Source organism: Neorhizobium descurainiae (assembly GCF_051400715.1).
In the GTDB taxonomy this organism is placed as follows: Bacteria; Pseudomonadota; Alphaproteobacteria; order Rhizobiales; family Rhizobiaceae; genus Neorhizobium.
Window position 1 is genome coordinate 396,396 of the sequence record NZ_JBLFFK010000001.1, and the last position, 56,735, is coordinate 453,130.

The 56,735-nt window shown below is 64.2% G+C and carries 53 protein-coding genes (2 of these 53 cut by a window edge); 43 read left to right on the forward strand and 10 right to left on the reverse strand.

Annotated features, from left to right (window positions below; all coding sequences use genetic code 11):
* The 3 genes from ACMGE0_RS01825 to ACMGE0_RS01835 form a co-directional block, all read left to right on the forward strand.
* Positions 1-399 carry the 3' portion of a TetR/AcrR family transcriptional regulator gene (locus tag ACMGE0_RS01825; protein ID WP_436814148.1) on the forward strand. The gene continues 222 nt to the left of window position 1, outside the view, so the window shows 399 of its 621 coding nt (coding positions 223-621); its start codon lies off the left edge, out of view; its stop codon occupies positions 397-399.
* A 66-nt stretch (positions 400-465) separates the two neighbouring features.
* Positions 466-1,623, forward strand: coding sequence for an efflux RND transporter periplasmic adaptor subunit (locus ACMGE0_RS01830; protein WP_436814149.1), 1,158 nt, complete (start codon positions 466-468; stop codon positions 1,621-1,623).
* A 24-nt stretch (positions 1,624-1,647) separates the two neighbouring features.
* The gene (locus ACMGE0_RS01835) at positions 1,648-4,809 is read left to right on the forward strand and encodes an efflux RND transporter permease subunit (RefSeq protein ID WP_436814150.1); all 3,162 of its coding nucleotides are present in this window, start codon (positions 1,648-1,650) and stop codon (positions 4,807-4,809) included.
* Here ACMGE0_RS01835 and ACMGE0_RS01840 read toward each other — a convergent pair.
* Positions 4,755-5,744 (reverse strand): LysR family transcriptional regulator, encoded by a 990-nt coding sequence (locus ACMGE0_RS01840; protein WP_436814151.1) that lies wholly within the window; start codon positions 5,742-5,744, stop codon positions 4,755-4,757. The two genes, ACMGE0_RS01835 and ACMGE0_RS01840, sit on opposite strands and share 55 nt — an antisense overlap.
* Before the next feature lie 197 nt (positions 5,745-5,941).
* Between ACMGE0_RS01840 and ACMGE0_RS01845 the strand changes: the two genes are divergently transcribed.
* From ACMGE0_RS01845 to ACMGE0_RS01905, 13 genes are all read left to right on the forward strand, one after another.
* Positions 5,942-7,159 (forward strand): ABC transporter substrate-binding protein, encoded by a 1,218-nt coding sequence (locus ACMGE0_RS01845; RefSeq protein ID WP_436814152.1) that lies wholly within the window; start codon positions 5,942-5,944, stop codon positions 7,157-7,159.
* Complete coding sequence (locus ACMGE0_RS01850; RefSeq protein WP_436814153.1) at positions 7,159-7,941, forward strand: ABC transporter ATP-binding protein; 783 nt, start codon at positions 7,159-7,161, stop codon at positions 7,939-7,941. The genes ACMGE0_RS01845 and ACMGE0_RS01850 overlap by 1 nt, the downstream gene beginning before the upstream one ends.
* Positions 7,941-8,642 carry an ABC transporter ATP-binding protein gene (locus ACMGE0_RS01855; protein ID WP_436814154.1) on the forward strand — a complete coding sequence of 234 codons (702 nt, stop codon included), beginning with the start codon at positions 7,941-7,943 and terminating at the stop codon, positions 8,640-8,642. The genes ACMGE0_RS01850 and ACMGE0_RS01855 overlap by 1 nt, the downstream gene beginning before the upstream one ends.
* Positions 8,643-8,839: 197 nt before the next feature.
* Positions 8,840-9,727, forward strand: a complete 888-nt coding sequence (locus ACMGE0_RS01860) for a branched-chain amino acid ABC transporter permease (protein WP_436814155.1) — start codon at positions 8,840-8,842, stop codon at positions 9,725-9,727.
* A 1-nt stretch (position 9,728) separates the two neighbouring features.
* Positions 9,729-10,727 carry a branched-chain amino acid ABC transporter permease gene (locus tag ACMGE0_RS01865; RefSeq protein ID WP_436814156.1) on the forward strand — a complete coding sequence of 333 codons (999 nt, stop codon included), beginning with the start codon at positions 9,729-9,731 and terminating at the stop codon, positions 10,725-10,727.
* A 188-nt stretch (positions 10,728-10,915) separates the two neighbouring features.
* On the forward strand, positions 10,916-12,511 hold the full coding sequence (locus ACMGE0_RS01870) for a GMC family oxidoreductase (RefSeq protein ID WP_436814502.1): 1,596 nt from the start codon (positions 10,916-10,918) through the stop codon (positions 12,509-12,511).
* Positions 12,512-12,727: 216 nt separating this feature from the next.
* On the forward strand, positions 12,728-13,807 hold the full coding sequence (locus tag ACMGE0_RS01875) for an enoyl-CoA hydratase/isomerase family protein (RefSeq protein ID WP_436814157.1): 1,080 nt from the start codon (positions 12,728-12,730) through the stop codon (positions 13,805-13,807).
* A 24-nt stretch (positions 13,808-13,831) separates the two neighbouring features.
* The gene (mmsB, locus tag ACMGE0_RS01880) at positions 13,832-14,719 is read left to right on the forward strand and encodes a 3-hydroxyisobutyrate dehydrogenase (protein ID WP_436814158.1); all 888 of its coding nucleotides are present in this window, start codon (positions 13,832-13,834) and stop codon (positions 14,717-14,719) included.
* 451 nt (positions 14,720-15,170) lie between these two features.
* On the forward strand, positions 15,171-15,374 hold the full coding sequence (locus ACMGE0_RS01885; RefSeq protein ID WP_436814159.1) for a DUF1059 domain-containing protein: 204 nt from the start codon (positions 15,171-15,173) through the stop codon (positions 15,372-15,374).
* A 211-nt stretch (positions 15,375-15,585) separates the two neighbouring features.
* A complete protein-coding gene (cysP, locus tag ACMGE0_RS01890; RefSeq protein WP_436814160.1) occupies positions 15,586-16,572 on the forward strand; it encodes a thiosulfate ABC transporter substrate-binding protein CysP in 987 nt (328 codons plus the stop codon).
* Between the two features lie 206 nt (positions 16,573-16,778).
* Entirely contained in the window at positions 16,779-17,600 is an 822-nt protein-coding gene (cysT, locus tag ACMGE0_RS01895) for a sulfate ABC transporter permease subunit CysT (protein WP_436814161.1), read from the forward strand.
* A 2-nt stretch (positions 17,601-17,602) separates the two neighbouring features.
* On the forward strand, positions 17,603-18,493 hold the full coding sequence (gene cysW, locus ACMGE0_RS01900; protein WP_436814162.1) for a sulfate ABC transporter permease subunit CysW: 891 nt from the start codon (positions 17,603-17,605) through the stop codon (positions 18,491-18,493).
* Positions 18,490-19,512, forward strand: coding sequence for a sulfate/molybdate ABC transporter ATP-binding protein (locus ACMGE0_RS01905; protein WP_436814163.1), 1,023 nt, complete (start codon positions 18,490-18,492; stop codon positions 19,510-19,512). The genes cysW and ACMGE0_RS01905 overlap by 4 nt, the downstream gene beginning before the upstream one ends.
* Positions 19,513-19,609: 97 nt before the next feature.
* On the opposite strand, the gene ACMGE0_RS01910 is transcribed toward ACMGE0_RS01905, so the two are convergent.
* From ACMGE0_RS01910 to ACMGE0_RS01920, 3 genes are all read right to left on the reverse strand, one after another.
* A complete protein-coding gene (locus ACMGE0_RS01910) occupies positions 19,610-21,046 on the reverse strand; it encodes an NAD-dependent succinate-semialdehyde dehydrogenase (RefSeq protein WP_436814164.1) in 1,437 nt (478 codons plus the stop codon).
* 149 nt (positions 21,047-21,195) lie between these two features.
* Complete coding sequence (locus ACMGE0_RS01915; protein ID WP_436814165.1) at positions 21,196-21,768, reverse strand: cupin domain-containing protein; 573 nt, start codon at positions 21,766-21,768, stop codon at positions 21,196-21,198.
* A 166-nt stretch (positions 21,769-21,934) separates the two neighbouring features.
* Complete coding sequence (locus tag ACMGE0_RS01920) at positions 21,935-23,116, reverse strand: acyl-CoA dehydrogenase (RefSeq protein ID WP_436814166.1); 1,182 nt, start codon at positions 23,114-23,116, stop codon at positions 21,935-21,937.
* A 121-nt stretch (positions 23,117-23,237) separates the two neighbouring features.
* Between ACMGE0_RS01920 and ACMGE0_RS01925 the strand changes: the two genes are divergently transcribed.
* Positions 23,238-24,155 (forward strand): LysR family transcriptional regulator, encoded by a 918-nt coding sequence (locus ACMGE0_RS01925; RefSeq protein ID WP_436814167.1) that lies wholly within the window; start codon positions 23,238-23,240, stop codon positions 24,153-24,155.
* A 158-nt stretch (positions 24,156-24,313) separates the two neighbouring features.
* On the opposite strand, the gene ACMGE0_RS01930 is transcribed toward ACMGE0_RS01925, so the two are convergent.
* The gene (locus tag ACMGE0_RS01930) at positions 24,314-25,741 is read right to left on the reverse strand and encodes an amidase (protein WP_436814168.1); all 1,428 of its coding nucleotides are present in this window, start codon (positions 25,739-25,741) and stop codon (positions 24,314-24,316) included.
* A 155-nt stretch (positions 25,742-25,896) separates the two neighbouring features.
* Between ACMGE0_RS01930 and ACMGE0_RS01935 the strand changes: the two genes are divergently transcribed.
* The 22 genes from ACMGE0_RS01935 (at position 25,897) to ACMGE0_RS02040 (ending at position 48,237) form a co-directional block, all read left to right on the forward strand.
* Positions 25,897-26,982: a LacI family DNA-binding transcriptional regulator gene (locus ACMGE0_RS01935; protein WP_436814169.1), complete on the forward strand. Its 1,086-nt coding sequence runs from the start codon at positions 25,897-25,899 to the stop codon at positions 26,980-26,982.
* On the forward strand, positions 26,979-28,001 hold the full coding sequence (locus tag ACMGE0_RS01940) for an ABC transporter substrate-binding protein (protein WP_436814170.1): 1,023 nt from the start codon (positions 26,979-26,981) through the stop codon (positions 27,999-28,001). The genes ACMGE0_RS01935 and ACMGE0_RS01940 overlap by 4 nt, the downstream gene beginning before the upstream one ends.
* Before the next feature lie 177 nt (positions 28,002-28,178).
* Positions 28,179-29,021, forward strand: coding sequence for an ABC transporter permease (locus tag ACMGE0_RS01945; RefSeq protein ID WP_436814171.1), 843 nt, complete (start codon positions 28,179-28,181; stop codon positions 29,019-29,021).
* Positions 29,018-29,800: an ABC transporter permease gene (locus ACMGE0_RS01950; RefSeq protein ID WP_436814172.1), complete on the forward strand. Its 783-nt coding sequence runs from the start codon at positions 29,018-29,020 to the stop codon at positions 29,798-29,800. Before ACMGE0_RS01945 ends, ACMGE0_RS01950 begins: the two co-directional genes overlap by 4 nt.
* Positions 29,793-30,830, forward strand: coding sequence for an ABC transporter ATP-binding protein (locus ACMGE0_RS01955; protein ID WP_436814173.1), 1,038 nt, complete (start codon positions 29,793-29,795; stop codon positions 30,828-30,830). Before ACMGE0_RS01950 ends, ACMGE0_RS01955 begins: the two co-directional genes overlap by 8 nt.
* 3 nt (positions 30,831-30,833) lie before the next feature.
* A complete protein-coding gene (locus ACMGE0_RS01960; protein WP_436814174.1) occupies positions 30,834-31,757 on the forward strand; it encodes a nucleoside hydrolase in 924 nt (307 codons plus the stop codon).
* Positions 31,754-33,541, forward strand: coding sequence for an adenine deaminase (locus ACMGE0_RS01965; RefSeq protein WP_436814175.1), 1,788 nt, complete (start codon positions 31,754-31,756; stop codon positions 33,539-33,541). The genes ACMGE0_RS01960 and ACMGE0_RS01965 overlap by 4 nt, the downstream gene beginning before the upstream one ends.
* A 9-nt stretch (positions 33,542-33,550) precedes the next feature.
* Entirely contained in the window at positions 33,551-34,228 is a 678-nt protein-coding gene (locus ACMGE0_RS01970; protein ID WP_436814176.1) for a phosphoribosyltransferase, read from the forward strand.
* A gap of 77 nt (positions 34,229-34,305) precedes the next feature.
* Complete coding sequence (locus ACMGE0_RS01975) at positions 34,306-35,355, forward strand: dipeptidase (protein ID WP_436814177.1); 1,050 nt, start codon at positions 34,306-34,308, stop codon at positions 35,353-35,355.
* Positions 35,356-35,400: 45 nt separating this feature from the next.
* The gene (locus ACMGE0_RS01980; RefSeq protein WP_436814178.1) at positions 35,401-37,011 is read left to right on the forward strand and encodes an ABC transporter substrate-binding protein; all 1,611 of its coding nucleotides are present in this window, start codon (positions 35,401-35,403) and stop codon (positions 37,009-37,011) included.
* Between the two features lie 81 nt (positions 37,012-37,092).
* A complete protein-coding gene (locus ACMGE0_RS01985) occupies positions 37,093-38,097 on the forward strand; it encodes an ABC transporter permease (protein WP_436814503.1) in 1,005 nt (334 codons plus the stop codon).
* Positions 38,094-39,041, forward strand: coding sequence for an ABC transporter permease (locus ACMGE0_RS01990; protein ID WP_436814179.1), 948 nt, complete (start codon positions 38,094-38,096; stop codon positions 39,039-39,041). The genes ACMGE0_RS01985 and ACMGE0_RS01990 overlap by 4 nt, the downstream gene beginning before the upstream one ends.
* The gene (locus ACMGE0_RS01995) at positions 39,038-39,883 is read left to right on the forward strand and encodes an ABC transporter ATP-binding protein (RefSeq protein WP_436814180.1); all 846 of its coding nucleotides are present in this window, start codon (positions 39,038-39,040) and stop codon (positions 39,881-39,883) included. The genes ACMGE0_RS01990 and ACMGE0_RS01995 overlap by 4 nt, the downstream gene beginning before the upstream one ends.
* Complete coding sequence (locus ACMGE0_RS02000) at positions 39,880-40,629, forward strand: ABC transporter ATP-binding protein (protein WP_436814181.1); 750 nt, start codon at positions 39,880-39,882, stop codon at positions 40,627-40,629. Before ACMGE0_RS01995 ends, ACMGE0_RS02000 begins: the two co-directional genes overlap by 4 nt.
* A gap of 32 nt (positions 40,630-40,661) precedes the next feature.
* Positions 40,662-41,591: a LysR family transcriptional regulator gene (locus ACMGE0_RS02005; protein WP_436814182.1), complete on the forward strand. Its 930-nt coding sequence runs from the start codon at positions 40,662-40,664 to the stop codon at positions 41,589-41,591.
* Positions 41,592-41,734: 143 nt separating this feature from the next.
* Entirely contained in the window at positions 41,735-43,264 is a 1,530-nt protein-coding gene (locus ACMGE0_RS02010; RefSeq protein ID WP_436814183.1) for an ABC transporter substrate-binding protein, read from the forward strand.
* 324 nt (positions 43,265-43,588) lie between these two features.
* Positions 43,589-44,539 (forward strand): ABC transporter permease, encoded by a 951-nt coding sequence (locus tag ACMGE0_RS02015; protein WP_436814184.1) that lies wholly within the window; start codon positions 43,589-43,591, stop codon positions 44,537-44,539.
* Between the two features lie 10 nt (positions 44,540-44,549).
* The gene (locus tag ACMGE0_RS02020) at positions 44,550-45,368 is read left to right on the forward strand and encodes an ABC transporter permease (RefSeq protein WP_436814185.1); all 819 of its coding nucleotides are present in this window, start codon (positions 44,550-44,552) and stop codon (positions 45,366-45,368) included.
* Between the two features lie 24 nt (positions 45,369-45,392).
* On the forward strand, positions 45,393-46,787 hold the full coding sequence (locus ACMGE0_RS02025; RefSeq protein ID WP_436814186.1) for an amidase: 1,395 nt from the start codon (positions 45,393-45,395) through the stop codon (positions 46,785-46,787).
* Positions 46,788-46,950: 163 nt separating this feature from the next.
* Positions 46,951-47,298, forward strand: coding sequence for an ElaB/YgaM/YqjD family protein (locus tag ACMGE0_RS02030; protein ID WP_436814187.1), 348 nt, complete (start codon positions 46,951-46,953; stop codon positions 47,296-47,298).
* Entirely contained in the window at positions 47,298-47,756 is a 459-nt protein-coding gene (locus ACMGE0_RS02035) for a hypothetical protein (protein WP_436814188.1), read from the forward strand. The genes ACMGE0_RS02030 and ACMGE0_RS02035 overlap by 1 nt, the downstream gene beginning before the upstream one ends.
* A 124-nt stretch (positions 47,757-47,880) precedes the next feature.
* Positions 47,881-48,237 carry a hypothetical protein gene (locus tag ACMGE0_RS02040; RefSeq protein WP_436814189.1) on the forward strand — a complete coding sequence of 119 codons (357 nt, stop codon included), beginning with the start codon at positions 47,881-47,883 and terminating at the stop codon, positions 48,235-48,237.
* Between the two features lie 6 nt (positions 48,238-48,243).
* Here ACMGE0_RS02040 and ACMGE0_RS02045 read toward each other — a convergent pair whose 3' ends face one another.
* Together ACMGE0_RS02045 and ACMGE0_RS02050 are read right to left on the reverse strand one after the other, a co-directional pair.
* Positions 48,244-48,810, reverse strand: coding sequence for an RNA polymerase sigma factor (locus tag ACMGE0_RS02045; protein WP_436814190.1), 567 nt, complete (start codon positions 48,808-48,810; stop codon positions 48,244-48,246).
* A complete protein-coding gene (locus ACMGE0_RS02050) occupies positions 48,807-48,989 on the reverse strand; it encodes a NepR family anti-sigma factor (protein ID WP_436814504.1) in 183 nt (60 codons plus the stop codon). Before ACMGE0_RS02050 ends, ACMGE0_RS02045 begins: the two co-directional genes overlap by 4 nt.
* A 169-nt stretch (positions 48,990-49,158) precedes the next feature.
* On the opposite strand from ACMGE0_RS02050, the gene ACMGE0_RS02055 reads away from it, so the two are divergent.
* The 3 genes from ACMGE0_RS02055 (at position 49,159) to ACMGE0_RS02065 (ending at position 51,296) form a co-directional block, all read left to right on the forward strand.
* Entirely contained in the window at positions 49,159-49,953 is a 795-nt protein-coding gene (locus ACMGE0_RS02055) for a response regulator (RefSeq protein WP_436814191.1), read from the forward strand.
* A gap of 85 nt (positions 49,954-50,038) precedes the next feature.
* The gene (locus ACMGE0_RS02060) at positions 50,039-50,203 is read left to right on the forward strand and encodes a DUF1328 domain-containing protein (RefSeq protein WP_085420329.1); all 165 of its coding nucleotides are present in this window, start codon (positions 50,039-50,041) and stop codon (positions 50,201-50,203) included.
* A gap of 154 nt (positions 50,204-50,357) precedes the next feature.
* Positions 50,358-51,296 carry a sensor histidine kinase gene (locus ACMGE0_RS02065; RefSeq protein WP_436814192.1) on the forward strand — a complete coding sequence of 313 codons (939 nt, stop codon included), beginning with the start codon at positions 50,358-50,360 and terminating at the stop codon, positions 51,294-51,296.
* A gap of 305 nt (positions 51,297-51,601) precedes the next feature.
* Here the strand turns inward: ACMGE0_RS02065 and ACMGE0_RS02070 are convergent, their stop codons facing one another.
* The 3 genes from ACMGE0_RS02070 to ACMGE0_RS02080 form a co-directional block, all read right to left on the reverse strand.
* Complete coding sequence (locus tag ACMGE0_RS02070; protein WP_436814193.1) at positions 51,602-52,528, reverse strand: ABC transporter permease; 927 nt, start codon at positions 52,526-52,528, stop codon at positions 51,602-51,604.
* A complete protein-coding gene (locus ACMGE0_RS02075; RefSeq protein WP_436814194.1) occupies positions 52,521-53,531 on the reverse strand; it encodes an ABC transporter permease in 1,011 nt (336 codons plus the stop codon). The genes ACMGE0_RS02070 and ACMGE0_RS02075 overlap by 8 nt, the downstream gene beginning before the upstream one ends.
* Before the next feature lie 78 nt (positions 53,532-53,609).
* Positions 53,610-55,319: a peptide ABC transporter substrate-binding protein gene (locus ACMGE0_RS02080; protein ID WP_436814195.1), complete on the reverse strand. Its 1,710-nt coding sequence runs from the start codon at positions 55,317-55,319 to the stop codon at positions 53,610-53,612.
* Positions 55,320-55,755: 436 nt separating this feature from the next.
* Between ACMGE0_RS02080 and ACMGE0_RS02085 the strand changes: the two genes are divergently transcribed.
* Positions 55,756-56,735, forward strand: the 5' portion of a protein-coding gene (locus ACMGE0_RS02085) for a M20 aminoacylase family protein (protein WP_436814196.1). Its footprint extends 199 nt past the window's final position; 980 of the gene's 1,179 nt are visible here — the first part of the coding sequence; the start codon lies at positions 55,756-55,758; its stop codon lies off the right edge, out of view.

The window sequence follows — 56,735 nt, forward strand, 5'->3', positions numbered from 1 at the left end:
ATGCTCGAAGGAAGCTATCAGGTGGCGCTCGCCAATGCGAAGCGGCCGGTGAGTGCGACCGAACGGCTGCGCGACCACGTGCTGCAGCAGCACCGCATCACGCTCGAAACCATGCTGGACGAGAAGAAGGTCCATGAGATGGTCATCATTGCCATCGAGCAGCAATGGCCGGTGGTAGAGCAGTTTCTGGACCGCATCCGGCTGCTGGTGGCCGATATCATCCGGGAAGGCATCGAGGCGGGGGAATTCCGCGATCAGGATCCGCAATTGGCGGCGGAAAACTTCATGTCGTGCATGGCGAAGCTGTGCCATCCGGTGCTGGTCGCCGACTGTCTCACCGAAAATCGCATCGGCACCTCCGAGGATCTCGTGGAATTCGGCCTGCGTGCCTTGAAATAACCTTGGAAATACCTTTGGGCGCGGCCAGCGCCTTGATCGGAACCCCGCCATCAGGAGTGCGGTACCATGTTTTTCGTGAAGACCAGACGTAATGTCTCGTTTCTCATCAAGGGGCTTGCCGTCGCGGCCGCGCTCGGCGCGCTGACGGCCTGCTCTGAGGAGAAGACGGCCGAAGCTCCGGAAGCCGTCCGCCCGGTCAAGGTGACGGAGGTCGCCGCAGCCGACCAGGGGCGCAGGCTCGAATACTCCGGCTCCGTCCGCGCCCGCACCGAAATGAATCTCGGTTTCCGCGTCAGCGGCAAGATCACGGAGCGCCTGGTGGATATCGGCGAACGGGTCGCCCCGGGTGACGTGCTGGCGCGGCTCGATGCCGTCGATTACCAGCTCGCCGTCCGCCGCGCCGAGGCCGATCTCGCCGCAGCGCAGAAGCAGGCGGAAATGACCGAGCTTGCCAAGCGCCGCGCCCAATCCCTCAATGCCAAGAACGTCGCCTCCCAATCCGAACTGGAACAGGCGACGCTCGCCTACGACCAGGCCGTTTCCTCCCGTCAGTCGGCCGTCTCCGCGCTGGAACAGGCCCGCAACCAGGTCGCCTATGCGGAACTGAAGTCGGATCAGAACGGCATCGTCACCGCCGTCAGCGCCGATATCGGCCAGGTGGTGAGCGCCGGAACGCCGGTCCTTTCCGTCGCCGTCGACGGGGAGAAGGAAGTGCAGATCGCCGTTCCGGAAATGGACGTCGCCGGCTTCAAGCCCGGCAAGACGGTGAAGGCGCGCTTTTGGTCCGCGACCGGTCTCACGCTCGACGGCAAGGTCCGCGAAGTCGCGGGCAGCGCCGATCCGCAGTCTCGCACCTTTGCCGTCCGCGTCAGCCTGCCCGAAGACGGCCGTGTGCTTCTCGGCATGACCGCCACGATCGAAGCCGTGGAGGACAACGCCGTGCCGACCTGGTCCATTCCGCTTGCCGCACTGAGCAAGAAGGGCGATCAGCCGGTCGTCTGGATCGTCGACCGCGGGAAGGGCACGGTCAGTTCGCGCGCCGTCAAGGTCGCCGATTTTTCCGATGACGGCGTGCGCATCGCCGAAGGCCTGGCCCAGGGCGACCTCGTCGTCTCGGCCGGTACGCAGTTCATGAAGGAAGAGATGAAGGTGAAGCTGCCGGAAACGGTCGCCTCACGCTTCGGCAGCGTCAGCAGCATGAGCACTGCTTCCGTTACGCCCTGATCCCCGGCTTTAAAGGACACGACCATGAGTTCCTCCCATCAGGCCAATCCTTTGGACAAGGCCCGGTTCAACCTGTCCCGCTGGGCGATCGGCCATCCGAGCATCGCGCGCTTCCTCTTCGGCCTCATCATCGTCATGGGCGTGCTCGGCGTCATGAACATGGGCCAGAAGGAGGATCCGGATTTCACCTTCCGCGTCATGGTCGTGCAGACCGTCTGGCCCGGCGCCTCGATCGCGGAGATGCAGGACCAGGTGGTCAACAAGATCGAGCGCAAGCTGCAGGAGACGCCGCATCTCGACTGGGTCAAGTCCTACACCCGCGCCGGCTTTGCGATCACGCAGGTCCAGATCAAGGGCGACACCAATGCCGATGAGGTCGCCGACGCCTTCTACCAGGTGCGCAAGAAGATCGGAGACATCAGTCAGGACCTGCCTTCCGGCCTGCTCGGCCCCTATTTCAACGACGAGTTCGGCGACACCTATATCACGCTTCATTCGATCAGCGGCGAAGGCTACAGCTATCCCGAGCTCAAGCAGTTCGCGATCCAGGCGCGCGACATGCTGCTTGCCACGCCCGGCGTCGAAAAGGCCGTCATCCTCGGCGACCAGCCGCAGAAGATCTTCATCGACGTTTCCTCCAAGTCGCTTTCCGAGCGCGGCCTGACCGTCCTCGACATCCGCGATGCGCTTTCCGGCCAGAACAATGTCGATCCCGCGGGCAGCGTCGAGACCTCCGACCGCTCTGTCCGCATCTCCGTCGAAGGCGGCGTCACCACGCCGGAGGATATCCGCGAGCTGCGTCTGCGCGCCGGCAACCAGGTGATCCGGCTCGGCGACATCGCCACCGTGAAGGAAGGTCTCGAAGACCCGTTCCAGCGCAAGTTCCGCTTCAACGGCCACGACAGCGTCCAAGTCGGCGTCGTCATGGCGAAGGGTTTCAAGGTCACCGATGTCGGCCACGATATCGAGGACACCTATCACCGTTTCGAAGAGACGCTGCCGGTCGGCGTCTCCGTCGAGCAGATATCGAACCAGCCGGAAGTCGTCACCGAGGCGGTCGGCGAATTCACGAAGGCGCTCCTGGAGGCGCTGGTCATCGTGCTGATCGTTTCGCTGATCTCGATCGGCTGGCGTTCGGGCATCGTGATCGCGGTCGCCATCCCGCTCGTGCTCGCCGCGACGCTGGCGATCATGTACTATATCGGCATCGAACTGCAGCGCATCTCGCTCGGCGCGCTGATCATCGCGCTCGGGCTCCTCGTCGACGACGCGATGATCGTGGTCGAGATGATGGAGCGCAAGCTGGAGGAGGGCCTGCACCGCATCGACGCGGCAAGCTTCGCCTATTCCTCGACGGCTTTCCCGATGCTCACCGGCACGCTCATCACCACCGCCGGCTTCATTCCGGTCGGCTTTGCCGAATCCACCGCCGGCGAATATGTCCGCTCGCTCTTCTTCGTGGTCGGCATCGCGCTCGTCACCTCATGGTTCGTGGCGGTCTATTTCACGCCCTGGCTCGGCTACATGATCCTGAAGCAGCGGGCGCATGCCGGAACGCACCACGACGCCTACGACACCCGCTTCTACAACCGCCTGCGCAGCACGGTCGGCTGGGCGGTCAAGCATCGGATCATCGTGCTATTGATGACGCTTGCGGTTTTCGTCGGCAGCCTCTGGTCCTTCCAGTTCATCCCGCAGAGCTTCTTCCCGCAGTCGACGCGTCCGGAAATCCTGGTCGACATGTGGCTGCCGGAGGGGACCGCGATCGAAGAGGTCGAACGCCAGGCCCACGCTCTCGAGCAAAAGATCCTGCCCGACGAGGACAAGACCTACGTCGCCACCTATATCGGCGAGGGCGCGCCGCGCTTCTTCCTGCCGCTCGACCAGCAGCTCCGCAATCCGAACTATGCGCAGCTCCTCATCATGTCGAAGGGCGTCGAGGCCCGCGAGCGGCTGATCGTCAAGCTCAGGGACATTCTCGCGAAGGATTTCCCGACCGTGCGCGGCAAGGTCGACCGCCTCTTCCTCGGCCCGCCGACCGGCTGGCCGGTGCAGATGCGCGTGATCGGCCCCGACAAGGCGGAAGTCCGCCGCATCGCGGACCAGGTCAAGGAACGCTACTACCGGGAGCCGCTGTTCGGTTCGATCCACGACGACTGGATGGAGCCGGTGCCGGCCATGCAACTGGTCATCGACCAGGACCGCGCCCGGGCGCTCGGCGTTTCCTCTCAGCGCGTCCGCCAGATGCTGCAGGCTGCGGTTTCCGGAGCGCCGATCAACGACTTCCGTGACGGCGAGGAGACGGTCTCGATCGTCGTCCGCGAGCCGGATGCCACCCGCAGCCTGCTTTCGGCCGTGCAGTCGGTCTATGTGCCCACCGATTTCGGCGGCTTCGTGCCGGTCTCGCAGATCGCCAAGGTCGTGCCGGTGCTCGAACAGGGCATCGAATGGCGCCGCGACCGCCTGCCGACCATCACCGTCAAGGCGACGCTGCCGGACGGGATCGAGCCGACGCAGATGGCGCTCAACTTCTACAACTCGATCGCCGACCTGCGCGCCAGCCTGCCGGCCGGCTACAAGATCGAGATCCAGGGCGGCGCCGAGGATTCGGCCGAAAGCCAGGCCTCGATCGCCGCGAAAGTGCCGATCATGCTGCTGATCATCCTGGCCCTGCTGATGGTCCAGCTGCAGCACTTCGGCAAGGCCATGCTGGTGCTCGCGACCGGTCCGCTCGGGATCATCGGCGCAGCCATGGCGCTCCTCATCACCGGGGCTCCCTTCGGCTTCGTGGCGATCCTCGGCGTCATCGCGCTGCTCGGCATCATCATCCGCAACTCGATCATCCTCATCGACCAGATCGACCAGGATATCGCGGCCGGCATGGCGCGTTCGGAAGCGATCGTCGGAGCGGCCGTGCGGCGCTTCCGCCCGATCGTGCTGACCGCGGTCACCGCCGTGCTGGCGCTGATCCCGATCTCGCGGGAAGGTTTCTGGGGGCCGCTCGCCTACGCCATGATGGGCGGCATCCTGGTCGCGACGGTGCTTACCATCCTCGTGCTGCCGGCCGGCTATGCGCTCTTCTTCGGCCGCGAGCGCAAGAAGAAGGACGAGGACGACGGCCAGTCCGCCAATCAGGGCGACTTGTTCGAAAGCCGTGAAACACCCCTACCCATGGCTGCCGAATGACGTCGCGTGCCTTCCTCCGGGGCCTGAAATCCCCGGAGGAAGGCATTCTGATTCTTGCGGATCGCCTCGAAGATGTAATCCGTCACCATGCGGACCCGCGGGATCTGGACGAGGTCGCGGTGGCGGACCAGCCAGTAGTTCCGCCTGAGCTCGACCTCGTCCGGCAGGACGATCTGCAGGTCGGGATAGGAGCGGGCGATGAAATGCGGCAGCACGCAAAGGCCGAGCCCGTTCAGCGTCGCGGTGAGCTGCGCGAAGATGCTCGAGCTCTGGAAGCGGGCCTTGATGCCCGGATGGACGTCGCCGAGATAATCCAGCCCCGGCACGAAGATCATGTCCTCGATATAGCCGATGAAGGGATGGTCGAGCAGGTCCTGCCGGTTGCGGATCGAGGCCGCCTGGGAAAGATAGGATTTCGCGCCGTAGACGTTGAGGCTGTAGTCGGTCAGCTTTTCCGTGAGATACGGCCCGTCCTTCGGCGGGTCGAGGGAGACGGCGATATCCGCCTCCTTGCGCGACAGCGACATGATCTGCTGGATCGTCACCAGTTCCAGCGTGATGTTCGGGTGGCTGTCGCAGAAACCCCTGATCTTGTCGGCGAAGAAGAAGTTCGCGAAACCCTCCGGCGTGCTGAGCCTCACGACGCCCTTTTGGGCGGTCGTACCCGACGTGAGGTCCGCCTGCAGCCGGTCCGCTTCCGCCTCGATCCTCTCCGCCGCCTCGATGAAGCGCTGGCCCATGGCCGTCAAAACGTAGCCGCGCGGGTTGCGCTCGAAGAGTTTCACCTTCAAGGCGAATTCCAGCCGGTCGATGCGGCGCGAGACCGTCGCATGGCTGGTGCGCAACTGCCGGGCCGCCGTCGATAGCTGTCCGGTGCGGGCGACGGCCAGGAAATATTGCAGATCGTCCCAAGTGAAATTCGGATTGCCGCTCAAGATATTCCCGTCTGTTCAAAAACGCACAGATGCTGTTTGCAATTAATTGCGCATCCCTGCTTGCGTCAACGGCGGATTTAAAGAACCATGCGTTTCGGATCGGCCGCTTTGAGGAGGGCGGCTCACCAATTTTGAACAGAAACTTCGGGAAAATCTCCGAGCACTTTCTCTGGGCACATTCTCTGGGAGGAGAAATCATGCGCAAGACACTTCTGACATCGCTGGCGGTTCTCTTTGCAACCACCGGGCTTGCAGGCGGCACGGCGTTCGCGCAAAGCGCATCCGACGGCAAGGTCAAGATCGGCATCCTGAACGACCAGTCCGGCGTTTACGCGGACTTCGGCGGCAAGTCGTCGGTGGAGGCCGCCAAGATGGCGATCGAGGATTTCGGCGGCAAGGTTCTCGGCGTTCCGGTCGAGATCGTCGATGCCGACCACCAGAACAAGCCGGATATCGCCTCCAACATCGCCCGCCAGTGGTACGATACCGAGCAGGTCGATGCGATCATGGAGCTGACGACCTCTTCCGTGGCCCTCGCCGTGCAGGCGATCACGAAAGAGAAGAAGAGGATCGACATCGTCACCGGGGCGGCGACCACCGACCTCACCGGCAAGCAGTGCTCTCCCTATGGCTTCCACTGGGCTTACGACACCCATGCGCTCGCGGTCGGCACCGGCGGCGCCCTCGTCAAGCAGGGCGGCGACAGCTGGTTCTTCCTGACCGCCGATTACGCCTTCGGCTATTCGCTGGAGCAGCAGACGAGCGATTTCGTCAAGGCGAGCGGCGGCCAGGTCGTCGGGGCGGTCCGCCATCCGCTCGCTACCACCGACTTCTCGTCCTTCCTGCTGCAGGCGCAGTCTTCCGGGGCCAAGGTGATCGGCCTTGCGAATGCCGGTCTCGATACGTCGAACGCCATCAAGCAGGCGGCGGAATTCGGCATCACCGCCGGCGGGCAGAACCTCGCCGCTCTCCTCTTCACGCTCGCCGAAGTGCATGGCCTCGGGCTTGAGGCGGCGCAGGGCCTGACGCTGACGGAAGGCTATTACTGGAACCTCGACGACCAGAGCCGCGAATTCGCCAAGAAGTTCTTCGCCCGTACGAACAGGATGCCGAACATGATCCATACCGGCACCTACTCGGCGGTCACCCAATATCTGAAGGCGATCCAGAAGGCCGGCACCGACGATGCGGACGCCGTTTCCAAGGCGCTGCATGAGATGCCGGTGGACGATTTCTTCGCCCGCGGCGGCACCGTCGCTCCGAACGGCCGCATGATCCACGACATGTATCTGCTCCAGGTCAAGAAGCCGGCCGACAGCAAGGAGCCGTGGGATTATTTCAACGTGCTCGCCACGATCCCCGGCAAGGAAGCCTATATGGATCCCGCCAAGAGCGGCTGCGATCTGGTGAAGTGATGGCGGTCGCCGCAACATCCATCCATGAAGAGCCGCGGGTGGTGCTTTCCGCCCGCGGCCTCACCAAGCATTTCGGCGCTTTCGCGGCGGTGAAGAACGTCGATCTCGACGTCCACCACGCGCGCGTCCACGCGCTGATCGGCCCGAACGGAGCCGGCAAGACGACGGTCTTCAACCTGCTTACCAAGTTCCTGCAGCCGACGGCGGGGTCGATCACGCTTTTGGGCACGGACATCACGAAAACGCCGCCGGACAAGGTGGCGCGCATGGGGCTGGTGCGTTCCTTCCAGATCTCGGCCGTCTTCCCGCATCTTTCAGTGCTCGACAACGTGCGCGTCGCGCTGCAGCGCCCGAACGGGCTTTCGACGCAGTTCTGGCTGCCGCTCTCCTCGCTCGACCGGCTGAATGCGCGCGCCGACGAGCTGATCGAAGCGGTCGGTCTGAAGCGCGAGCGCAATGCGCTTGCCGCCGACCTCTCCTACGGCCGCAAGCGCGTGCTGGAGATCGCCACGACGCTGGCGCTCGATCCGAAGGTGCTGCTGCTCGACGAGCCGATGGCCGGCATGGGGCAGGAGGATATCGGCACCGTCTCCAACATCATCCGCGAGGTCGCCAAGACCCGCGCCGTCCTGATGGTGGAGCACAACCTTTCCGTCGTCGCCAACATCTGCCACCAGGTGACGGTGCTCCAGCGCGGCGAGATCCTCGCAGAGGGCGATTATGCCGCCGTCAGCCAGGACGAGCGCGTGCGGCTCGCCTATATGGGTTCGGAGGAAGCGTGATGGCGCCGTTGCTTCAGGTTTCCAATCTCAATGCCTGGTATGGCGAAAGCCACGTGCTGCACGGCGTCGACATGACGGTGGGCGAGGGCGAGACGATCACCATTCTCGGCCGCAACGGCGTCGGCAAGACGACGACGCTCCGCACCATCGTCGGCATCATCCGCGAGCGGAAGGGCGAAATCCGCTTTGCGGGCAGGGATATGCTCGGCGTGCCGCTGCACAGGACGGCGCATTCGGGGATCGGCTTCGTGCCGGAGGAGCGCGGCATCTTCTCGACACTCTCCGTCGAGGAGAACCTGACGCTGCCGCCGGTGGTCGCCGAAGGCGGCATGTCGCTCGACGAAATCTACGAGCTCTTTCCGAACCTCAAGGAGCGGCGCGCGAGCCCCGGCACGAAACTTTCCGGCGGCGAGCAGCAGATGCTGGCGATCGCCCGCATCCTGCGCACCGGCGTCAAACTGCTGATCCTCGACGAGCCGACCGAGGGCCTCGCCCCGGTCATCGTGCAGCGCATCGGCGAGGTTTTGAGGAAATTGAAGGAGCGCGGCATGACGGTGCTCTTGGTGGAACAGAATTTCCGCTTCGCAAGCCGCATCGCCGATCGTTTCTACCTGATGGAGCATGGTAAGATGGTTGCGGATTTCCCGGTCGCGGAACTGCCGGCCCGCATGGACGAGCTCCACAAGGTTCTGGGGGTGTAGGGGATGGCTGTGATCTTGAGAAAACAGACCCCTCCCCAACCCCTCCCCACAAGGGGGAGGGGCTTAACCTGCCGCACCGTTGGGGCTCGATTTGCCGGTGAGCGTGCCGCGAGTCTTCTCCCCCCTTGTGGGGGAGATGGCCGGCAGGCCAGAGGGGGACTTTCTTTTGCACGTCCTTCGCCAAGGAGCCTCACGCCATGACCATGATCTTCGGCATACCGCTCCAGGCTTTTCTCGGGCAGCTGCTGATCGGCCTGATCAACGGTTCCTTCTACGCGCTCTTGAGCCTCGGCCTTGCGGTCATCTTCGGGCTGTTGCGCGTCATCAACTTCGCCCACGGCGCGCAATATATGCTCGGCGCCTTCGCGGCGATGCTGATGCTGCAGTATTTCGGCATCAACTACTGGTTCGCGCTGGTGCTCGCGCCGGTCATTGTCGGCCTGTTCGGGGCGCTGATCGAGCGCACCATGCTGTCGCGCCTCTACAAGCTCGATCCGCTCTATGGCCTGCTCTTCACCTTCGGTCTGGCGCTGACGATCGAGGGCACGTTCCGCTATCTCTACGGCGCGGCTGGCCAGCCCTATTCCGTGCCCTCCCAACTCGCGGGTGGCACCAATCTCGGCTTCATGTTCCTGCCGATCTATCGCGGCTGGGTGGTGGTCGTCTCGCTCGTCGCCTGTATCGGCACGTGGCTGCTGATCGAGAAGACCAAGCTCGGCTCCTACCTGCGCGCGGCGACCGAAAACCCCGTGCTGGTGCAGGCCTTCGGCGTCAACGTGCCGATGCTGCTCACGCTGACCTACGGCATCGGCGCGGGGCTGGCCGCCTTTGCCGGGGTCCTCGCCGCGCCGATCTACCAGGTCTCGCCGCTGATGGGCTCGAACATCATCATCGTCGTCTTCGCGGTGGTCGTGGTCGGCGGCATGGGCTCGATCATGGGCGCAATCCTGACCGGCTACATGCTCGGCATCGCCGAGGGCCTCACCAAGGTGTTTTATCCGGAAGCCTCGAACATCGTGATCTTCGTCATCATGGCGATCGTGCTTCTCATCCGGCCGGCCGGCCTCTTCGGACGGGATGCGTGACATGACCGATGTGAGCCATTCCGCCGTAAAGCCCCGCCCGGAACGGTCCTCGACCGCTTCGATGACCTATGCGGCCTTCCTGATCGCCGGCCTCGTCTTCCTTGTCGTGGCGCCGGCCTTCTTCTACCCGATCTTCCTGATGAAGCTGCTGTGCTTCGCGCTCTTCGCCTGCGCCTTCAACCTGCTGCTCGGCTATACGGGGCTGTTGTCCTTCGGCCATGCGACCTTCTTCGGCGGCGCGGCCTATTTCACCGCCCATGCGGTGAAGGAATGGGGCTTTTCGCCGGAGCTCGGCGTCTTGACCGGCGTCGTCGGCGCGGCACTGCTCGGGCTCGTCATGGGCTATGTGGCGATCCGCCGGCAGGGCATCTATTTCGCGATGATCACGCTCGCTCTGTCGCAGATGTTCTTCTTCTTCTGCCTGCAGGCGGAGTTCACGCAAGGGGAGGACGGCATCCAGCAGGTGCCGCGCGGCCATCTCTTCGGCTTCATCGATCTGAACAGTTCGACCAACATGTACTACTTCGTGCTGGCCGTGTTCGTGATCGGCATGGTGATCATCTGGCGGTTCATCAACTCGCCCTTCGGGATGATCCTGAAATCGATCCGCGAGAACGAGGCGCGCGCCATTTCGCTCGGTTATTCCGTCGCCCGCTACAAGCTCGGGGCCTTCGTCATGTCGGCGGCGCTCGCGGGGCTTGCGGGCGGGCTGAAGGCGCTGGTCTTCCAGTTCGCGACGCTGACGGACGTCGCATGGCAGATGTCGGGCGAGGTGATCCTGATGACGCTGCTCGGCGGCATCGGCACGCTGATCGGCCCGATCTTCGGCGCCGGCCTGGTTGTGACGCTGCAGAACTATCTGGCGACCTCGGATTTTCCGGTGACGATCATCACCGGCGTCGTGTTCATGGTCTGCGTCCTGGTCTTCCGGCGGGGCATCATAGGAGAATTCTATGCCTCCCGGCTCGGCCGGAAGCTCGGTTTCGAGCATAGGCGGTGAGTATCATTTTGCCCCTCACCCTAACCCTCTCCCCGCCAGCGGGGAGAGGGGACGTGCCCCAAGCGACGCTTCGCTGGAAGCAAGACGGCGCGGCATAACTCCTTCTCCCCGCCAGCGGGGAGAAGGTGCCGGCAGGCGGATGAGGGGCGATCGAGGAAGCGGGCCGTTGCGTTAGATAAATGGATGACATGGAAAACTACGATTACATCATCATCGGCGCCGGCAGCGCCGGGTGCGTGCTCGCCAACCGGCTTTCGAAGGATCCGAGCAACCGCGTCCTGATCCTCGAAGCGGGCGGCAACGACAATTACCACTGGGTGCATATCCCCGTCGGCTATCTCTACTGCATCAACAACCCGCGCACGGACTGGTGCTTCACGACGGAAAAGGAGGAGGGGCTGAACGGCCGCGCGCTCTCCTATCCGCGCGGAAAGATCCTCGGCGGCTGCTCGTCGATCAACGGCATGATCTACATGCGCGGCCAGGCGCGCGACTACGACCTCTGGCGGCAGATGGGCTGCACCGGCTGGGGCTGGGACGACGTGCTGCCGATCTTCAAGACGAGCCAGGATTTCTACCGGGGCGCCGACGACATGCATGGAGTGGGCGGCGAATGGCGCATCGAAAAACAGCGTCTCCGCTGGGCCGTGCTCGAGAGTTTCCAGAAAGCGGCCGAACAGGCGGGCATCCCGATCGTCGAGGATTTCAACCGTGGCAATAACGAGGGCTCCAGCTATTTCGACGTCAACCAGCGCTCGGGCATCCGCTGGAATGCGTCCAAAGCTTTCCTCCGCCCGGCGATGAAGCGGCCGAACCTCACGGTGCTCACCAAGGCGCATGTCCGCCGGCTCATCATCGAGAACGGCGAGGTGAAGGGCGTCGAATTCCAGCACGACGGCGTGACGAAGAAAGCTTATGCGCGGCGGGAAACCGTGCTCAGCGCCGGCGCGATCGGCACACCGCATATCCTCGAGCTCTCCGGCGTGGGGCGCGGCGACGTTCTCCAGAATGCCGGCGTCGAGGTGGTCAGGGAAGTGAAGGGCGTCGGCGAGAACCTGCAGGATCATCTGCAGCTCCGCATGGTCTACAAGGTGACCGGTGTGCCGACGCTCAATGAAAAGGCGTCGAGCCTGATCGGCAAGGCGGCGATCGGGCTGGAATATGCCTTCCGTCGCTCCGGGCCGATGTCCATGGCGCCGAGCCAGCTCGGCATCTTCACCAGGTCCGGGCCGGACAAGGAAACGCCGGACCTCGAATATCACGTCCAGCCCGTTTCGCTCGACAAGTTCGGCGATCCGGTGCACGCGTTTCCGGCGATGACGGCGAGCGTGTGCAACCTCAGGCCGGAAAGCCGCGGCTCGGTGCATCTCAAAAGCCCGGATTTCGCGGCGGCGCCCGGCATTCATCCGAACTATCTCTCGACCCCCGGCGACCGCGACGTGGCGGTCAGATCCATCCGCATCACCCGCGAGATCGTCAGGAAACCGGCGTTCGCGCGCTACCGTCCCGAGGAATACAAGCCCGGCCCGTCGTTCGAGACCGACGAGGATCTGGAGAAGGCGGCCGGCGATATCGGCACGACGATCTTCCATCCGGTCGGCACGGCCCGCATGGGCGCCGATCCGGAGAGCGTCGTCGATCCTCGGCTGAAAATGCGGGCGCTCGGGCGGCTGCGTATCGCCGATGCGTCGATCATGCCCAATATAACCTCCGGCAACACCAATTCGCCGACGATCATGATCGCCGAAAAGGCGGCGGAGATGATCCTGGCGGATAACAGGTAGGATGGGAAATTACATATGCGTGCCCGGCGGTGCGGCACCCCTTAACCCTCCCCCTTGTGGGGGTCCGGAGGACGGGACGGGGCAAGCGACCCGTCCCCGGTTGGTGGCCGGCAGGCGGGAGGGGTTTCATTCTGAATGAAGTCCCCTCCCCAACCCCTCCCCACAAGGGGGAGGGGCTCCACGCATCGCCGAAAGCCTGAATAGGAAGGAAGCAGCATGCCGGAAGCGGCAACCCAGAGCGACGAAATCCTCACCAACCGCATCGGCTCGGCGGCGATCATCCGGCTCAACCGGCCGAAGGCGCTGAACAGCCTCAACCTTGCCATGGTGCGGGCGATGAAGGCGGCGATGGAGCGTTTTGCCGAAGACCCGGAGGTCTCCTGCGTCGTCCTGAAAGGCGAGGGGGAGCGCGGACTTTGCGCCGGCGGCGACATCCGCGTCATCCACGAAATGGGAAAGGCGGGCGATCCGGACGTGACGCGCTTCTGGCGGGAGGAATTTCCGCTGAACTACATGATCGCCCATTATGGCAAGCCCTATGTGGCGCTGATGGACGGGATCGTCATGGGCGGCGGCGTCGGGGTTTCCTCGCATGGCGGGCACCGCATCGTGACCGAGCGCACGCGGCTCGCCATGCCGGAAACCGGCATCGGCTACGTGCCGGATGTCGGGGCGACCTGGTTGCTGCCGCACGCTCCGGGAGAAACGGGGACGTGGATGGCGCTGACGGGCGAGGCGATCGGCGCGGCGGACGCCATCTATGCCGGTCTCGCCGATACCCATGTGCCGTCGGAACGGCTCGGTGCGCTTGTCGATGCCCTCGGCGAGTTGAAGGGCGGCGCTTCCGACGAGCAGGTGCGGGCGGTGATCGACCGTTTCGCCGTCGTGCCGGGCGAAAGCCAACTCGAAGCCAACCGCAAACTGATCGACCGCGCCTTCGGCTTCGAGACCGTCGAAGAGATCGTTGCCGCTCTTGGGAAAGAGGAGGGCGAGTTCGCCGTCAGGACCCGCGAGATCATTTCGAAGCGCTCGCCGACCAGCCTCAAGCTGGCGCTGCGGCTGCTGCGGCTCGGGCGGCAGAGTTCGAGCCTCGTCGAATGTCTGGAACGGGAATTCACCGCCGGCACGGAAATCCTCCGCAATCGCGATTTCTACGAGGGCGTCCGCGCCGCGATCATCGACAAGGACCGCAATCCAAAATGGTCGCCTGCCGGGCTTGAGGAGGTGAGGGGGGCCGATCTCGACCGCTATTTCGCCGCGCGGCATCCGGTATTGTTTCCGGACCACCGGCTCTGAAAACAACATGAACGGGAGGAAGACATGACCAGGATCGCATTCGTAGGCCTCGGCAACATGGGCGGGCCGATGGCCGCCAATCTCGTGAAGGCGGGCCACGAGGTGCGCGGCTTCGACCTTTCGGAGGCATCCCTGAAGGCCGCCGCGGCAGCCGGCGTCAACGGTTCCGCATCGCTGGCCGAGGCCGTGCGCGATGCGGAATGCGTGATCACCATGCTGCCGAAGGGGCAGCATGTGCTGGCCGTCTGGACCGATCTTGCCACCCTCATCGCCGAAGGGACGCTGGTCGTCGACTGCTCCACGATCGACGTGGAAAGCGCCCGGCGCGCCCACAAGCTGGCCGAGGTGATGAACAGCGTCTCGCTCGACGCGCCGGTTTCCGGCGGCACGGGCGGCGCGGCCGCGGGCACGCTGACCTTCATGGTCGGCGGTTCGGAAACCGCGTTCGCCCGCGGCAAGCCCATTCTCGAAGCCATGGGCAGGAAGATCGTCCATTGCGGCGGCGCCGGTGCGGGGCAGGCGGCAAAAATCTGCAACAACATGATATTGGGCATTTCGATGATCGGCGTCTGCGAGGCGTTCGGGCTCGCGGAAAAACTCGGGCTGGCGCATCAGGCCCTGTTCGACGTCGCCTCCACCTCGTCCGGCCAGTGCTGGTCGCTCACCACCTATTGCCCGGTGCCGGGGCCGGTGCCGACCTCACCGGCGAACAACGATTACAGGCCGGGTTTCGCCGCGGCGCTTATGCTCAAGGATCTGACGCTGTCGCAGGAGGCGGCGAAACAGACGGGGGCGGCGACGCCGCTTGGAGCCCATGCGGAGGAGCTTTATGCCGAGTTCGAGAAGGCGGGCCATGGCGGGGACGATTTTTCCGCCATCATTCACATGCTGCGGGAAAAGGCTGGCGGGTAGGGTTTTGGCGGCAATGCCTTTATCCACGTCCGGCCGGGCCGGCGTGGTTGGGAACGGGGCAGGCAGCGGTATGCAAGTGAGAGGTAGGATTTTCTGCCTGCCCCGGCCGCTTCGGCGATCTTCCGAGAGTTGTCAGTTCTCGTCCGACCGCTTTCATCGACCATCACCGGAAACCGAGGCCCGAAACGAACCCTGAGGAGGAGGCCGGTTCGCGTTCCCGGTTTCCCATCCGATGACGTGAAGATTATCGCCCGGTGCCCGAGGGCGGGGAAAAACCGCCTGGTTCTCCCGGCCTAAGCTTTTGAAAAGAGGGCGAAGAATTTTTTCGGCCGGCCGAAATCATCCCCGCAGGCGGCCTGCAAGAGGGCTTAATCGGGTTTGTTTCACCTCGGCAAAGGGAGTAAAATCTTTGCCCCCTGGCCGGCCGGCCAGGCTTGCGATGGAGGAGAAGATGGGACGCAAATTCATCGACTGCCGCGAATTTCCGAGCGAGACGAAATGCACCGTAGCCATCTCGGCCGACAGCACGGACGAGCTCGTCAATGCCGCGGTACAGCATGCCGTTTCGGTGCACGGCCATCATGATACGCCGGAATTCCGCGAAGAGATCAAGAAAGCCATCCACGATCTCGAAGCTCCGCGCACCGTTGCGTGACAGTTTCCTGATGGAGTTCCCGGAGCATTCATAACGCTGCTCTCGTGCCGGAGAGGCAGTGGTGAACCCGGCATTGCGCGAAAAGCTCCGCTAAACACGAGAGAAAATGGACAAAATTTCTAAGGCGGCCTGCAACCGAAGTGGCCGGTTCCTCGCGATTTCATGCGCGTCCCGGTAGTTTTGCCGGCAACATCCAACACCGGAGACTTGCATGAACCGCCTCCTGATCCTCGGCACCGCTCTTGCCGCGCTTTTCGTGACGCCGGCAATGGCGCAGCAGCCGACGAAACTCCTGAACGCTTCCTATGACGTGGCCCGCGAACTCTTCGTTTCGGTCAACGAGGCCTTCGTCAAGCAACATCCCGGCGTCACCGTCGACCAGTCGCATGCCGGCACCTCCAAGCAGGCGCGTTCGATCGTCGAGGGCCTCGAAGCCGACGTGGTGACCTTCAACCAGTCCACGGACATCGATTTCCTCGCCAAGAACGGCTTCGTCTCGAAGGACTGGACCAAGGCCTTCCCGAACAACGCCTCGCCCTTCTATTCCTTCCCGTCCTTCCTGGTGCGCGCCGGCAATCCGAAGAACATCAAGGACTGGAGCGATCTCGCCCGTGACGACGTGCATGCCGTCTTCCCGAACCCGAAGACGTCAGGCAATGCCCGCTACACCTATCTCGCGGCTTACGCCTGGGCCAACGAAGCCTATAAGGGCGACCAGGAAAAGATCGAGGCCTATATCACCAAGATCTTCGACAACGTGCCGGTCTTCGATACCGGCGGCCGCGCGGCGACCACGACCTTCGTCGAGCGCGAGACCGGCGACGTGCTGATCACCTTCGAGGCGGAGACCCGCGGCATCGTCAAGCAGTACGGTGCCGACAAGGTCGAGGGCGTCATCCCCTCGGTCAGCCTGCTCGCCGAATTCCCGGTCGCGGTCGTCGACAAGGTGGCGCAGAAGCACGGCACCGAAGCACTCGCGAAGTCCTATCTCGACTTCCTCTATACGGAAGAAGGCCAGCGCATCGCCGCCGAGTTCGGCCATCGCGTCAGCAACGAGAAGGTCGCCGCCGAGTTCAAGGATCAGTTCCCGGCGATCCGCCTCGTCAATGTCGATGACGTGTTCGGCGGCTGGAATAAGATCCAGTCCGAGCATTTTGCTTCCGGCGGCACTCTCGACAAGCTCTACGGCAGCCGTTAAGTCGTCCCGGGTTTGACCGGCATCGCCAAAATGCTCTTCCGTCATGCTCGGCCTTGTGCCGAGCATCTGCATCGGCCAGATCGCGAGCGCGGCAGATCCTCGGCACAAGGCCGAGGATGACGTCGCGTATGAGGCGAGGTTTGTCATCTCTACACCCGGTGGATTTTCATCCGCCGGGTTTTGCCGTGAGAAGAGGAAATGACCGCTTGAGACGCAATGTCCTGCCCGGATTGCCGCTATCCCTGGGCGTGACCCTGTTCTATGTCGGCCTGATCGTGGTCCTGCCGCTGGCCGCGCTCGTCTTCAAGGCCGCGAGCCTCGGGCCGGAGGATTACTGGCACATCGTCTCGTCGGCGCGGGCGCTGGCGAGCTACCGCGTCACCGTGCTCTCGGCGCTCGGCGCCACGTTCTTCAACCTTTTCTTCGGCCTGGCGCTTGCCTGGGTGCTCACGCGCTACCGCTTTCCCGGCCGGCGTATCGTCGATGCCATGGTGGACCTGCCCTTCGCGCTGCCGACGGCGGTCGCCGGCATTTCGCTGACGGCGCTCTTCTCAACCAACGGCTGGTTCGGTTCCATCCTCGACGATTTCGGCATCAAGGTCGCCTATACGCCGCTCGGCATCATGATCGCCATGTGCTTCACCTCGCTGCCCTTCATCGTCCGCACCGTGCAGCCGGTGCTGGAGGATATCGATCCGGCTCTGGAAGAGGCGGCGCAATCGCTCGGCGGCTCCGACTGGGAAATCTTTCGCAAGGTCATCCTGCCGCTCCTGACGCCGGCTCTCCTGGCGGGTCTTTCGCTCTCCTTCGCGCGCTGCCTCGGCGAGTTCGGCGCGATCATCTTCATCGCCGGCAACCAGCCGATGTCGACCGAGATCACCGCGCTTCTGATCTTCATCCGGCTGGAGGAATACGATTATCCGGCAGCGGCCGCGATAGCCTCCGTGCTGCTCATCGCCGCCTTCGCGATGCTGGCGCTCACCAACTGGATGCAATCGCGCGCCTTGCGCTACACGGTGAGGGGCTGAGCATGAGCGCTATCCGCACAGGCCGAAAGCCGCCGCGCGTCGGCGACCAGCCGCTCTTTCGCCGGGCCCTGATCGGCATCGTGCTCGTCCTGGTCGCTCTCATCATTCTCGCGCCGCTCGTCATCATCGGCGTCGAGGCCTTCGCCAAGGGGTGGGCCGTCTATCGCGACACGATTGTCCATCCCGACACGCAGCATGCGATCGGGCTCACCGTTCTCGCGGCGCTGATCGCCGTGCCGGTCAACACGGCCTTCGGCATCGCGGCCGCCTGGGCGATCACCAAGTTCGATTTTTGGGGCAAGCGTTTCCTGCTCGTGGTCATCGAAATCCCGTTCTCGGTTTCGCCGATCGTCGCCGGCGTCGCCTATCTCTTCGTCTACGGCCTGCAGGGCATTTTCGGGCCGGTGCTGGATGCCTACGGGATAAAAATCCTGTTCGCGATCCCCGGCATCATTCTCGCCTCGATGTTCGTGACAGCCCCCTTCGTCGCCCGCGAGCTGATCCCGCTCATGCAGGCGCAGGGCCGCGATCTGGAAGAGGCCGCCACCTCGCTCGGCGCCTCCGGCTGGCGCACCTTCCTTTCGGTGACGCTGCCGAACGTCAAATGGGCGCTGCTCTACGGCGTGGTGCTCTGCAACGCCCGCGTCATGGGGGAGTTCGGCGCGGTCTCGGTCGTCTCGGGCAATATCCGCGGCCAGACCAACACGCTGCCGCTGCATATCGAGCTGCTCTACCACGACTACCAGGCGACGGGCGCCTTCGCGTCTGCCTCCATCCTGGCGCTCATCGCCGTCTTCACCATCATCGCCAAGGTGGCGCTGGAGCGCCAAGGGGCAGGCAGGCGCGCGGGCCGCGTCAGACCGGCCGCCAATTCCGCGGAGAAAGCCTCATGAAGATCCGCCTCGATCATGTCGTCAAAACCTTCGAGACCTTCCGCGCCGTGCGCGACGTCTCGCTCACCATCGAAAGCGGCGAGCTCGTCGCCCTGCTCGGGCCGTCCGGCTCCGGCAAGACGACCATCCTGCGTATGGTCGCCGGTCTCGAATATGCCGATGGCGGCCAGATCTATTTCGGCGATCAGGACGCGACCGACATTCCCGTGCGCGACCGCGGCGTCGGCTTCGTCTTCCAGCATTACGCGCTCTTTCCGCATATGTCGGTCGCAGAAAACATCGCCTTCGGCATGAAGGTCTCCAAGGTGAAGCGAGAGAAGGCGGCGATCGATGCGCGCGTGACCGAACTACTGCGGCTGGTGCGTCTCGAAGGCCTGGGGGACCGGTTCCCGGCGCAGATTTCCGGCGGCCAGCGGCAGCGCGTGGCGCTCGCCCGGGCGCTTGCCGTCGATCCCAAGGTGCTGCTGCTCGACGAGCCCTTCGGCGCGCTCGACGCCAATGTCCGGCGCGACCTGCGCCGGTGGCTGCGCGAAATCCATTCCGAACTCGGCATCACGACGCTGTTCGTCACCCACGACCAGGAAGAGGCGCTCGACCTCGCCGACCGCGTCGTCATCCTGAAGGACGGGCATATCGTCCAGCAGGGCACGCCGGAGGAGGTCTGCCGCGATCCGCAATCGGCCTTCGTCATGAAATTCCTCGGCGATGCCAACGTGATCGCGGCGGAAGTGCGCGACGGCAAGGCCTATGCCAGCGGCGCGGCGATCGAGGTGTCCGGGCTGGCCGACGGCAAGGCGGAGCTCTACGCCCGGCCCGCCGATCTCGACTGGTCGCTGCAGGGACCGGGAATCCCCGCGAGCATTACCCGCGTGCTGGACCGGCCGGAGGGGAGGCGCGTGCTGGCGACGGCCGAGACGGGCGAACATCTGGAATTCGACGTGGAGCCGGAGCGCACCGTGAAGGCCGGCGACGGCGGCTTCGTGACGCTCAGGCGGGCGAAGGTGTTTGCGATCGGCTGAGCGTTGAGCTCGGGCACCCGGGTATCGCGGGCGACGAATTAAAAAAGGCAGCGACGCGAACCGCTGCCCTTTCCATTTCAAGCAGTCAATTCGAGCATCAGCTCATCTGGCTGACGAAGCGGGTTTCCAGATAGGCTTCGGTCGCTTCCGAGCCGCCTTCCGTGCCGTAGCCGCTGTCCTTGATGCCGCCGAATGGGACTTCCGGCAGCGCCAAACCGTTGTGGTTGATGGTCAGCATGCCGGCTTCCACCTGGCGGCCGAGCGCGTGCGCGGTCTTCACCGAACTCGTGAAGGCGTAGGATGCGAGGCCGAAGGGCAGGCGGTTGGCTTCGGCAATCGCGTCGTCGAAATGCGAGAAACGGTTGATGATGGCAAGCGGGCCGAAGGGCTCGTCGTTCATCACCTTGGCCGAGGTCGGCACGTCGGAGAGCACGGTTGGCTCGAAGAAGTAGCCCTTGTTGCCGATGCGCTTGCCACCGGTCTTCAGCTCGGCGCCGTTGCCCACGGCATCGTGGATCATGTCTTCCATGGCCGGAATGCGGCGGTCGTTGGCGAGCGGACCCATGCCGACGCCCTCTTCGAGGCCGTTGCCGACCTTGATCGCCTGCGCGGCCTTGACGAAGCCGGCGGTGAACTTGTCGGCAATGCCGTCCTGCACGAGGAAGCGGGTCGGGGCGACGCAGACCTGGCCGGCATTGCGGAACTTCGCGGCAGCGGTCACCTCGATCGCCTTTTCCAGATCGGCGTCGTCGAAGATCATCACCGGCGCATGGCCGCCGAGCTCCATCGTGGCGCGCTTCATGTGCTTGCCGGCAAGTGCTGCCAGATGCTTGCCGACCGGGGTGGAGCCGGTGAACGAGATCTTGCGGATGACCGGATGCGGGATGAGATATTCGGACACTTCGGCCGGAATGCCGTAGACGAGGTTGACGACGCCGGCCGGGACGCCCGCATCGGCGAACGCGCGGATCAATTCCGCCGGCGAGGCCGGGGTTTCCTCGGGCGCCTTGACGATGATCGAGCAGCCGGTGGCAAGTGCTGCCGAAAGCTTGCGGACGATCTGGTTGATCGGAAAGTTCCAGGGCGTGAAGGCGGCAACCGGGCCGACCGGCATCTTGATCGCCATCTGCTGCACGCCGCCGAAGCGGGCCGGGATGATCTGGCCGTAGGTGCGGCGGGCCTCTTCGGCGAACCAGTCGATCGTGTCGGCCGCGCCCATGACCTCCATCTTCGACTGGGCGAGCGGCTTGCCCTGTTCGCGGGTCATCATGTAGGCGATCGCATCCGCGCGGGAGCGCATGAGGTCGGCGGCCTTGCGCATCACTTTCGAACGCTCGAAGGCGGCCGTGTCGCGCCAGATCCTGAAGCCCTTGTCGGCCGCCTCCAGCGCCAGGTCGAGATCCGCCTTGCGGGCATGGGCGATCTTGCCGATCACCTCTTCGGTCGCCGGATCGACCACGGGCAAGGTCTCGCCGCCGAGGGCATCGCGCCACTCGCCGTTGATGAAAAGCTTGACGTCGGGATAGGTCTGCATGATGTCCACTTTCGTTCTAAAAGTGCAGGGAAGCGGGGCCTGAGCCGCCCGCAAAGGTGCGGAGAATTCCGGTAGCTGAGTTAGGATAATTGCCGCCGACAATCAACGGCGCAGCCGCTATTAAAGCAATTTCTGTGCATTAAAGATCATCAAAGATAAGGCGGAGTGCAGGCGCTGACCACTTCGCAGCGCTCGGTGCCGATATTGCGGTAGCGGTGCGGCAGGCGGCTGTCGAACAGGAAAGCGTCGCCGCGCCTGAGGATGCGCGTCTGGCCGCCGACGGTGAGTTCCAGCTCGCCGGCGACGACCACGCCGCCTTCCTCCGCCTCGTGGCTCAGCATGGTCTCGCCGGTATCGGCGCCGGGTTCGTAGAATTCATGGAAGATCTGGACGTTGTGGGATTTGGCGTCGCCCACCTGAAGAAGCGTCAGCGCGCCGGTCGAAAGCGGCGTCAGCTCGTCGGCGCGGTAGAATATCTGGTCGACCGGCGGCAGCGTCAGGGCGAAGAAATCGGTCATCGGATAGGAGATCGCCTCGAGGATCTTTTTCAGCGAGGCGACCGAGGGGCTCACCTTGTTCTTCTCGATCAGCGAAACGAGCGAGTGGGTCACTCCCGCCTTCATCGCCAGCGCCCGCTGCGAAAGACCGTGCTGGTGCCGCACCAGGCGAAGCCGTTCACCGACGTTGAAACCGCCATCGGCGTCATCCGCCGTCTTCTCCATGGCGTGCATTCTTCGAATCGACCTTTTCCTATCCTCACCGCCCGATGGAGCGGTTCCACTCAGTGATACACCGAAGGCGGAAATTTGGCCAATGACGAAAAACGGCGTGGAAGGTGAGCGGAGCTTGCTCCGCTCACCTTCCACGCCGTCTAAACGACAATAAACCTCAGAAAAACGCCTGGATGCCGGTCTGGGCGCGGCCGAGGATCAGCGCGTGGACGTCATGCGTGCCCTCGTAGGTGTTGACCGTTTCCAGGTTCTGCGCGTGGCGCATGACATGGAACTCGATCTGGATGCCGTTGCCGCCGTGCATGTCGCGGGCCTGGCGGGCGATATCCAGCGCCTTGCCGCAGTTGTTGCGCTTGACGATGGAGATCATTTCCGGCGCCATCCGGTGCTCGTCCATCAGCCGGCCGACGCGCAAGGAGCCCTGCAGGCCGAGCGTGATCTCGGTCATCATGTCGGCGAGCTTCTTCTGGTAGAGCTGCATGCCGGCGAGCGGCTTGCCGAACTGTTTTCTGTCAAGACCGTATTGACGGGCGCGGAACCAGCAGTCTTCCGCCGCACCCATGACGCCCCAGGAAATGCCGTAGCGGGCGCGGTTCAGGCAGCCGAACGGACCTTTGAGGCCCGAGACGCCCGGCAGCAGCGCATCCTCGGAGACTTCGACGCCGTCGAGCACGATCTCGCCGGTGATCGAGGCGCGCAGCGACAGCTTGCCGCCGATCTTCGGCGCGGAAAGACCCTTCATGCCCTTTTCCAGCACGAAACCGCGGATCTCGTTGTTATGGGCCTCCGACTTCGCCCAGACGACGAAGACGTCGGCGATCGGCGCGTTGGAAATCCACATCTTGGAGCCGCGCAGGCGATAACCGCCCTCGATCTTCTCGGCGCGGGTCTTCATGCCGCCCGGGTCGGAGCCCGCATCCGGCTCCGTAAGGCCGAAGCAGCCGATGAGCTCGCCGGAGACGAGGCCGGGCAGGTATTTTTGTCTCTGCTCGTCGGAGCCATAGGCATAGATCGGATAGATGACCAGCGAGGACTGCACGCTCATCATCGAACGGTAACCCGAGTCGATGCGCTCGATCTCGCGGGCGACGAGGCCGTATGCGACGTAGGAAGCGTTGGCGGCGCCGTATTCCTCCGGCAGCGTCACGCCGAGGAGACCGGTCTGGCCCATCAAGCGGAAGAGTTCCGGCTCGGTCGTTTCGTCGAGATAGGCTTCCTGGACGCGCGGCAGGAGTTCGGACTTGGCGAAGGCGGCGGCGGCATCGCGGATCATCCGCTCGTCTTCGGTCAGCTGATCGTCGAGCAGGAAGGGGTCGTTCCAGGAAAAAGCCAAGGTCATTCCTCCGATGAGAGTTTTGGCGGTTGAAGTTCGGCAATTTGAAGTCTGAAGGATTATCGCCAGCCGATGCGCAGGAGCAAGCACCGTTTACTCATCCCGCCATGATCTATAGTAATAGCGCATGGTCAGCCTCTCGCGAAAATTTCTCCCTTCCACCTCGGCGCTCGCGGCCTTCGATTCCGTTGCCAGGCTCGGAAGTTTTTCCGCTGCCGCCGAAGAGCTGTCGCTGACGCAAGGGGCGATCAGCCGGCAGGTTTCCGGCCTCGAAGAGCAGTTGGGCATTCCGCTTTTCGACCGCACCAGCCGCGGCGTCGTGCTGACGGCCGCCGGTGCGGATTATGCCAAGGCGGTCGCTGCCGCGCTTGCGCAGATCCGTTCGGCCTCGCTCGCCGCCATGACCAAACGGCATAACGATCAGCTGAACCTCGCGATCCTGCCGACCTTCGGCACGCGCTGGCTGATGCCGCGCATCCCGAAATTCGTCGTCCGGCATCCGGAGATCACGCTGAATTTCGCGACCCGCATCGGCATCTTCGATTTCGACCGCGACGGCCTCGACATGGCGATCCATGTCGGCCAACCGGACTGGCCGGGCGCGGAATGCACTTTCCTGATGGAGGAAATGGTGGCGCCGGTCTCGTCGCCGGCCTTTTTGAAGTCGCATCCGATCGGGAAGGGCGAGGACCTGCTGCGGCTGCCGCTCCTGCACATGGCGTCGCGGCCCGGCGCCTGGGCGCACTGGTTCGAAAGCCTCGGGATCACCGGCACGCCGTCGCAGGGCATGCGCTTCGAGCAGTTCGGCAGCGTGGCGCAGGCCTGCATCGCCGGTTTGGGCGTCGCGCTGATGCCGCTCTTCCTGATCGACTCGGAACTGGCGAGCGGCCAGCTGGTGGAGGCCTTTCCGCATCAGGTCAGGAGCCCAAGCTCTTATTATGCGGTGGCGCCGATGAGCAAGACGGGCTTCCGGCCGGTGGCGGCCTTCCGGGCCTGGCTGCTGGAGGAGGTCGGACGGTACCGGGAAGAGGTTGTCGGGTGGTAGCCACACGCTCCCTTCTTCCCCCTTGCGGGGGAGATGTCGCCGGAGGCGACAGAGGGGGTGGTTCTACACTCTCCAGCATTGGGTTTGGGTAGCACCCCCTCTGTCAGCTCTGCTGACATCTCCCCCGCAAGGGGGGAGAAGGGAGTTTGCCGCATCGGCTAGAGCTTCGGCCTCTTATCCAGCCAGTCCGTCGCCGCCTCATAGGCCAGCGCCAGTTCCAGCACCGCCTTGTCGGCCTGCGGCCGGCCGATGATCTGGATGCCGTTCGGCAGGCCCCGGTCGTTGAAGCCGGCCGGCATGGCGGCGACCGGCAGGCCGGCCATCGAGGGGCCGATCACCACTTCCATCCAGCGGTGGTAGGTGTCCATCCTGCGGCCGGCGATTTCCTTCGGCCAATGCGTCGTCGCGTCGAAGGGGAAGACCTGGGCCGACGGCAGGATCAGGTAATCGTAGCGCTCGAACAGCGTCAGCACATGTTGATACCAGGCGCTGCGGCGCTTCGAGGCGAAGTGCACCTCACGGGCCGTCATGTCGAGACCCCGCTCGATCTCCCAGATGATGTCCGGCTTCACCTGCGCCCGCTTTGCCGGATCGTCATAGGCGTCGCGCATGGCGTTGGCGGTGAGCCAGCTTCTGAGCGTCGTCCAGGCGCGCCAGACGTCCGCCATGTCGAATTCCGGCACCGTCTCTTCGACCTTGCAGCCGATCCGCTCGAAGACGGGCAGTGCCGAACGGCAAAGCTCCAGCACGCCGGGTTCGAAGGGCAGATAGCCGCCGAGATCGCCGAGCCAGGCGATGCGGGCGCCGGAAAAATCACGGCCTTCCCGTGGCGTCAGGTCCTCGGTCGGCAGGGACATCGGGTCGCGGGGGTCGTGGCCGGCCTGCGTGGCAAACAGCGCGGCGGCATCGCGGACCGTGCGGCCCATCGGTCCGAGCACGGAAAGGCGGCTGACGAAGAGTTCGGGCTTCAGAGCCGTCGGAACGCGGCCCGGGCTCGGCCGGAAGCCGACGACGTTGTTGAAGGCGGCGGGGTTGCGCAGCGATCCCATCATGTCGCTGCCGTCGGCGATCGGCAAAAGATGCGCCGCCAGCGCCGCGGCCGCGCCGCCGCTCGATCCGCCGGCGGTCTTCGAAAGATCATAAGGGTTTTTTGTCGTGCCGTGGACCGGGTTGTAGCTCTGGGAGCCGAGCCCTTGTTCCGGCGTGTTGGTCTTGCCGATGACGATCGCGCCCGCCGCGCGGACGCGAGCGACCATGACCTCGTCCTTGTCGGGCACGAAATCGGCAAAGAGCGGCGAGCCGTAGGTGCAGCGGATGCCCTTCACCTCGCAGAGGTCCTTGATGGCGATCGGAAGCCCATGCATCCAGCCGCGGGATTTGCCGGATGCGAGTTCGGCGTCGCAGACGGCCGCTTCCGCCAGAAGCTCGTCCGCATCACGCAGGCTGACGATGGCGTTGACCGTCGGGTTGAAGCTTTCGATCCGCGCCAGATAGGCTTGCATGACGCCGGTGCAGGAGATCCGCTTCTCGTGGATCGCCGCCGAAAGGGCGATGGCGGAAAGTCCGGTGATCTCGTCGTCCTGCATTGCTCTGTTTCTCCCTGTCCGCCGGGGATTTCGACTGGCGGCGCGGCGAGAGTCAAGGCAGGATGTGGGGATATCTGTCACCTGGCGGTTACAAAATACTCGACAAAGCGTTTTGATCAAAGTATGCGTGCTTAAACGTTTAATCAGAGCATGCCATGGCCATACTCCGTTCCGGACCGAACATGAGCGCGATCGCCGCCGCCCTCGGCGTGTCGGCTGCGACCGTATCCAATGCGCTGTCCGGAAAAGGGCGGGTGTCGCCGGAGCTGATCGAGAGGGTGCGGGCGAAGGCGGCGGAACTCGGTTACGTGCCGAGCCTCACGGCCCGGGCACTGCGCACCGGCCGCACCGGCGTGCTCGGCCTCGTATTGCCGGATATCGCCAACCCGCTCTTTCCGCAGATCGCCCAGGCGATCGAGAATGCCGCGTCGAATGCCGGCTACGGCGTGCTGATCGCCGACTCCCGCGGTGATGTCGCCAGGCAGACGGAAGCGATCGGGCGGCTTCTGGAACGCGGCGTCGACGGCATGGTCATCGTGCCCCGGCGCGGCACGCGGATCGCCGACGTCGGCTGTCCCGTCGCCGTCATCGATACGCCGTCCACGCCCGGCAATACCGTTTCCGCCGACCATTGGGACGGCGGGGCGCAGATGGGACGGCATCTCGCAGTACTCGGCCACCGCAAGGTTCTGCTGATCGGCACCAGCCCTTCTTCCAACGTGCAGAACGACCGCATCGGCGGGCTGAAAGTCGGTCTCGGCGCCGGCGTCGAGTGCGACACGCTGTGGATCGAGAAGGTCGAGGCCGCCCGCGGCGAAGGTTGTCCGCTCGGCCTTGCGGAAAAGGCCGAAGCGGGGTTCACCGCCTTTGCGGCGGTTTCCGATCTTTCCGCACTGCGGGCGCTGACCGAATTGCAGCGCGCCGGGATCGGCGTGCCGGAAAAAGTCAGCGTCAGCGGGTTCGACGATCTCATCTGGTCGCCGGTCGTCACGCCGGCACTCACCACCGTGCGCATGGACATGGCGGCCATCGCCGATCTTGCCATCGCGGCGCTGATCCGCGCGATCGAACCCGAGGACGAGGCGGAGGAGGCTTCGGCCGGCAAGGCCACGTCCGAGACGGACCGGGTGCCGATGCAGCTCGTCATCCGCCAGTCAACGGGTGCCCCTTGCTCTGGCGGCGCTCCCAGTTCGCATGCCCAACCCTCAATCAAGCCGACAGCAGGAGAGCACAAAACATGAAGAAGGTCATTCTCGCATCGGGCGCCGCCCTGATGCTCAGCATGGGCGCAGCGTATGCGCAGGAAAAGACGCTGACGATTTCCGTCTATGCGCTCGCCCAGGACGAATACAAGGAGATCGTCTATTCTCCCTTCGAGAAGATCTGCGGCTGCAAGCTTGTGGTCGAGACCGGCAACAGCGTCGAGCGCCTGGCCAAGATGGAGGCCAACAAGGCCAATCCGGTGGTCGACATGGCCGTCGTCTCCATGGCCGATGCGCTGGCAGCCTCCCGCGCCGGCCTGATCGACAAGCTCGACACCTCGAAGCTCTCCAATTTCGACAAGCTCTACGACGTGGCGAAGGACCCGAACGGCGACGGCATGAGCGTCGGCTACACCTTCTACGCCACCTCGATCGCCTACCGTTCCGACAAGATGAAGATCGAGTCCTGGGCCGATCTTTTGAAGCCGGAATATGCCAGCCACATCGCCTGGCCGAACGTTACCACCAACCAGGGCCCGCCGGCGCTCTACATGCTCGGCCAGGCGCTCGGCAAGGACACGCCGGACCTGAAGGCGGCGATCGAAGCGGTCGGCGAAAAGAAGGACGAGATCGTCACCTTCTACGAAAAATCCTCGCAGCTCGTGCAGCTCATGCAGCAGGAGGAAATCTGGGCGGCGCCGATCGGCCGCTTCACCTGGGCGCCCTTCACCAAGCTCGGCCTGCCGGTCGCCTGGGCGACTCCGAAGGAAGGCCAGACGGGCGGCATGAACGTCATGATCGTCACCAAGGGTTCGAAGAACCAGGACCTGGCGCTGCAGTTCATGGATTTCTGGCTCTCGACCGAAGTGCAGACCAAGCTTGCCGAAAAGCTGGTGGACAGCCCGGCCAACAGGGAGGTCAAGCTCTCCGACGAGATCGCCAACAACCTCACCTATGGCGAGGAAACGGCGAAGAGCCTCAAGCTCATCCCGTCCGCGGTCTCGCTCGACAACCGCGCCGGCTGGGTGAAGAGCTGGAACGAGGCGGTGGGGCAGTAAGCTCGAACTGAAACTGTAGCCCCCTCATCCGCCTGCCGGCACCTTCTCCCCGCTGGGGAGAAGGGAAGTTGCCGCAGCGTCGCCGATCCTCCTCTCCCCTCGGGGAGAGGGTGGCCGAGCAAAGCGGAGGCCGGGTGAGGGGGCCACACGGCACCACACTATCGGAGACAACCACCAATGTTCCAAAACAGGGCCGAAGCGCTTGCACTTGCGTTGCCCGCCGCGCTGTTTGCCGCGGCGGTCTTCCTCGTGCCGGTGGTGATCCTGCTCTCCGACGGTTTCCGCGGGTCCGCCGGGGGCTGGACGATCTCCGCCTATACGGATTTCTTCTCCAATTCGCTGAACCGCACCGTCTTCCTGCGCACGCTGAAGCTCGGGGCGCTGGTGACGGTCGCCTCGGCCGTCATCGGGTATGCGGCGGCGTTTGCGATCGTCAGCCTGGAGCCCGGCATGAAGGGCAAGATGACCGGCCTCGTCGTGCTGCCGCTGATGATCTCGCCGGTGGCCCGCACCTATGCCTGGATCGTCATCCTCGGGCGGACCGGCATCGTCAACGAGGCGTTTCAGTTCCTCGGCATCACCGAGGCGCCGCTACGGATTCTGTTTTCCGAAACGGCGATCTTCATCGGCCTGTTGCAGCTCTTCCTGCCGCTGATGATCATTTCGCTGATCTCGGCGCTCGAAAACATGCCGAAGGACGCCATTTCCGCCGCCCGGGTGCTCGGCGCCAACTGGTTCCAGGTGTTCTGGAAGGTCATCCTGCCGCTTACCAAGGAAGGCCTCGTGATCGGCGGGACGCTGGTCTTCACCGGCTCGCTGACGGCCTATATCACGCCCGCCATCCTCGGCGGCTCCAAGGTGCTGATGCTGGAAACGCTGCTCTACCAGCAGGTTTCCGTCTCCAACAATTTCGTCTCGGCGAGCGTCATCGCCTTCATCCTGATCGTCATGAGCTTTGCCGCGAACATTCTCCTGAAACGCGTCGCCACCGCGCGGAACAAGGCGAGGAGCCCGAAATGAGCGCCCGCAGCCTCTTCATCCCCGTCACGCTCTTTCTGGTGCTCGCCTTCCTGATCGGGCCGTTCCTGATCATCGTCGCGGCCTCGTTCTCGGCCGGCGAGACGCTCAATTTCCCGCCGCAGGGCTTTTCGCTGCGCTGGATATTGAAGGTCTTCACGGTCGAGAGCTTCCGCGCCTCGTTCGGCATGTCGCTGTTTCTCGCGATTGGCGGCACGGCGGCGGCGCTGGTGCTCGGCATTCCGGCCTCCTACGCGCTCTCCCGCTACAAGCTGCCGGGTGCGGAAATCGTCCGCACCGTCGTGTCGGCGCCGATCATCGTGCCGGGTATCATCGTCGGCCTGGCGCTGCTGCGTTACATCGTCGTGCCCTTCCAGGTCGGCATCACGGCGGCGCTGTTCCTCGCGCATACGGCGCTGGTGCTGCCCTATGCCGTGCGCGTCGTCTCCGCGAGCCTGGACAACCTGCGTTCCGACATCGAGGAGGCGGCGGTGCTGCTCGGTTCCACGCGGCTCGGCGCCTTCTTCCGGGTGGTGATGCCCAACATCCGCGGCGGCATTCTCTCCGCCTTCATCCTCGGCTTCGTCACCAGCTTCAACCAGGTGCCGGTGTCGCTCTTCCTCTCGGGGCCCGGCGTGCGCACGCTGCCGATCGACATGATCGCCTATATGGAGATCGTCTTCGATCCGTCGGTCGCCGCACTTTCCTCGCTGCTCGCCTTCCTGTCCGTCGGCAGCGTCTTTGCCGCCGAACGTTTCCTCGGATTCTCCCGCTATGTCTGATGCGCCCTACCTCTCGCTCGAAAAGCTGACGCTCGCCTATGGCGACACGGTCGCCGTCGCCGACCTCGACCTCGGCATCCGAAAGGGCGAGCTCATCGCGCTGCTCGGCCCCTCCGGCTGCGGCAAGACCACGACGATGCGCGCCATCGCCGGCCTGCTGCCGGTGAAGAGCGGCCATGTGCGGCTCGACGGCGCCGACATCACCCGCGTGCCGGCCAACAAGCGCGCCGTCGGCCTGGTCTTCCAGTCCTATGCGCTCTTCCCGCATCTTTCCGTCTACGAGAACGTCGCCTTCGGCCTGAAGCTCAAGGGCATGCGGGGCACGGAGCTGGACGCCAGGGTGCAGTCGGGCATCAAGTCGGTGGGGCTTTCCAGCTTTGCCAACCGCAAGCCGGCCGAGCTTTCCGGCGGCCAGCAGCAGCGCGTGGCGCTTGCCCGTTCCATGGTGATGGAGCCGAAGGTGCTGCTGCTCGACGAGCCGCTTTCCAACCTGGATGCCCGCCTGCGGCTGGAAATGCGCACCGAACTGCAGCGCGTCCAGAAGGAGACCGGCGTGACGATGATCTTCGTCACCCACGACCAGGCGGAAGCCCTGGCGCTCGCCGACCGCATTGTCGTCATGAAGAACGGCAAGATAGAGCAGATCGGCTCGCCGGAAGACATTTACAACCGGCCGCAATCGTCCTTCGTCGCCGATTTCGTCGGCTTCGAGAACATCTTTCCGCTCGAACAGGGGAAGATGAAGACCGGTAATGGTTTGATCGACCTGTCGGGCGATCTTTCCAGGCTGGCCCCTTCAGCGGCGGGCCTGGCCTGGCGGCCGCGTATGGTGACCCTGGGGGCAGGTCCTTTCAGGGGCACCGTGCGCGGCGCATCCTTTGCCGGTGATAGCAGGGAATACCTGCTCGACACGCCCTTCGGCCCGATCAAGGCCGAGGTGGAGGCAAGTCAGCCGGCGCATGCGCTGGGTACCGACCTTTCCTTCGACCTGCCGGCCGAAAGGGCCGCGCCGCTTGCGAGGTTCGCCTGAGCCATGGGCATCTGGATCGATACCGACATGGGCTTCGACGACATCGCGGCGATCATGGTCGCGGCGCATGCGGGGCTTGCGATCGACGGCGTTTCGCTGGTGTTCGGCAACGCGCCGCTGGACAACGTCCGGCGCAATGCGGCCGGGGCGGCGGCGGCTTTCGTCTGGCCGTTCCCGATCCATGCGGGGCGTGACGCGCCGGTGCTGGGCCGGCTGGAGACGGCGACCGACGTGCTCGGCCAGACCGGCATTCCGACCGCGGGCGTGAGCCTGCCGGAGGCCGCCGACACTTTCCAGGACGACGCTTTCGACGCGCTCTGCGCCTGGCTCGAAAAGGGCGAGGGGGAGCGGCGCATTCTGGCGCTCGGGCCTCTCACCAATATCGCGGCCGTCGCTCTTGCGCGGCCCGACCTTGCCGCGAAGATCACCGACCTCACCTGGATGGGCGGCGGAGTGACGGCCGGCAACCATACGGCATCGGCCGAGTTCAACGCCTTCGCCGATCCGGAGGCGCTGGCGATCGTGCTTGCCCACAAGATCCCGTTCCGGATGGTCGATCTCGACCTCTGCCGCAAGGTTCTCTGCGGACCCGACGACATCGCGCCGGTCCGGGCGGCCGGCGGGCGCAACGCCGAACTCGTGGCCGATCTGCTCGCCGGTTTCGTGGCGATCGCCACCAGCCGCGGCCGGCCGGCTATGGCCCTCTACGATGCGGTCGCGGCCGTCGCCTTCGCCTATCCGGAGCATGTGACCTGGCGCGATGCGCGTCTCGATGTCGAGCTTTCCGGGACGATCACCCGCGGCCGCACCGTGGTCGAGGCGCGCGCCGGCCGTGCCGAGTTCAACGCCGCCTATGGCGTTGAGATCGACGCCGAAAAGGCAAAGGCCGTCATTCTCGAAACATTGCGGGCGGAGGCGAGCTGGTGAAAAGCATCATCGCAAGCGTACAGGAATTCACCGAACCCGCCTTCCGCGACCGGGCCGTCACGGTCGCGCGCGGCGGCGCCCCCTTCGACATCCTGATTGCCGGCGGCACGCTGGTGGACATGGTGACGGGGGAGTTCAGGCCGGCCGATATCGGCATCGTGGGACCGATGATCGCCAGCGTCCACGAGACCGGCAGCCGTTCCGATGCCTCGCAAGTCATCGATGCGAGGGGCGCCTTCATCTCGCCCGGGCTCATCGACACGCATATGCATATCGAAAGCTCCATGGTGACGCCCGCAACCTACGCAGGCGCGGTCCTGCCGCGCGGCGTGACCACCGTGGTCTGGGATCCGCACGAGTTCGGCAACGTGCACGGCATCGACGGGGTGGGCTGGGCGGTCGAGGCGGTCAAGCCCCTGCCGCTGCGCGCCGTCGTGCTGGCGCCGTCCTGCGTGCCTTCCGCGCCGGGCCTGGAAACAGCAGGCGCGGATTTCGATGCCGCGGCGATCGAGGAAATGCTGTTCTGGCCGAAGATCGGTGGGCTCGCCGAGGTCATGAACATGCGCGGCGTCATCGATCGCGATCCGCGCATGAGCGCGATCGTGCAGGTGGCGCTGACATCCGAAAAGCTGGTCTGCGGCCATGCGCGCGGCCTTGCAGGCCCCGATCTCGCCGCCTTCATGGCGGCCGGCGTCACCTCCGATCACGAGCTGGTTTCCGCCGCCGACTTCCTCTCCAAGCTGCGCGCCGGCCTGACGATCGAGATGCGCGGCTCGCACGACCACCTGCTGCCTGAATTCGTCGAGGCGCTCAACACGCTCGGCCATCTGCCGCAGACCGTCACGCTCTGCACCGACGACGTCTTCCCGGACGATCTCGTCGAGGGCGGCGGGCTCGACGACGTGGTGCGCCGTCTGGTGCGCTACGGCATGAAGCCGGAATGGGCGCTGCAGGCGGCCACGCTGAATGCCGCCGTCCGGATCGGCCGGGCCGATCTCGGCCTGATCTCCGCCGGACGCCGGGCGGATATCGTCCTCTTCGAGGACCTCAGGGATTTTCGCGCACGCCATGTGCTCGCGAGCGGCACGCCGGTTGCTCGCGACGGCGGCATGATCGTCGGGGCGGGTTCCATCGATCCTTCGCCGCTCCGGGGCTCGGTCAAGCTCGAGCCTTTGCGGGCCGAGGATTTCAAGCTCCCCGCGACGGCGAAAAAGGTCCGGCTCGCAACGATCGATCGCCCGCGTTTCACCAACTGGGGGCAGACGGATGCGGATGTCGTCGACGGCTATGTGGTACCCCCGGAGGGAACGACCCTGATTGCGGTCGCCCACCGCCACGGCCGCGTCGACAGCCGCACCCGTCTTGGGTTCCTTACCGGCTGGGGCAAGTGGAAAGGCGCCTTCGCCACCACGCTCGCCCATGACAGCCACAACCTCACCGTCTTCGGTGCCGATCCCGCCGATATGACGGCTGCAGCCAATGCGGTGATCGAAGCCGGCGGCGGCATGGCGGTGGCGATCGGCGGCAAGCTCGAAGCGCTCCTGCCGCTGCCGCTCTCCGGCCTCGTCTCCGACGCGCCGATGGAGGAGGTGGCCGAGGGCTTCCGCAACATCCGTGCCGCCATGGACCGCGTCGTCGACTGGCAGCCGCCCTATCTCGTCTTCAAGGCCTGTTTCGGTGCGACGCTCGCCTGCAATCCCGGCCCGCACCAGACCGATCGCGGCATTGCCGATGTCACGACCGGCAGGCTATTGGAATCTCCGATTCTCGAAATTCTCGAATAGGTGAGACCGATGCAGCCGCATGATTTCTGGCAGGACGTGCATCCACCCGGAAGCTTCGACCCGGCCGGGCCGTTTTCCGGTTTCTTCCCCGCGACTTTGGAGGACGGGAGCCAGATCAGACTGCCGATCCGGCCGCTTGCCGACGGCGAGCATGCGCTCGCCTCGCTGATCGTCAACCAGGCGAGTTTCGACGTGCAGGACGCGCTTGCCGCCGATCTTGCGCCGAAGCTCGCGGGCCACCGGCCCGAGGTGATCGTCGGCCTGCCGACGCTGGGGCTGACGCTTGCCGCCGCCGTTGCCCGTTCGCTCGGCTTCACGCGCTACGTGCCGCTCGGGATCTCCCGCAAATTCTGGTACGACGAAACGCTCTCGGTGCCGCTTTCCTCCATCACCACACCCGAACAGCAGAAGCGGCTCTATGTCGACCCGCGCATGCTGCCGCTCATTCAGGGCAGGCGCGTCGCGCTGGTGGACGACGTGATCTCCAGCGGCACGTCGATCGTCTCGGGCCTCTCCCTGATGGCCTCGCTCGGCATCGAGCCTGTCGTCATCGGCGCGGCGATGCTGCAGTCGGAGCGCTGGCACGAGAGGCTCGACGCCTTCGGGCCGCAATGGCGGCCGCGCGTCGTCGGCTCTTTCCGCACGCCGATCCTGAAAAGGGCCGGGGAGGGGAGCTGGACCGTATGAGACGAATTGCGCCTTGCGAAAGAAAGGCGGCTGGCTAGGATCGCTCATCCGGACTTCAAAATACTCGGGACGGCTTCATGGAATTGGTTTTCGACGGCCACAACGATGTGCTCCTGCGGCTCTGGCGGAGCATGAAAGGGGGCGGCGATCCGATCGCCGATTTCATCAAGGGCACGCCGAGCGGCCATATCGACGGCCCGCGCGCCAAGGCAGGCGGGCTGGCCGGTGGTCTGTGCGCCATCTATATCCCCTCCGGCGATCTGGTCCTCAAGGAGCCCGATCCGAGCGGTCATTACGTGACGCCGATGTCCGCGCCCCTCGACCATCTGCCGTCGCTGACGGTGGCGCTCGAAAAGGCATCGATCGCGCTCAGGCTCGACCGTGCCGGCGGCTGGCGGCTCTGCCGCTCCACCGCCGATATCCGCAAGGCCATGGAAGAGAGCGTCTTCGCCGCCGTCCTGCACATGGAAGGCTGCGAGCCGATCGATCCCGATCTCGACAATCTCGAAGTCCTTTATGCCGCGGGCCTGCGCTCGCTCGGTCCCGTCTGGAGCCGCCACAACATTTTCGGCCACGGCGTGCCCTTCGCCTATCCCATGTCGCCGGATACGGGCCCCGGTCTTACCGATCTCGGCTTCGAACTCGTCAAGGCCTGCAACCGGCTCGGAATTCTCATCGATCTTGCGCACATCACCGAGAAGGGGTTCTGGGACGTGGCGAAGACCACGGACCAGCCGCTGATCGCCAGCCATTCGAACGCGCATGCGCTGACCCCCGTCGCCCGCAACCTCACCGACAGGCAGCTCGACGCGATCAAGGAAAGCGGCGGCCTCGTCGGGCTCAACTATGCCGTGACCATGCTGAGGCCCGACGGCCGCGACAATGTGGCGACGCCGATTTCCGACATGGTGCGCCATGTCGACCACATGGTCGGCCGCATGGGAATCGATCACGTGGCGCTCGGCTCGGATTTCGACGGCGCCTCGATTCCCGAAGAGATTCATGATGCTGCGGGCAATCAAAATCTGGTTGCGGCCCTTAAGGGAGCGGGCTACGCTGATAAAGAGCTAATAAAGCTATGCCGGGAAAACTGGCTCAGAGTTTTGGGGAAGGCCTGGCACGAATAGGTCGGTTCTCCCCAAAGGTCCAAGATTCAAAGGGGAAAATCGACCATGATTCAGGAATTCAAGGGACGAATCCGTCTTCTGACCACGGGCGTCGCGCTGGCGGTTATGCTGACGGCCGCGCCGCAGGCATTCGCCGCCACGCCGAAGGATACCCTGGTGCTCGCCTGGGCGATCGATGACATCATCACGCTCGATCCCGGCGAAGCTTTCGAAATCTCCGCCGGTGAGATCATGGGCAATGCCTATGACAATCTGGTGAACCTCGACATCAACGACACGTCCAAGGTGACGCCGGGCGTTGCGGCGAGCTGGACAGTGTCCGACGACGCGCTGACCTATACGTTCAAGATCAAGCCGGACCTCAAGTTCGCCTCGGGAAACCCGATCACCGCCGCCGATGTGGCCTACACGTTCGAACGCGCCGTAAAGCTCGACAAGTCGCCTGCCTTCATCCTCACGCAGTTCGGGCTCACCAAGGACAACGTCGCCGAAAAGGCCAAGGCGACGGACGATTCCACCTTCGTTCTGACGGTCGACAAGGCCTATGCACCAAGCTTCGTGCTGAACTGCCTGACGGCCAACGTCGCCTCCATCGTCGACAAGGCGCTCTTGGAAGAGCATGCGGCGGACGGCGATTTCGGCAACGGCTGGTTGAAGACCAACTATGCCGGTTCCGGACCGTTCAAGATGATGCAGTGGCGCGCCAACGAGATTCTGGTGCTTGAGCGCAACGACAACTATTACGGCGAGAAGGCGAAGGTGAAACGCGCCATCTACCGCCATATGAAGGAAAGCTCGGGCCAGCGACTGGCGCTCGAGGCCGGCGACATCGACGTTGCCCGCAACCTGGAGCCGGGCGATCTGGACGCGATCGCCAAGAACAAGGAAATCATCACGGATGCGGCGCCGAAAGGCACCGTCTATTATTTCAGCCTCAACCAGAAGAATGCGAACCTTGCCAAGCCCGAAGTACGCGAGGCGCTCAAATACCTGGTCGATTACGACGCGATCGGCGCGACGCTGATCAAGGGCATAGGCGAAATCCACCAGACCTTCCTGCCGAAGGGCATGCTCGGCTCGCTCGACGACAACCCCTACAAGCTGGATGTTGCGAAGGCCAAGGAGTTGCTGGCCAAGGCCGGTCTTGCGGACGGGTTCGAAGTGACCATGGACGTGCGCAACACGCAGCCGGTGACGGGGATCGCCGAAAGCGTGCAGCAGACCTTCGCACAGGCGGGCGTCAAGCTCAGCATCATCCCCGGCGACGGCAAGCAGACGCTCACCAAATACCGAGCCCGCAATCACGACATCTATATCGGCCAGTGGGGCACGGATTACTGGGACCCGCATTCGAACGCCGATACGTTCGCTGCGAACCCGGACAATGCGGACGACGCGGCCGCCAAGCCGCTGTCATGGCGCAATGCCTGGGATATTCCTGAACTGACGAAGGAAACCGCCGCGGCGCTTCTGGAACGCGAAGCGACGAAGCGCGGCGCCATGTACGAGGACTTGCAGAAGAAGGTGCTCGAAACGGGCCCGTTCGTGATCGTCTTTCAGCAGACCGAGGTAGCGGCCGTCCGCGCGGAGGTGAAGGGCTACAAGCTGGGTCCGAGTTTCGACACCAACCTGCTTTCGCCGGTATCGAAGGAATAACCTTACGGAGAAAGGTCCTTGGCCCTTTCCCACACATCCGCGGTGACGCGGCGAAACCGTCGCCGCGCTTCCTCCGCGGCGATGGGTTTGCTGCGTTTCGCCGTCACGACGCTGACGACGATTTTCGGCCTGCTGGTCGTGACCTTCTTCATCGGCAGGGTGATTCCGATCGACCCCGTGCTGGCGATTGTCGGCGACCGGGCGCCGGCGCATGTGGTGGAGCGGACACGGATCGAGCTCGGCCTCAACCTGCCGCTTTATCAGCAATTTTTCATCTATGTTGAACAGGCGCTCTCCGGCAATTTCGGCACATCCGTGCTGACCACCAATCCGGTGTTCGAGGATATCAAGCGGGTGTTTCCCGCGACCATCGAACTTGCGACGATCGGCACGCTGATCGGGGCGGTCCTCGGCGTGCCGCTCGGCGTGCTGGCCGCCGTCAAGCGCGGCAGCATTGCGGACCAGGTCGTGCGCGTCATCGGGCTGATCGGCTATTCGGTGCCGATCTTCTGGCTCGGGCTGCTGTCGCTCGTGCTCTTCTATGCGCGTCTGCGCTGGGTCGCCTATCCCGGCCGCATAGACGTCGTCTACGAATATACATTCACGCCGGTCACCGGCTTTTTCCTGTTCGATGCCGCATGGCAGAGGCAGTGGGACGTCTTCCGCGACGTGTTCCGCCATCTCATCCTGCCCGCTTCGCTGCTCGGCTATTTTTCGCTCGCCTATATCAGCCGCATGACCCGTTCCTTCATGCTCAACGAGCTTTCTCAGGAATATATCGTGGCGGCGCGGGCGAAGGGGCTGTCGGAGACCCGCATCATCTGGTTCCATGCGCTGCGCAACGCCGCCGTGCCGCTGGTGACAGTGATCGCGCTCTCCTATGCCGGCCTCCTGGAGGGGTCGGTCCTGACGGAAACCATCTTCTCCTGGCCGGGGCTCGGCCTTTACATCACCAATTCGCTGCAGAATGCGGACATGAACGCCGTTCTCGGCGGCACGCTGGTGATCGGGGCGGTCTTCGTCGGTATCAACATCTTCTCCGATCTCCTCTATCGGACGCTGGACCCGAGGACGCGCAGCCGATGAGCCCAAACCCGACAAGCGCGGCGGAAGCCCAGCCCAGACAATATAGCCGCGAATGGCTGCTTTCCGACCGGCCGGCCTCGCGCAGGCAGGCCCGTCTCGGCCGTGCCTATATCGTCTGGCGGCGTTTTGCGGAAAACCGGCTGGCGCTGGTGGGGCTTGCCATTCTCATCCTGCTTCTCCTCGTCGCCGCCCTTGCGGATGTGCTCGCTCCCTACGATCCCGTCGTGGGGGACCTGCGCAACGCCCGCCTGCTGCCGCCGGGCTCGGAGGGCTACCTGCTCGGCACGGACGACCAGGGCCGCGACATCCTCTCGCGCCTCGTCTACGGTTCTCGGCTGACGCTTCTCGTCGTGGTGCTTGTGGCGATTATCGCCGCTCCGATCGGCCTCATCGTCGGCACGGTCTCCGGTTATGTCGGCGGCTGGGTGGATGCCGTCCTGATGCGTATCACCGACATCTTTCTCGCCTTCCCGAAGCTCGTGCTGGCGCTGGCGCTGGTGGCGGCCCTGGGGCCCGGCATCGAAAACGCGATCCTGGCGATCGCCGTCACCTCCTGGCCGCCCTATGCGCGCATCGCCCGCGCCGAGACGATGACCTTCCGCAATTCGGAATTCATCGCCGCGGTGAAGCTGATGGGCGCCTCGCCGCTCCGGATCATCCTCAGGCACGTGATGCCGCTCTGCGTCTCGTCGCTGATCGTGCGCGTCACGCTCGACATGGCGGGCATCATCCTCACCGCCGCAGGCCTTGGCTTCCTCGGCCTCGGCGCGCAGCCGCCGCTGCCGGAATGGGGCGCCATGATCGCCTCGGGCCGCCGCTTCATCCTCGACCAGTGGTGGGTGGCCGCCATGCCGGGCTTCGCGATCCTGATCGTCAGCCTCGGCTTCAACCTGCTGGGCGACGGCCTGCGCGACGCGCTCGACCCGAAGGAGGCCGGCCAATGACGACCTCCGGGACGCCACTGCTCACGGTCGAAGACCTGCACGTCACCTTTCCGACCCGCACCGGCGAGGTGCAGGCGGTGCGGGGCGTCTCCTTCACGCTCGGCAGGGAGCGGCTCGGCATCGTCGGCGAGAGCGGTTCCGGCAAGTCGCAGACCGGCCGCGCCATCATGGGGCTCACGCCGCCGCATGCGAAGATCACCGCCCGGAAGCTCGCCTTCGGCGACCGCGACCTGCTGAGAATGCCGAAATCGGAGCGCCGTGACCTGCGCGGCAAAAAAGTCGCGATGATCCTGCAGGACCCGAAATATTCGCTGAACCCGGTCATGACCATCGGCCGGCAGATCGTGGAGACGCTGAAGACGCACGAGAAGGTTTCGACCGCTGAAGCGAAGGCGAGGGCGCTTTCGATGCTGGAGGCAGTGCAGATCCGTGATCCGGAACGCGTCTTCGATCTTTATCCGCATGAGGTTTCCGGTGGCATGGGGCAGCGCGCGATGATCGCCATGATGCTCGTCTGCGGGCCGGAACTGCTGATCGCCGACGAACCCACTTCGGCGCTGGACGTCACCGTGCAGCTCGAAGTTCTCTCCATCCTGGACAAGCTGGTCGCCGAGCGCGGCATGGGCCTGATCTTCATCTCCCACGATCTCAGGCTCGTCTCGTCCTTCTGCGATCGCGTCATCGTCATGTATGCCGGAAAGATCGTCGAGGAACTGCCCTCCGCGAACCTCGCCGGTGCCAAGCATCCCTATACGCGCGGGCTGCTGAACTGCCTGCCGACCATCGGAGCCGACCGGCATCCGCTGCCGGTCCTCGACCGGAAACGGGAGTGGGCGCTATGAGCTCGGCCGTTTCCATCCGCGACATGGTGGTCATCTATAACGATTTCGCGGCGCTGAACCATGTCAGCCTCGATGTCGGCGCGGGCGAATCCTTCGGCATCGTCGGGGAATCCGGCTCCGGCAAATCGACGCTGCTGCGCGCCATTTCCGGGCTCGCGTCGTTCGATCAGGGCACGCTGGCGGTCAATGGCCGTTCCTATTCCGGCCGCCATCGGGACAAGACGTTCTACCGCACCGTCCAGATGGTCTTCCAGGACCCTTACGGCTCGCTCCATCCGCGCCAGACGGTCGATCGCCTGCTGCTGGAACCGCTTCTCATCCACGGCTTCAACGATATCGAGGCCCGCATCACCCGGGCGCTGGACGAGGTGGGGCTCGGCTCCGGTTTCCGCTTCCGCTATTCGCACCAGCTTTCCGGCGGCCAGCGGCAGCGCGTCGCGATCGCACGCGCGCTGATCCTGGAGCCGAAGATCCTGCTTCTCGACGAGCCGACCTCGGCGCTCGACGCCTCGATCCAGGCGGAGATCCTGAACCTGCTCGAACAGGCGCGGCGCGACCGCAACCTCACCTTCGTCATGGTCAGCCACGATCTCGGCGTCATCAGCCACATGTGCGAGCGGCTGGCGGTGATGAGGCAAGGCGAGGTGGTCGAGACGGTGCCTGCGAAGGCACTGGAAAAACGCGAATTTTCCGCCGATTATACGCGCCGACTGCTCGTCGCCAGCGAAGGTTTTCGCCGGGGCTGAGACGAGCCTCACTTTCTAGCCGGCAGGACCTCATGCAGCTTCGCGCGCTTATGTATTTCGATGAACTGGTGCGCACGAACTCCATGCGGGCGGCGGCGGAGAACCTCAATGTCGCGGCCACGGCCGTCTCACGGCAGATCGAGAACCTGGAGCATTATTTCGGCACGCCGCTCGTCGAGCGCAGCAACCGCGGCATCAAGCTCACCGCCGCCGGCGAGCTCCTGGCGGCGAGGGCGGGGCGGACGCTGCGAGAGCTCGAACATGTTCACCAGCTCATCGACGACCTGCAGGGCCTGCAGCGGGGCAGGGTGGTGATCTATGCCAACGGCGCGACGGTGGCGAACCTGATCGCCCCGGTGCTGGCGGAATTCAGCCTGCGCTATCCGAAGCTCAGGTTCGAAGTGGCGATCACCAGCGCGCGGGAGGCGGTCGAGGCGCTTGCCGCCGCGGAGGCCGATCTGGTCGTCACGCTCTTCGCGCCGAAGATTTCCGGCGTGCAGGTGCGGCTGCGCTCCGAGATCACCTATGACGTCATCATGGCCGCGGACCATCCCTCGGCGGGCGCCAAGGAACTCGCGCTTCGCGACCTGATGCAGATGCCGCTTGCGCTGCCGGACAAGAGCTTTGGCGCGCGGCAGGCCTTCGAGGATGTCTTCACGAGGGAAGGACTGACGCTCGACCCGGTCTTCGTCACCGGGGCGCTGGAAATGCTGAAGGAACTGGTGCTGCGCCGCGCGGCGGTGACGCTGCTGCCGGCGCTTGCCGTGCAGAGGGAGATCGATGCGGGCCAGCTCGCCGCCGTACCGATCGCTGCCGGCAAAGCAGTGCGCACGCCGATCGATCTCTGCGTCGCGCCCGACCGCCAGCTTTCCTTCGCCGCCGGCAAGCTCGTCGATTTCATCGAGCGCTTCATGCGCGGCACCGACAACCGGAAACCGGCGCCCACAAAAGCGAGGCTTTAAAAGTGTTTCGTGTAGCGTTTTCGGCTACACAGGGAACACAAAATTCTGCATTGTGTGTGCACCTGCGAAATGACACAGTTTGCGCAATCGCGATCCCGCAGGTGCCGATCAGGCTGGATCGCCTACCAAAAAGGGGACGATGGATGGGCAGAATGACGTTTCTGGGCTCCGCCACGATGTTGAGAGGCGCGGCCTTCGGCTTCGCGATGGCGGCGGGTCTTTTCCTGGCGCAGGCAGGCGCGGAGGCCGCCCCGAAGACGGCGATCACCGTCGGCATGTCGGTCGAGCCGACCGGTCTCGACCCGACGATCGCCGCGCCGGTGGCGATCGGCCAGGTGACCTGGCAGAACATTTTCGAAGGCCTCACGACGATCGACAAAGGCGGCAAGGTGCAGCCGCAGCTCGCCGAGAGCTGGGAGATTTCGCCGGACGGGCTCACCTACACGTTCAAGCTGCGCCAGGGCGTGACGTTCCACAACGGCGTCGCCTTCGACAGCTCCGTCGCGAAATTCTCGCTCGACCGCGCCCGCGGCGCCGATTCCGTCAATCCGCAGAAACGCTATTTCGCTTCGATCGACACGATCGAGACGCCGGATGCCTCGACGCTCGTGCTGAAGCTCAAGCAGCCGGCCGGCAGCCTGCTCTACTGGCTCGGCTGGCCGGCCTCGGTCATGGTCGAGCCGAAATCCGCAGCCGACAACAAGACGGTCCCGATCGGCACCGGTCCGTTCAAGTTCGCGAGCTGGGCCAAGGGCTCCAAGGTCGATCTCGCCAGGAACCCGGATTACTGGAACAAGGACGTATCGGTGAAGCTCGATACCGCTTCCTTCCGCTTCATGGCCGATCCGCAGGCGCAGGCCGCGGCGCTGAAGGCCGGCGACGTCGACGCCTTCCCGGAATTCGCAGCTCCCGAACTCATCAAGTCCTTCGAGGGCGACAAGCGGCTGGTGACGGTGATCGGCAACACGGAGCTCAAGGTGGTCGCAGGCATGAACAATGCCCGCAAGCCCTTCGACGACAAGAGGGTGCGCCAGGCGCTGATGATGGCGGTCGATCGCGCCACCGTCGTGGAAGGCGCCTGGTCCGGCCTCGGCACGCCGATCGGCAGCCACTACACGCCGAACGACCCCGGCTACAAGGACCTCACGGGCGTCTATCCTTACGATCCGGAAAAGGCGAAGGCGCTGCTTGCCGAAGCCGGGTATCCGAGCGGTTTCACCTTCACCATCAAGGCGCCGCAGATGGCCTATGCGCAGCGCACCTCGCAGGTACTGCAGGCGATGTTTGCGGAAATCGGCGTGACGATGAACATCGAGACGACCGAGTTTCCGGCGAAATGGGTGGCCGACGTAATGAAGGCGACCGACTACGACATGACCATCGTCGCCCACGCGGAGCCGATGGACATCGACATCTATGCCCGCGATCCCTACTACTTCAACTACAAGAACCCGGCTTTCAACGACGTCCTGAAAAAGGTGGAGGCGACCGCCGATCCGGCCGAGCAGGAAGCGTTCTACGGCGAGGCACAGACCATTCTCGCCGACGACGTGCCGGCGCTCTACCTTTTCGTCATGCCGAAGCTCGGCGTCTGGGACGGCAAGGTGAAGGGGCTCTGGGAAAACGAGCCGATCCCCTCGAACGTCCTGACGGATGTTCATTGGGAAGAGTAAGGGCGGTTCATGAATTGGAATGGGGTAGCAGCGGCAGTCTCCTTTCATCCGGTGGGTGAAATCGCACCAACGATACCCTCTCTGTCATCTCCCCCGCAGGCAGGGCCACCACATATGGAATGTCAGACGGTGCGGCAGCATAAACCCTCCCCCTCGTGGGGAGGGTGGCCGGCAGGCGGGAGGGGTTTCGATGCGGAGTGAAGTCCCCTCCCCAACCCCTCCCCACAGGGGGGAGGGGCTCCCCGCACCGCCGAACACCCCGTATGCATTATCTTTGCCCACAAGGGAGAAATCAGTAGGGGGGAGAATGGGAGGGTTGGGCTCATGATCTCCATCCTCATCCGCCGCATTCTCAGCCTCGTCGTCACGCTGCTCGTCGTATCGCTGGTCATCTTCACGGTGATGGACCTGCTTCCGGGCGATCCGGCGGCGATCATGCTCGGCACCTCGGCGAGCCCGGAAACGCTCGCCGCGCTCCGCACACAGCTCGGCCTCGATGAACCGCTGCCGGTGCGTTACCTCGCCTGGCTCGCCGGCGTCTTCCGGGGCGATCTCGGACAGTCCTATACCTACGGCGTTCCGGTCGCCGGCCTCATCGCCGAACGGCTTGCCGTCACCCTGCCGCTGGCGCTGATGGCGGTTTTCCTCTCGGTGGCGATCGCCATACCGCTCGGGGTGCAGGCGGCGCGCAGGCATAACGGCGTCTTCGATTTCATCGCCGGACTGTTTTCCTATGTCAGCATCGCGGTGCCTGCCTTCTGGGGCGGGCTGCTGCTCATCATCCTGTTCTCCACCATGCTCGGCTGGATGCCGGCCGGCGGCTTTCCGGGCTGGGATGCCGGGCTGCTTGCCGGGCTGCAGGCGCTTCTGATGCCGGCAGTGGCGCTTGCTCTGCCGCAGGCGGGCGTGCTCACCCGCGTGGCGCGGGCGGCGGTGCTCGAAGTGATGAACGAGGATTTCGTCCGCACCGCCCGCGCCAAGGGGCTCAGCGACGGCGTCGCCGTCTGGCGGCATGCGGTGCCGAACGCGCTGGTGCCGGTCTTCACCATGCTCGGCCTGCAATTCACCTTCCTGATCGCCGGCGCGGTGCTGGTGGAGAACGTCTTCAACCTGCCGGGGCTCGGCAGGCTTGCCTATCAGGCGCTTTCCCAGCGCGACATCGTCGTCATGCAGGATGTCGTGCTGTTCTTCTCCGGCCTCGTCATCCTGATGAACTTTCTCGTCGATCTCGCCTATCTGGTGATCGATCCGCGTCTCAGAGCCAATGCGCAATGAGGAGGGCCCAATGACACGCGCTCTCCGCCGCCCCGTCTTCCTCATCGGGCTCGTCATCACGCTCGCGCTTTTCGCAGTGGCATTGCTGTCGCTCGTCTGGACGCCGTTTCCGCCGACCCGCATGCAGATCGTCCAGCGGCTCAAGGCGCCGCTGGAATTCGGCCTTCTGGGCACCGACCAGTTCGGCCGCGACGTCGCCTCGATGCTGATGGTCGGCGCCTGGAACTCGCTGTCGACGTCGATCCTCGCCGTGGCGCTCGGCGCGACCGTCGGCACCGCGCTCGGCGTTTTCGTCGCCATGCGGCGCGGCTGGCTGGAACTGGTCATCATGCGCGGCTGCGACATCGTCTTCGCCGTGCCGCCGATCCTCTCGGCGATGATGCTCGGCGCCTTCATCGGCTCCGGCCGGTTCACGGCGATCATCGCCATCGCCGTCTTCATGGTGCCGGTCTTCGCGCGGCTGAGCCTCGGTGCCGCCCTGCAGATATGGACCCGCGACTACGTCACCGCCGCGACCGGCATGGGCCGGCCGAAAGGGCGGATCACGCTCGTCCATGTCTTGCCGAACATCTCCAACCAGATCATCGTGCAGGTGACGATCCAGCTCGGCCTGGCGATCCTCACGGAAGCGGGCCTGAGTTTTCTCGGCCTCGGCATGCCGCCGCCGACGCCGACCTGGGGCCGGATGCTCGCCGATGCCCAAACCTTCCTCGGCCAGGCGCCGTGGCTGGCGCTGCTGCCGGGGCTGGCGATCGCGCTTGCGGTGCTCGGCCTCAACATGCTGGGCGACGGCCTGCGCGACCTTCTCGATCCGCGCGACAATTCCTGACCTCAAAAAAATGAAGACATTCCGATGAACGACCTCCTGAAACTGACTATCCGCGAGATTTTGTCCCTTTACGCGGCGAAGAAACTCTCGCCGTCGGAATACTGGCTGGCGGTCGAGGAGCGTGTCGCGGCCTTCGAGCCGCATGTTCAGGCGCTTTATCTCTACGATCCGGAAAGCGCGCGTACGCAGGCTGCGGCTTCCACCGAACGCTGGATGAAGGATGAGACGCTGGGCGTGCTCGAAGGCATTCCGGTGACGCTGAAGGAGCTGATCGCCACCAGGGGGCAGCCGGTGCCGCTCGGCACGGCGGCGGTGGAGCTCGCCCCCGCGGCCGAGGATGCGCCGATCGCCGCCCGCCTCAGGGAAGACGGCGCGGTGATCTTCGCCAAGACGACCTGCCCCGACTACGGCATGCTCTCCTCCGGCCTGTCGAGCTTCCATCATCTGAGCCGTAACCCCTGGGACCTGACGCAGAACCCGGGCGGATCGAGCGCCGGCGCTTCCGCCGCCGGCGCCGCGAGCTTCGGCCCGCTGCATGTCGGCACGGATATCGGCGGCTCGGTGCGCCTTCCTGCCGGCTGGACCGGGCTTTTCGGCTTCAAGCCGAGCCAGGGCCGCATCCCGATCGATCCCTATTATGTCGGCCGCTGCGCCGGCCCAATGGCCCGTACGGTGGAAGACGCCGCTTTCTCGATGGCGACGCTTTCGCGGCCCGACTGGCGCGACGGCACCGCGCTGCCGCCCAACGATTTCGACTGGCTCGATTTCGACTTCGACGTGAAGGGCATGAGGATCGGCCTGATGCTCGATGCCGGCATCGGCCTGCCGGCCGAGAAGGAGGTTCGTGAAGCGGTGGTCGCTGCCGCAAGGCGTTTCGAAGAGGCGGGGGCGGAGATCGTGCCGGTCGGGCCGGTGCTCAACCGTGTCATGCTCGACGGCCTCGACAATTTCTGGCGCGCCCGCTTCTGGGGCGATATCGAGAAGATGCCGGAGGAGCGCCGGGCGCTGATCCTGCCTTACATCTATCAATGGGCGGAGGGCGGCACCTATATTTCCGGCGTGGAGGCGGTGCGCGGCTTCAACCAGACGATCGAGATGCGCAAGGCCTGCGGAAAACTCTTCACCGCCGTCGATGCGGTCCTGTCTCCGACCAATCCGATCGTCTCCTATCCGGCGGAATGGGCCTCGCCCACCAACGATCCGGCGAGGCCCTTCGAGCATATCGGCTTCACCGTGCCCTGGAACATGTCGGAACAGCCGGCGGCTTCGATCAACTGCGGCTTCTCGAAGTCCGGCATGCCGATCGGGCTGCAGATCGTCGGCCCGCGCTTCGGCGACCTCGCCGTGCTGAAACTCTCCCGCGCTTTCGAGCGATGGACCGGCGGCGTCACCGCCTGGCCGGAGCCGCCGGAGGCCTGATCCCCGCGCACCCGCCATTCTCCTCTCCCGGCCTTTCCGTGGAACAATCGCGCTTTTGCCGCGTTCACCGCGCGCAGCCAGAAACGCGATGTCAGTTGACTTTCCGCAGCGCGGAACCGTGGCCCGCATGTTTCAAAAGAAGAGAAAAACCGAGGAGATCGATATGCCTACAGCTAACCCGTCCAGTGATTTCGCCCGCAGCGGCAACGGCCAGAGCTCGGCCGCCTCGAAGGAGATCGAAGCGCAGATCCAGCAGCTTCGGGAGGATATCTCATCGCTTGCCAAGACCGTCGCGGCGGTCGGAAGCGACAAGGCCAGCGAAGTGAGGGGCAAGGCGCGCCGCGTCGCGCATGACGCAGCCGATGCATCCATGCAGATGGTCGAGGCCGCCCGCGAGCAGGCCGTGTCCCTCGAGCGCGACCTGGAACGGCAGATCCGCACGAACCCCATCCAGGCGGTCGCCATCGCCGCAGGCATCGGCTTTCTGTTCGCGCTGATGACGCGTCGCTGATGATGGCGGGACTGGGACCTCTTTTGGCCTCGCTCGCCGCGATGGATGTCGCGGCGTTCACGCGCAGGCTGAAAAGAAACGCGATCCTCTATGCGCTTGCGCTGGTCTTCCTGCTGACGGCCTATGCGCTGGCGGTTGCCGCCCTTGCGATCCAACTCGGCAGCCTGTGGGGCATGCCGATCGCCTTGCTCGTCGTCGCAGGCGGCGCGCTCGTCCTGGCGCTCGTCATGTATCTCTGGATCGTGATGGAAAACCGGGCCGAGGCGCGGCGCAAGCAGGCGGCGGCCGCGTCCAGCAGCAGCAAGGCGCTGATGGTGACCGCCGCGATCTCGGCACTGCCGCTCGTCATGAAATCGCGGCCGCTCCTGCTGGCGTCGGTGGCCGCCGGCCTCGGCTTCCTGCTGACGAGGAGCAGGGGCCCGGCCGATCGCCGCCATGCCGGCGAGCCGGCCGAATGACGGATTCAGCGGCCGCCTTCCTTCTTCGGATGGCGGCCGTTTCTCCGTCAGTGTCTTTTGTAAATGACGCCGCCTTCCGCGGATGATCTAGGGGCTGTTGCACCCGAAATCAGAGTCCTGGCCCTTGCGCATTCTCATCGTCGATCCGGAATATCTCGTTGCGATGGACGCCGAGCGCATCGTGGGCGCCGCTTTCGAGTGCGAGATCGAGATCGCCATGCCGCGCGACTATCAGGCCAGCCTGGAGAAGCGGAATTTCGATGTCGTGCTGATCGATCCAAGCCTCGTAAAGAGCTCCGAGGATATGCAAAGGCTGCGCGAATGCGGCGCGGGCATGGTGTTCACCCGCTCCCTCCCCGAGGAGGCGGCCGGCATTCTGGACCGCCCGGATGTCGCCTTCACGCCGAAACCTTTCGACGACCGGCAACTGATCGAGGCCATCAGGAATGCCGCGGGAATGAAGCGGCATTCCGTCATCTGAAGATCGTCAGCTTCCGAAGGCGCGGGCCGTGATGGCCGCATCGCCCGGATCGGGGCCGAAATCGCCCTCGCCGGAAACGCCGAGCAGTTCCTGCAGACGGGTGCGCGCGCGGCTGACGCGGCTCTTGATGGTGCCCACGGCGCAGCCGCAGATCGCGGCGGCTTCCTCATAGGCGAAACCGGCAGCCCCCACGAGCACGATCGCTTCGCGCTGGTCGTCGGGCAGCTTGTCGAGCGCCTTGCGGAAGTCCTGCAGGTCCAGCCGGCCGTATTGTTCCGGGTGCACGGAGAAGCGTTCGCTGAACAGGCCGTCGCTGTCCTGCACCTCGCGGCCACGCTTCCTCATCTGGCTGTAGAATTCGTTGCGCAGGATGGTGAAGAGCCAGGCGCGCATGTTCGTGCCCGCCGTGAAGCTCGATTGATTGGCCCAGGCCTTCATGATCGTGTCCTGCACCAGGTCGTCGGCCTTGTCGTGCCGGCCGGTCAGGGACACCGCGAAGGCGCGCAGGTTGGGCAGCGACGCGAGAAGGTCGCGTTTGAAGCCGCGATCGTCAGTCTCGTCTTCCCTGCTCATTTTGCGTTCACCGACTTCGCGTTCTTCTCGGCTTGCTCGAGGCGTTCGAGAAGCTCGAGAAAACGATCCGGGATCCCTTCCTCCTGAACGGCATTATAAAATTCCCGCAGCTTGCGGGAAATGGACGCGTTGGGCGGCATCGCTCCGGGTCTGAGTTCTTGATGTGAAATTGTGGTCATCTCGTCTTTTTTTCTATTGTCGTCGTCACTCATACGCGGGCAGCCTGTTACGATATCGTCGGGCAGGAGAATTCATGGCGGCAAAAAAAGTTCCCTGCTTGCGGAACTTTTTTTACCTCCCCACGTTCATACCAGGTCAATTGCCCACGGGCATCAGGGGAGATTTTGTATGTCACTCACCACACGCGTTGCGTCTCATCTTCCGTACCTGCGTCGATATGCGCGCGCCGTTACCGGGTCGCAGACCTCGGGAGACGCGTATGTTGCCGCGGTCCTGGAAGCTCTGATCGCAGACGTTTCGATATTCCCGGAAACGTCGAAGGACCGTGTTTCGCTTTATAAACTCTTTGTCGCGATTTTTGGTTCCACGAACATCGAGATCCGGCAGATAGAATCGCCGTTTGCCTGGGAGCAGCGCGCGGCCGCCAATCTTGCGACGCTTCCTTCGCAGGCCCGGCATGCCTTCCTGCTGATTTCCGTCGAGGGCTTCACCATCGAAGAGACCGCCGAAGTCCTGGATGTCAACGTCGCCGACGTGCACCGGCTGCTCGAAGAGGCGACCCGCGAGATTTCCCGCCAGGTCGCCACCGAAATCATGATCATCGAAGACGAACCGCTGATCGCGCTCGACATCGAGCAGATGGTGCAGGATCTCGGCCATCGCGTCACCGGCATCGCCCGCACGCACAAGGAAGCGGTCTCGCTGTTCAATTCCTCTCATCCGAAGATGGTTCTGGCCGATATCCAGCTCGCCGACGGCAGCTCGGGCATCGATGCCGTGAACGAGATCCTGAAATCCTCCAGCGTACCGGTGATCTTCATCACCGCCTTCCCGGAACGGCTCCTGACCGGCGAACGTCCGGAACCGGCCTTCCTGGTCACCAAGCCGTTCAATCCGGACATGGTGAAGGCGCTGATCAGCCAGGCGCTGTTCTTCAACGAAGCGGTGAAGGCGGCCGCCTGACTGCCGCCGGCGGCGTAAATCGGGCAGGCCAGGAACAAGTGCAACAGGGGCAGCGTTTTGAGCGCATCCGAGAAGGAGAAAAGCCATGTTGTATTATGCTCTTGTGTTTCTGCTCGTGGCGATCGTCGCCGGTGCGCTCGGCTTCGGCGGCGTCGCGGGTACGGCGGCCACTATCGCGCAAGTCCTGTTCTTCCTGTTCCTCGCGCTGTTGCTGATATCCCTTGTGGTCGGATTGTTCCGGCGCGTATGACGCCCTATAAAGTGCGAATGCTCAGATATCCGGGGGTCTCCTCAGCGGGCGCCCGGGTTCATCCGGAAAGCCCGCAAACGGAGTGAGGAAATTGGTGCATCCCCTGACATGGCAGCAAGCTGGTCAGAGCGATGACGAGTTACGCGAATTTTTCATGCCCGCCCTGGTCGATCTGGGGGCAAGCATCATCATTCAGGATTCGCGCCGCAACTATCTCTTCGTCACCAATCTTCCCGAGGTCTGGGCGACCGAACATGCGGCGGTCCCGACCGACATAAGCCTGTTCGGCGACGAGGTCGGCGCCAAGCTTGCGACGCTGAAGGACGGCATCACGCAGTCCGGCAACAAGGGCCATATCGAGATCACCGTCGGCACAGAACAGGTCTATGAATTCCGCGTCCAGGCGGTGGAGTTCGCCAAGGGCGGCGTCTATCTCGTCACCACGATCGTCGACCGGTCCGAGGAGCGGCATCGCGAGCGCCTCCTTCGCGCGCTGCTGCGCGAGGTCAGCCACCGTTCCAAGAACCTGCTTGCCATCATCCAGAGCATCGCGCTGCAGACGGCCCGATATTCCGGCTCTCTCGAACTCTTCCTCCACAAATTCCGGGGACGGCTCTATTCGCTCTCACAGTCGCAGGATCTGATCACCGATTCCAGCTGGCGCGGCGCCTATTTCTTCGAGCTCGTGCAGCAGCAGACCGAAAAGTACCTGCCGGAAAACAAGCATCTCGTGCGCGTCCACGGCGACAACGTTCTCCTGTCGCCGAATGCCTCGCTGCACCTGGGGCTCGCGCTGCACGAGTTGATCGTCAACGCGGTAAGCCATGGATCGCTTCTGCGCAGCGGCCGGGTGATCAACGTCACCTGCACCCGCAAGCACGCCAACGGCCACGACGCGCTCGAAGTGGTGTGGGACGAGGCCCTGGTCGACCGGAAACCGGAGGGGGGCGAGGAGGCGCTCAAGGCCCATTTCGGCAGCACGGTGCTGGAGCGTGTCGTGCCGGTCTCCGTCAACGGCAAGGCCCACTACGTCATATCGAGCGACCGCATCAGCTATCAACTGGTTTTCCCGCTGGAAAGCGGCGGCGATTGATGCCCGCGCCACATTTTTCGCCACTTCGCCGCCCAGAACTAAACTGGCTCGGTTCCGATTTACGGGACCGAGCCAGCTCGTCTCTTCGAGGGGGATTGAAGAGTATGTCCGAAGGCTTTGTAGGGCGGGGGACGGGGGGTCGCCTTCGAACAGGGATATAACGGGCGTCCACAAAATAGGTTCCATCGGTTCTAAAAAAATTTTTAGGGCCTGCGGAGCCAGTCCTCATCCCTACGGCAAGCCGGACGAAAATGGCGGACGGGCCGCCATTTTCAGGTATCGTGCCGCGATCGGAATGCCGATCCTCAGTGCTTCAGCGCCCGGGGATCGAGCGCGTCGCGGATCGCGTCGCCCATGTAGTTGACGCTGAGCACGGTGAGCGAGATCGCCAGCCCCGGCCAGAGGACGCGCGACGGCGTGAGCTGCAGGAAGTTCGCGCCGTCGAACAGAAGCCTGCCCCAGGTCGGGAAGTCCGACGGGAAACCCAGCCCCAGGAAGCTCAGCGCCGATTCCGTGATGATCGCGGAGGCGATGCCGAGCGTCGCCGAGACCATGATCGAACTCAAGACATTCGGCAGGATATGCTTCAAGACGATGCGGTATTCCCGCATGCCGCTCGATTTCGCCGCCAGGATGAATTCCTGGCTCTTGACCGCCAGAACGTCGCCGCGGACGATGCGGGCGGTGTGCATCCAGCTCGTAATCCCGATCACGAAGACGATCAGGATGAAGATGCCGGTTTCCGGTCCGAAGGTCGCGCGCAGCGTGTCGCGGAAGAGCATGAGGATGACGAGCAGCAACGGCAGGAGCGGCAGCGCCAGGAAAAGGTCGGTGAGCCGCATCAGCGGCCCGTCGAGCCTGCGGAAATAGCCGGAGAGCACGCCCACCAGCGTTCCGAGGAAGAGCGCCAGCAGCATGGCCGTGACGCCGACGGCAAGCGAGATGCGCCCGCCGGCGAGCACCTGGGCCAGCATGTCCTTGCCGAGATTGTCCGTGCCGAACGGGTGGGCGAGCGACGGCCACTGGTTCTTGTCGCGTATGTTGATGGCGTTCGGCGCCACCCGGTGGATATACGGGCCGATATAGACCGCCAACAGGATGAAGACGAAGACTACCAGCCCAGCGAGGCCACCCCTGTGGGCCCGGAACTGGCGCCATATGTCGCCGAGAGCCGATCGGGCGGGCGTCGCCGCCTTGACGGGGGGCGCGGTTGCGATGGTCGCATCAGTCATAACGGATCCTCGGGTCAAGAATGCCGTAGAGCACGTCGGCGATGAGATTGAAGAACACGATCAGCACCGCGAAGATGAAGGTCAGCGTCTGGACGAGCGGGATATCCGCCCCCTGGACGGCGGTGATCAGCAACTGGCCGAGGCCGTTCACGCGGAAGATCTGCTCGGTGATGATGGCGCCCGAGAAGATCGTCGGCACGCCGAGCGCGATCACGGTGACCACGGGGATCAGGCTGTTGCGCAGCACGTGGACGAGCAGCACCGCCTTTTCCTTGACGCCCTTGGCGCGCGCGGTGCGCACATAGTCCTGATGCAGGTTGTCCAGCATCGAGGCGCGCACGAAGCGGGTGATCTGCGAGGCGTTGAAGAGCGCCAGCACGGTCACCGGCAGCGCCATCTGCCTCACCTGCGCGACGAAGCTCGATAAGTCCGTGACCCTCAAATTGGTGTCGTAGACGGACGGGAACCATTGCAGATAGGAGGAGAAGATGACGATCAGCAGCACGCCGGTGAAGAAGGTCGGAACGGAATAGCCGACCATGGCCAGGAAAGTGCCGATCTGGTCGAAGATCGAATACTGCTTGTAGGCCGAGATCACGCCGATCGGAATGGCAATCAGGACGCCGAACAGGTAGGCGAGGCCGACCACCCAGAGCGTCTGGGGCAGGCGCTGGACGATCAGATCGACCACCGGACTTCTTGTTGCCCAGGAGAGCACCCGCATGCGGTCGCCGTCGCCGATCTGCCAGCCCGTCAGGCTTTCGAAGATGTTGAGCGGTTCGTTGACGAAGAATTGCTGCAGCCATCTGAGATAGCGGATGAGGAAGGGCTGATCCAGGCCGAGCGATGCCCGGATCTGTTCGCGGACCTCCGGCGGGATCGTCAGCGGCAGGTCGCCGGTGGGATCGTTGGGCGCAAGGTCGAGAAGCGCGAAGATGACGAAGCTGATGACCAGCAGCGTCGGGATTGCAAAAAGCAACCGCCGCAAGGTGTATGTGAACATGAATGCGTCTCCGGACTGGAGCAGAGAAAATGCGGACGCCGGGCCTGCCGCTTATTCAGGCAGGCCCGGCGATCGTCATCACTTCTTGCGCGACCAGTCGGCGACGTTCCACAGTTCGCTGTCCCACGCATTCATCTTCACGCCTTCGAGCGTGACCGAGTGCGAGGAAATCTGACCGCGATAGATGAGCGGGATATGCGCACCTTCTTCGGTCAGCATATCGTTGAGCTGCTTGGCAAGCTCTTCGCGCTTGGAAAGATCTGCGGTCTTGGAAAGCTCGTTGACGAGTTTGTCATAGGCCGGGTTGCAGTAGCGGGGGATGTTTTGGCCCTGCCAGCCGTTTTCCGGACCCGGAACCTTGTCGCACAGCCATTCCGCCAGATACTTTTCCGGGTCGGAGCCGTCGAAGTTGTTGGTGTACATTTCGACGTCGGCATAGAACTTCTGGAACGTGTCCGGGCTTGCCGGGTCGCCGCCGAAGAAGACGGAAGCGCTGGCATTGCGCAGTTCCGCATCGACGCCGATCTCCGCCCACATGGCCTTCACCAGTTCCTGGGTCGCCTGGCGAACCGAATTGGTGGAGGTCGAGTAGAGGAAGGAAAGGCGCACGCCGTTCTTGGCGCGGATGCCGTCCGGTCCCTTTGCCCAGCCGGCATCGTCGAGCAGCTTGTTGGCCGCCGCGATGTCCTGCTTCAGGCACCAGCTGTCGTTCTTGGTGGAAGCGTAAGCCGGCGGGCCGGGGACGATGTTACAGGTGGGCCTGCCGGCTTCGCCGTAACCGGCTTCGTCGATGACGTCACGGTCGATCGCGAGCGACAGGGCGCGGCGAACGGCGGGATCGGAAAGCGACGGATGCGGACCGGCTTCCTTCGTGGAACGTTTGGCGCCGAGCGAAGGATCGGCATTGTAATGGTTGAGGTTGATACGCTCGACCTGGGTGCCGAACGCGGTGACGAGCTGGCCCTTGCCAGCCTTCATCATGGTCGCCAGGACTTCCGGCTCGACCTGCATGTTCCAGCCGTAGTCGTATTCGCCGGTCTCCAGCACGGCGCGGGCGGCCGAAGCGGCGTCGCCGCCGCCCTTGAGCGTCACGGTCGCGAAGGCGGGCTTGGCCGGATCGCGATAGTTCTTATTGGCTTCGAACGTGATGACGTCGTTCGGCTTGAAATCCTTCACGACGAACGGGCCGGTGCCGACCGGGCCGAAATTGGCGGACGTGCAGCCCGGAGCCTTGGCGCCGACGCAGTTCTCGAACTGCTTCTTCTGGATGACCGGCGACTGGGCGCCGACGAAGGCGCTGTAGGGATAGGGCTTCGGCTCCTCGAAGGTGATCTTGACCGTGTGGGGATCAGGAGCCTCGACGGTCTTGACGCCTTCATACTGAGCGGCCTGGGCGCAACCGCCGTCCGGCGCGATGCAATATTTCCAGGTGAAGATGACGTCTTCCGCCGTGAACGGCGTGCCGTCCGACCACTTGACGTCCGGCTTCAGCTTCCAGGTCATGCTGAGCAGGTCCTTGGCGACGCCGCCGTTTTCCACCGTCGGGATCTCGGTGACCAGCATCGGCACGAGTTCGCCCTTCTCGTCGTAGCGGGCGAGCGGCTCGATGACCATGGAGGAGGCGTAGACTTCCTTGGTGCCGCCGGAAAGGTAGGGGTTCATGGTGGAAACCGCCTGCCAGAAGAGGATCTTGAGATCCCCGTCGGTGCCCCGCTCGGCATGGGCGGCCGAGCCGCCAAGGGCAAGCGCCGCGACGGTGCCGGCCAGAAGGAGTTTGAGATTTTTCATGCTGCTATTCCCCTTATCGTTCTCTTACGAGTTGTTTTTTGTGGCTTGCCGGTCAAGCCGGCTTTGATGCCATGGGATCGCGAAGCCATGTTACAACTGGCTGACTTCGCAGGGTTTTTCTCTCTGCGTCCTCCTCAATATGCTGGCTTAAGAACAAGTTGCATCGTGTCGCCTCAGGCGAGCATGATCAAATTTTGAGCCATCTAAGCATAGGCCTATTTTCCGTTCAAGCCGGAAAATTGAAGCTTGCAAAAGCTGCTTCCTGCATCGCAATATCCACCCCGACCAGTGTGGTGGATTTGACGTTCGCATCACTTCACGGCAGGCGCCGAGGCGAACCTTGAAACCGAAACCGCAATGAAACCACAGAGTTACTGATGTCCTTCGGAATCCGGACACCAGAGTGGGAAACAACAACGTAAACGGGGTCTCCGTAATGCCAGTCATCAACCGCGTCGCCGAAATGCAGGATCAGGTCGCCGAGTGGAGGCGCCACCTGCACCAGAATCCGGAACTGCTCTACGACGTCCACGAGACCTCGAAATTCGTCGCCGAGAAGCTCCGATCCTTCGGCTGCGACGTCGTTGAGACCGGCATCGGGAAGACCGGCGTCGTCGGCATCATCAAGGGCAGCCATGGCGACGGCCCGGTGATCGGCTTCCGTGCCGACATGGACGCGCTGCCGATCTTCGAGACGAGCGGCAAGGCCTGGGCTTCCCGGACGCCGGGCAAGGCGCATTCCTGCGGCCACGACGGGCACACCGCCATGCTGCTCGGCGCGGCCCAGTATCTCGCCGAGACCCGCAATTTCAAAGGCTCCGTGGCGGTGATCTTCCAGCCGGCGGAGGAGGGCGGCGCGGGAGCGCTCGCGATGATCAACGACGGCCTGATGGAGACGTTCGGCATCAGGCAGGTCTACGGCATGCATAACGAGCCGCGCCTGCCGGTCGGCAATTTCGCCATCCGCAAGGGCGGCATCATGGCCGCCGCCGATACGTTCGAGATCACCGTCCATGGCCGCGGCAGCCATGCCGCCCAGCCGCACAATTCCATCGATCCGATCCTCGTCTCCTCGCATATCGTTCTGGCGCTGCAGTCGCTCGTCTCGCGCGAGACCGACCCCCTGAAATCGCTCGTCGTCACCGTCGCCTCCATCCATGGCGGCGAGGCGAGCAACGTCATTCCGGCCTTCGTCAAGATGACCGGCACGGTGCGCACGCTCCTGCCGGAAACCCGCGACTTCGCCGAGAAGCGGCTCACGGAAGTGGCGCAATCGACGGCGATCGCCCATGGCGCGACGGCGGAGGTCACGTATCGCCGCGGCTATCCGGTCACCTTCAACCACGACGACGAGACCGACTTCGCCGTCGAGATCGCCGGCAAGGTCGCCGGGCCGAAGGCGGTCCAGACCGGCAT

Coding starts and splice junctions, on each gene's coding strand:
- ACMGE0_RS01830 (WP_436814149.1), top strand. CDS start 466: ATGTTTTTCGTGAAGACCAGACGTAATGTCTCGTTTCTCATCAAGGGG.
- ACMGE0_RS01835 (WP_436814150.1), top strand. CDS start 1,648: ATGAGTTCCTCCCATCAGGCCAATCCTTTGGACAAGGCCCGGTTCAAC.
- ACMGE0_RS01845 (WP_436814152.1), top strand. CDS start 5,942: ATGCGCAAGACACTTCTGACATCGCTGGCGGTTCTCTTTGCAACCACC.
- ACMGE0_RS01850 (WP_436814153.1), top strand. CDS start 7,159: ATGGCGGTCGCCGCAACATCCATCCATGAAGAGCCGCGGGTGGTGCTT.
- ACMGE0_RS01855 (WP_436814154.1), top strand. CDS start 7,941: ATGGCGCCGTTGCTTCAGGTTTCCAATCTCAATGCCTGGTATGGCGAA.
- ACMGE0_RS01860 (WP_436814155.1), top strand. CDS start 8,840: ATGACCATGATCTTCGGCATACCGCTCCAGGCTTTTCTCGGGCAGCTG.
- ACMGE0_RS01865 (WP_436814156.1), top strand. CDS start 9,729: ATGACCGATGTGAGCCATTCCGCCGTAAAGCCCCGCCCGGAACGGTCC.
- ACMGE0_RS01870 (WP_436814502.1), top strand. CDS start 10,916: ATGGAAAACTACGATTACATCATCATCGGCGCCGGCAGCGCCGGGTGC.
- ACMGE0_RS01875 (WP_436814157.1), top strand. CDS start 12,728: ATGCCGGAAGCGGCAACCCAGAGCGACGAAATCCTCACCAACCGCATC.
- mmsB (WP_436814158.1), top strand. CDS start 13,832: ATGACCAGGATCGCATTCGTAGGCCTCGGCAACATGGGCGGGCCGATG.
- ACMGE0_RS01885 (WP_436814159.1), top strand. CDS start 15,171: ATGGGACGCAAATTCATCGACTGCCGCGAATTTCCGAGCGAGACGAAA.
- cysP (WP_436814160.1), top strand. CDS start 15,586: ATGAACCGCCTCCTGATCCTCGGCACCGCTCTTGCCGCGCTTTTCGTG.
- cysW (WP_436814162.1), top strand. CDS start 17,603: ATGAGCGCTATCCGCACAGGCCGAAAGCCGCCGCGCGTCGGCGACCAG.
- ACMGE0_RS01905 (WP_436814163.1), top strand. CDS start 18,490: ATGAAGATCCGCCTCGATCATGTCGTCAAAACCTTCGAGACCTTCCGC.
- ACMGE0_RS01910 (WP_436814164.1), bottom strand. CDS start 21,046: ATGCAGACCTATCCCGACGTCAAGCTTTTCATCAACGGCGAGTGGCGC.
- ACMGE0_RS01915 (WP_436814165.1), bottom strand. CDS start 21,768: ATGGAGAAGACGGCGGATGACGCCGATGGCGGTTTCAACGTCGGTGAA.
- ACMGE0_RS01920 (WP_436814166.1), bottom strand. CDS start 23,116: ATGACCTTGGCTTTTTCCTGGAACGACCCCTTCCTGCTCGACGATCAG.
- ACMGE0_RS01925 (WP_436814167.1), top strand. CDS start 23,238: ATGGTCAGCCTCTCGCGAAAATTTCTCCCTTCCACCTCGGCGCTCGCG.
- ACMGE0_RS01930 (WP_436814168.1), bottom strand. CDS start 25,741: ATGCAGGACGACGAGATCACCGGACTTTCCGCCATCGCCCTTTCGGCG.
- ACMGE0_RS01935 (WP_436814169.1), top strand. CDS start 25,897: ATGGCCATACTCCGTTCCGGACCGAACATGAGCGCGATCGCCGCCGCC.
- ACMGE0_RS01940 (WP_436814170.1), top strand. CDS start 26,979: ATGAAGAAGGTCATTCTCGCATCGGGCGCCGCCCTGATGCTCAGCATG.
- ACMGE0_RS01945 (WP_436814171.1), top strand. CDS start 28,179: ATGTTCCAAAACAGGGCCGAAGCGCTTGCACTTGCGTTGCCCGCCGCG.
- ACMGE0_RS01950 (WP_436814172.1), top strand. CDS start 29,018: ATGAGCGCCCGCAGCCTCTTCATCCCCGTCACGCTCTTTCTGGTGCTC.
- ACMGE0_RS01955 (WP_436814173.1), top strand. CDS start 29,793: ATGTCTGATGCGCCCTACCTCTCGCTCGAAAAGCTGACGCTCGCCTAT.
- ACMGE0_RS01960 (WP_436814174.1), top strand. CDS start 30,834: ATGGGCATCTGGATCGATACCGACATGGGCTTCGACGACATCGCGGCG.
- ACMGE0_RS01970 (WP_436814176.1), top strand. CDS start 33,551: ATGCAGCCGCATGATTTCTGGCAGGACGTGCATCCACCCGGAAGCTTC.
- ACMGE0_RS01975 (WP_436814177.1), top strand. CDS start 34,306: ATGGAATTGGTTTTCGACGGCCACAACGATGTGCTCCTGCGGCTCTGG.
- ACMGE0_RS01980 (WP_436814178.1), top strand. CDS start 35,401: ATGATTCAGGAATTCAAGGGACGAATCCGTCTTCTGACCACGGGCGTC.
- ACMGE0_RS01985 (WP_436814503.1), top strand. CDS start 37,093: ATGGGTTTGCTGCGTTTCGCCGTCACGACGCTGACGACGATTTTCGGC.
- ACMGE0_RS01990 (WP_436814179.1), top strand. CDS start 38,094: ATGAGCCCAAACCCGACAAGCGCGGCGGAAGCCCAGCCCAGACAATAT.
- ACMGE0_RS01995 (WP_436814180.1), top strand. CDS start 39,038: ATGACGACCTCCGGGACGCCACTGCTCACGGTCGAAGACCTGCACGTC.
- ACMGE0_RS02000 (WP_436814181.1), top strand. CDS start 39,880: ATGAGCTCGGCCGTTTCCATCCGCGACATGGTGGTCATCTATAACGAT.
- ACMGE0_RS02005 (WP_436814182.1), top strand. CDS start 40,662: ATGCAGCTTCGCGCGCTTATGTATTTCGATGAACTGGTGCGCACGAAC.
- ACMGE0_RS02010 (WP_436814183.1), top strand. CDS start 41,735: ATGGGCAGAATGACGTTTCTGGGCTCCGCCACGATGTTGAGAGGCGCG.
- ACMGE0_RS02015 (WP_436814184.1), top strand. CDS start 43,589: ATGATCTCCATCCTCATCCGCCGCATTCTCAGCCTCGTCGTCACGCTG.
- ACMGE0_RS02020 (WP_436814185.1), top strand. CDS start 44,550: ATGACACGCGCTCTCCGCCGCCCCGTCTTCCTCATCGGGCTCGTCATC.
- ACMGE0_RS02025 (WP_436814186.1), top strand. CDS start 45,393: ATGAACGACCTCCTGAAACTGACTATCCGCGAGATTTTGTCCCTTTAC.
- ACMGE0_RS02030 (WP_436814187.1), top strand. CDS start 46,951: ATGCCTACAGCTAACCCGTCCAGTGATTTCGCCCGCAGCGGCAACGGC.
- ACMGE0_RS02035 (WP_436814188.1), top strand. CDS start 47,298: ATGATGGCGGGACTGGGACCTCTTTTGGCCTCGCTCGCCGCGATGGAT.
- ACMGE0_RS02045 (WP_436814190.1), bottom strand. CDS start 48,810: ATGAGCAGGGAAGACGAGACTGACGATCGCGGCTTCAAACGCGACCTT.
- ACMGE0_RS02050 (WP_436814504.1), bottom strand. CDS start 48,989: ATGACCACAATTTCACATCAAGAACTCAGACCCGGAGCGATGCCGCCC.
- ACMGE0_RS02055 (WP_436814191.1), top strand. CDS start 49,159: ATGTCACTCACCACACGCGTTGCGTCTCATCTTCCGTACCTGCGTCGA.
- ACMGE0_RS02060 (WP_085420329.1), top strand. CDS start 50,039: ATGTTGTATTATGCTCTTGTGTTTCTGCTCGTGGCGATCGTCGCCGGT.
- ACMGE0_RS02065 (WP_436814192.1), top strand. CDS start 50,358: ATGCCCGCCCTGGTCGATCTGGGGGCAAGCATCATCATTCAGGATTCG.
- ACMGE0_RS02070 (WP_436814193.1), bottom strand. CDS start 52,528: ATGACTGATGCGACCATCGCAACCGCGCCCCCCGTCAAGGCGGCGACG.
- ACMGE0_RS02075 (WP_436814194.1), bottom strand. CDS start 53,531: ATGTTCACATACACCTTGCGGCGGTTGCTTTTTGCAATCCCGACGCTG.
- ACMGE0_RS02080 (WP_436814195.1), bottom strand. CDS start 55,319: ATGAAAAATCTCAAACTCCTTCTGGCCGGCACCGTCGCGGCGCTTGCC.